The 57,671-nt window shown below is 40.1% G+C and carries 53 protein-coding genes and 1 pseudogene (1 of these 54 cut by a window edge); 33 read left to right on the top strand and 21 right to left on the bottom strand.

Annotated elements, in window-relative coordinates:
- Nucleotides 1–234: 234 nt before the first annotated feature.
- From H3299_RS15250 to H3299_RS15220, 7 genes are all read left to right on the top strand, one after another.
- Nucleotides 235–1,836: an ABC transporter substrate-binding protein gene (locus H3299_RS15250; RefSeq protein ID WP_182419847.1), complete on the top strand. Its 1,602-nt coding sequence runs from the start codon at nt 235–237 to the stop codon at nt 1,834–1,836.
- A gap of 100 nt (nt 1,837–1,936) precedes the next feature.
- Nucleotides 1,937–2,914 carry an ABC transporter permease gene (locus H3299_RS15245; protein ID WP_182419846.1) on the top strand — a complete coding sequence of 326 codons (978 nt, stop codon included), beginning with the start codon at nt 1,937–1,939 and terminating at the stop codon, nt 2,912–2,914.
- Nucleotides 2,911–3,786: an ABC transporter permease gene (locus H3299_RS15240; protein ID WP_182419845.1), complete on the top strand. Its 876-nt coding sequence runs from the start codon at nt 2,911–2,913 to the stop codon at nt 3,784–3,786. The genes H3299_RS15245 and H3299_RS15240 overlap by 4 nt, the downstream gene beginning before the upstream one ends.
- Complete coding sequence (locus H3299_RS15235; RefSeq protein ID WP_182419844.1) at nt 3,783–5,411, top strand: ABC transporter ATP-binding protein; 1,629 nt, start codon at nt 3,783–3,785, stop codon at nt 5,409–5,411. The genes H3299_RS15240 and H3299_RS15235 overlap by 4 nt, the downstream gene beginning before the upstream one ends.
- A gap of 95 nt (nt 5,412–5,506) precedes the next feature.
- On the top strand, nt 5,507–6,406 hold the full coding sequence (locus H3299_RS15230) for a LysR family transcriptional regulator (RefSeq protein WP_182419843.1): 900 nt from the start codon (nt 5,507–5,509) through the stop codon (nt 6,404–6,406).
- A 715-nt stretch (nt 6,407–7,121) separates the two neighbouring features.
- Nucleotides 7,122–8,420, top strand: a complete 1,299-nt coding sequence (locus H3299_RS15225) for an MFS transporter (protein ID WP_246708258.1) — start codon at nt 7,122–7,124, stop codon at nt 8,418–8,420.
- A gap of 119 nt (nt 8,421–8,539) precedes the next feature.
- A complete protein-coding gene (locus H3299_RS15220; RefSeq protein ID WP_182419842.1) occupies nt 8,540–9,499 on the top strand; it encodes a succinylglutamate desuccinylase/aspartoacylase family protein in 960 nt (319 codons plus the stop codon).
- Between the two features lie 285 nt (nt 9,500–9,784).
- Here the strand turns inward: H3299_RS15220 and H3299_RS15215 are convergent, their stop codons facing one another.
- The 3 genes from H3299_RS15215 to H3299_RS15205 all read right to left on the bottom strand — a co-directional run bounded on the left by H3299_RS15215 (nt 9,785) and on the right by H3299_RS15205 (nt 13,640).
- Nucleotides 9,785–11,080, bottom strand: a complete 1,296-nt coding sequence (locus tag H3299_RS15215; RefSeq protein WP_182419841.1) for an ArgE/DapE family deacylase — start codon at nt 11,078–11,080, stop codon at nt 9,785–9,787.
- 89 nt (nt 11,081–11,169) lie between these two features.
- Complete coding sequence (speB, locus tag H3299_RS15210) at nt 11,170–12,213, bottom strand: agmatinase (RefSeq protein ID WP_182419840.1); 1,044 nt, start codon at nt 12,211–12,213, stop codon at nt 11,170–11,172.
- A gap of 137 nt (nt 12,214–12,350) precedes the next feature.
- Nucleotides 12,351–13,640 (bottom strand): MFS transporter, encoded by a 1,290-nt coding sequence (locus H3299_RS15205; protein WP_182419839.1) that lies wholly within the window; start codon nt 13,638–13,640, stop codon nt 12,351–12,353.
- 403 nt (nt 13,641–14,043) lie between these two features.
- Here H3299_RS15205 and H3299_RS15200 point away from each other — a divergent pair, with 403 nt between their 5' ends.
- The gene (locus tag H3299_RS15200) at nt 14,044–14,817 is read left to right on the top strand and encodes an IclR family transcriptional regulator (protein ID WP_182419838.1); all 774 of its coding nucleotides are present in this window, start codon (nt 14,044–14,046) and stop codon (nt 14,815–14,817) included.
- 295 nt (nt 14,818–15,112) lie between these two features.
- A complete protein-coding gene (locus H3299_RS15195) occupies nt 15,113–15,589 on the top strand; it encodes a hypothetical protein (RefSeq protein ID WP_182419837.1) in 477 nt (158 codons plus the stop codon).
- A gap of 5 nt (nt 15,590–15,594) precedes the next feature.
- Here the strand turns inward: H3299_RS15195 and H3299_RS15190 are convergent, their stop codons facing one another.
- Nucleotides 15,595–16,002 (bottom strand): hypothetical protein, encoded by a 408-nt coding sequence (locus tag H3299_RS15190; RefSeq protein ID WP_182419836.1) that lies wholly within the window; start codon nt 16,000–16,002, stop codon nt 15,595–15,597.
- A 35-nt stretch (nt 16,003–16,037) separates the two neighbouring features.
- On the bottom strand, nt 16,038–16,484 hold the full coding sequence (locus tag H3299_RS15185) for a hypothetical protein (RefSeq protein WP_182419835.1): 447 nt from the start codon (nt 16,482–16,484) through the stop codon (nt 16,038–16,040).
- 183 nt (nt 16,485–16,667) lie between these two features.
- On the opposite strand from H3299_RS15185, the gene H3299_RS15180 reads away from it, so the two are divergent.
- Nucleotides 16,668–17,738, top strand: coding sequence for a hypothetical protein (locus H3299_RS15180; RefSeq protein ID WP_182419834.1), 1,071 nt, complete (start codon nt 16,668–16,670; stop codon nt 17,736–17,738).
- Between the two features lie 350 nt (nt 17,739–18,088).
- On the top strand, nt 18,089–20,014 hold the full coding sequence (locus tag H3299_RS15175; protein WP_182419833.1) for an AMP-binding protein: 1,926 nt from the start codon (nt 18,089–18,091) through the stop codon (nt 20,012–20,014).
- A gap of 294 nt (nt 20,015–20,308) precedes the next feature.
- On the opposite strand, the gene H3299_RS15170 is transcribed toward H3299_RS15175, so the two are convergent.
- Nucleotides 20,309–20,677, bottom strand: coding sequence for a hypothetical protein (locus H3299_RS15170; RefSeq protein WP_182419832.1), 369 nt, complete (start codon nt 20,675–20,677; stop codon nt 20,309–20,311).
- 471 nt (nt 20,678–21,148) lie between these two features.
- Between H3299_RS15170 and H3299_RS15165 the strand changes: the two genes are divergently transcribed.
- The gene (locus tag H3299_RS15165; RefSeq protein ID WP_182419831.1) at nt 21,149–21,502 is read left to right on the top strand and encodes a hypothetical protein; all 354 of its coding nucleotides are present in this window, start codon (nt 21,149–21,151) and stop codon (nt 21,500–21,502) included.
- A gap of 339 nt (nt 21,503–21,841) precedes the next feature.
- Here the strand turns inward: H3299_RS15165 and mce are convergent, their stop codons facing one another.
- The 4 genes from mce to H3299_RS15145 all read right to left on the bottom strand — a co-directional run bounded on the left by mce (nt 21,842) and on the right by H3299_RS15145 (nt 28,059).
- On the bottom strand, nt 21,842–22,249 hold the full coding sequence (gene mce, locus H3299_RS15160) for a methylmalonyl-CoA epimerase (RefSeq protein ID WP_182419830.1): 408 nt from the start codon (nt 22,247–22,249) through the stop codon (nt 21,842–21,844).
- Between the two features lie 42 nt (nt 22,250–22,291).
- Entirely contained in the window at nt 22,292–24,442 is a 2,151-nt protein-coding gene (gene scpA / locus H3299_RS15155) for a methylmalonyl-CoA mutase (protein ID WP_182419829.1), read from the bottom strand.
- Nucleotides 24,443–26,455, bottom strand: a complete 2,013-nt coding sequence (locus H3299_RS15150) for an acetyl/propionyl/methylcrotonyl-CoA carboxylase subunit alpha (RefSeq protein WP_182419828.1) — start codon at nt 26,453–26,455, stop codon at nt 24,443–24,445.
- 71 nt (nt 26,456–26,526) lie between these two features.
- Nucleotides 26,527–28,059 (bottom strand): acyl-CoA carboxylase subunit beta, encoded by a 1,533-nt coding sequence (locus tag H3299_RS15145; RefSeq protein ID WP_182419827.1) that lies wholly within the window; start codon nt 28,057–28,059, stop codon nt 26,527–26,529.
- Between the two features lie 512 nt (nt 28,060–28,571).
- On the opposite strand from H3299_RS15145, the gene H3299_RS15140 reads away from it, so the two are divergent.
- The 5 genes from H3299_RS15140 to H3299_RS15120 all read left to right on the top strand — a co-directional run bounded on the left by H3299_RS15140 (nt 28,572) and on the right by H3299_RS15120 (nt 33,848).
- On the top strand, nt 28,572–29,990 hold the full coding sequence (locus H3299_RS15140; RefSeq protein ID WP_182419826.1) for a short-chain fatty acyl-CoA regulator family protein: 1,419 nt from the start codon (nt 28,572–28,574) through the stop codon (nt 29,988–29,990).
- Between the two features lie 144 nt (nt 29,991–30,134).
- A complete protein-coding gene (locus H3299_RS15135; protein ID WP_182419825.1) occupies nt 30,135–31,214 on the top strand; it encodes an NAD(P)-dependent alcohol dehydrogenase in 1,080 nt (359 codons plus the stop codon).
- Between the two features lie 169 nt (nt 31,215–31,383).
- The gene (locus tag H3299_RS15130; RefSeq protein WP_182419824.1) at nt 31,384–31,797 is read left to right on the top strand and encodes a tetratricopeptide repeat protein; all 414 of its coding nucleotides are present in this window, start codon (nt 31,384–31,386) and stop codon (nt 31,795–31,797) included.
- Nucleotides 31,740–32,558 (top strand): tetratricopeptide repeat protein, encoded by an 819-nt coding sequence (locus H3299_RS15125; protein WP_182419823.1) that lies wholly within the window; start codon nt 31,740–31,742, stop codon nt 32,556–32,558. Before H3299_RS15130 ends, H3299_RS15125 begins: the two co-directional genes overlap by 58 nt.
- A gap of 114 nt (nt 32,559–32,672) precedes the next feature.
- Nucleotides 32,673–33,848: a tetratricopeptide repeat protein gene (locus tag H3299_RS15120; protein WP_182419822.1), complete on the top strand. Its 1,176-nt coding sequence runs from the start codon at nt 32,673–32,675 to the stop codon at nt 33,846–33,848.
- 116 nt (nt 33,849–33,964) lie between these two features.
- On the opposite strand, the gene H3299_RS15115 is transcribed toward H3299_RS15120, so the two are convergent.
- Entirely contained in the window at nt 33,965–34,282 is a 318-nt protein-coding gene (locus tag H3299_RS15115) for a hypothetical protein (RefSeq protein ID WP_182419821.1), read from the bottom strand.
- A 533-nt stretch (nt 34,283–34,815) separates the two neighbouring features.
- Between H3299_RS15115 and H3299_RS15110 the strand changes: the two genes are divergently transcribed.
- From H3299_RS15110 to H3299_RS15075, 8 genes are all read left to right on the top strand, one after another.
- On the top strand, nt 34,816–35,625 hold the full coding sequence (locus tag H3299_RS15110; protein WP_182419820.1) for a DUF3100 domain-containing protein: 810 nt from the start codon (nt 34,816–34,818) through the stop codon (nt 35,623–35,625).
- The gene (locus tag H3299_RS15105) at nt 35,622–36,074 is read left to right on the top strand and encodes a hypothetical protein (RefSeq protein WP_182419819.1); all 453 of its coding nucleotides are present in this window, start codon (nt 35,622–35,624) and stop codon (nt 36,072–36,074) included. Before H3299_RS15110 ends, H3299_RS15105 begins: the two co-directional genes overlap by 4 nt.
- Nucleotides 36,075–36,111: 37 nt before the next feature.
- Nucleotides 36,112–37,425 carry an amidohydrolase gene (locus H3299_RS15100; RefSeq protein ID WP_182419818.1) on the top strand — a complete coding sequence of 438 codons (1,314 nt, stop codon included), beginning with the start codon at nt 36,112–36,114 and terminating at the stop codon, nt 37,423–37,425.
- Nucleotides 37,426–38,014: 589 nt separating this feature from the next.
- On the top strand, nt 38,015–38,758 hold the full coding sequence (locus H3299_RS15095; protein ID WP_182419817.1) for a barstar family protein: 744 nt from the start codon (nt 38,015–38,017) through the stop codon (nt 38,756–38,758).
- Nucleotides 38,759–39,445, top strand: a complete 687-nt coding sequence (locus H3299_RS15090) for a hypothetical protein (RefSeq protein WP_182419816.1) — start codon at nt 38,759–38,761, stop codon at nt 39,443–39,445. It abuts the gene before it with no gap.
- A gap of 407 nt (nt 39,446–39,852) precedes the next feature.
- Nucleotides 39,853–40,824, top strand: a complete 972-nt coding sequence (locus tag H3299_RS15085) for a PfkB family carbohydrate kinase (RefSeq protein WP_182419815.1) — start codon at nt 39,853–39,855, stop codon at nt 40,822–40,824.
- Complete coding sequence (locus H3299_RS15080; protein ID WP_182419972.1) at nt 40,817–41,755, top strand: pseudouridine-5'-phosphate glycosidase; 939 nt, start codon at nt 40,817–40,819, stop codon at nt 41,753–41,755. The genes H3299_RS15085 and H3299_RS15080 overlap by 8 nt, the downstream gene beginning before the upstream one ends.
- 111 nt (nt 41,756–41,866) lie before the next feature.
- On the top strand, nt 41,867–43,129 hold the full coding sequence (locus tag H3299_RS15075; protein WP_182419814.1) for a NupC/NupG family nucleoside CNT transporter: 1,263 nt from the start codon (nt 41,867–41,869) through the stop codon (nt 43,127–43,129).
- Nucleotides 43,130–43,224: 95 nt separating this feature from the next.
- Here H3299_RS15075 and H3299_RS15070 read toward each other — a convergent pair whose 3' ends face one another.
- The 3 genes from H3299_RS15070 to H3299_RS15060 form a co-directional block, all read right to left on the bottom strand.
- Nucleotides 43,225–43,563, bottom strand: coding sequence for a hypothetical protein (locus H3299_RS15070; protein WP_182419813.1), 339 nt, complete (start codon nt 43,561–43,563; stop codon nt 43,225–43,227).
- A 3-nt stretch (nt 43,564–43,566) separates the two neighbouring features.
- On the bottom strand, nt 43,567–43,962 hold the full coding sequence (locus H3299_RS15065) for a hypothetical protein (RefSeq protein ID WP_182419812.1): 396 nt from the start codon (nt 43,960–43,962) through the stop codon (nt 43,567–43,569).
- Nucleotides 43,963–44,065: 103 nt separating this feature from the next.
- On the bottom strand, nt 44,066–44,464 hold the full coding sequence (locus H3299_RS15060) for a hypothetical protein (protein ID WP_182419811.1): 399 nt from the start codon (nt 44,462–44,464) through the stop codon (nt 44,066–44,068).
- A gap of 291 nt (nt 44,465–44,755) precedes the next feature.
- Here H3299_RS15060 and H3299_RS15055 point away from each other — a divergent pair, with 291 nt between their 5' ends.
- A complete protein-coding gene (locus tag H3299_RS15055; RefSeq protein ID WP_182419971.1) occupies nt 44,756–45,637 on the top strand; it encodes an SDR family oxidoreductase in 882 nt (293 codons plus the stop codon).
- A 126-nt stretch (nt 45,638–45,763) separates the two neighbouring features.
- Here the strand turns inward: H3299_RS15055 and H3299_RS15050 are convergent, their stop codons facing one another.
- On the bottom strand, nt 45,764–46,300 hold the full coding sequence (locus H3299_RS15050) for a hypothetical protein (RefSeq protein WP_182419810.1): 537 nt from the start codon (nt 46,298–46,300) through the stop codon (nt 45,764–45,766).
- A gap of 295 nt (nt 46,301–46,595) precedes the next feature.
- Between H3299_RS15050 and H3299_RS15045 the strand changes: the two genes are divergently transcribed.
- Complete coding sequence (locus H3299_RS15045) at nt 46,596–47,681, top strand: glycerol dehydrogenase (protein WP_182419809.1); 1,086 nt, start codon at nt 46,596–46,598, stop codon at nt 47,679–47,681.
- 203 nt (nt 47,682–47,884) lie between these two features.
- Here the strand turns inward: H3299_RS15045 and H3299_RS15040 are convergent, their stop codons facing one another.
- The gene (locus H3299_RS15040) at nt 47,885–48,253 is read right to left on the bottom strand and encodes an Lrp/AsnC family transcriptional regulator (protein WP_371739857.1); all 369 of its coding nucleotides are present in this window, start codon (nt 48,251–48,253) and stop codon (nt 47,885–47,887) included.
- A gap of 269 nt (nt 48,254–48,522) precedes the next feature.
- On the opposite strand from H3299_RS15040, the gene H3299_RS15035 reads away from it, so the two are divergent.
- Nucleotides 48,523–48,969 carry a hypothetical protein gene (locus H3299_RS15035; RefSeq protein ID WP_182419808.1) on the top strand — a complete coding sequence of 149 codons (447 nt, stop codon included), beginning with the start codon at nt 48,523–48,525 and terminating at the stop codon, nt 48,967–48,969.
- 149 nt (nt 48,970–49,118) lie between these two features.
- Here H3299_RS15035 and H3299_RS15030 read toward each other — a convergent pair whose 3' ends face one another.
- Nucleotides 49,119–50,330, bottom strand: a complete 1,212-nt coding sequence (locus tag H3299_RS15030; RefSeq protein WP_182419807.1) for an MFS transporter — start codon at nt 50,328–50,330, stop codon at nt 49,119–49,121.
- A gap of 215 nt (nt 50,331–50,545) precedes the next feature.
- Nucleotides 50,546–51,757 (bottom strand): hypothetical protein, encoded by a 1,212-nt coding sequence (locus tag H3299_RS15025; protein WP_182419806.1) that lies wholly within the window; start codon nt 51,755–51,757, stop codon nt 50,546–50,548.
- A gap of 468 nt (nt 51,758–52,225) precedes the next feature.
- Here H3299_RS15025 and H3299_RS15855 point away from each other — a divergent pair.
- The 3 genes and pseudogenes from H3299_RS15855 to H3299_RS15015 all read left to right on the top strand — a co-directional run.
- Nucleotides 52,226–52,279, top strand: a pseudogene (locus tag H3299_RS15855) (hypothetical protein); the annotation flags it as partial.
- The gene (locus tag H3299_RS15850; RefSeq protein WP_371739861.1) at nt 52,259–52,465 is read left to right on the top strand and encodes a hypothetical protein; all 207 of its coding nucleotides are present in this window, start codon (nt 52,259–52,261) and stop codon (nt 52,463–52,465) included. The pseudogene H3299_RS15855 and the gene H3299_RS15850, both read left to right, overlap by 21 nt.
- Nucleotides 52,466–52,480: 15 nt before the next feature.
- Nucleotides 52,481–52,876 carry a tetratricopeptide repeat protein gene (locus H3299_RS15015; RefSeq protein WP_182419804.1) on the top strand — a complete coding sequence of 132 codons (396 nt, stop codon included), beginning with the start codon at nt 52,481–52,483 and terminating at the stop codon, nt 52,874–52,876.
- Nucleotides 52,877–53,024: 148 nt separating this feature from the next.
- On the opposite strand, the gene H3299_RS15010 is transcribed toward H3299_RS15015, so the two are convergent.
- A complete protein-coding gene (locus H3299_RS15010) occupies nt 53,025–53,378 on the bottom strand; it encodes an MmcQ/YjbR family DNA-binding protein (RefSeq protein ID WP_182419803.1) in 354 nt (117 codons plus the stop codon).
- A gap of 331 nt (nt 53,379–53,709) precedes the next feature.
- On the opposite strand from H3299_RS15010, the gene H3299_RS15005 reads away from it, so the two are divergent.
- Nucleotides 53,710–54,621 carry an MBL fold metallo-hydrolase gene (locus H3299_RS15005; RefSeq protein ID WP_371739856.1) on the top strand — a complete coding sequence of 304 codons (912 nt, stop codon included), beginning with the start codon at nt 53,710–53,712 and terminating at the stop codon, nt 54,619–54,621.
- A gap of 484 nt (nt 54,622–55,105) precedes the next feature.
- Here H3299_RS15005 and H3299_RS15000 read toward each other — a convergent pair whose 3' ends face one another.
- Together H3299_RS15000 and H3299_RS14995 are read right to left on the bottom strand one after the other, a co-directional pair.
- Nucleotides 55,106–55,720, bottom strand: coding sequence for an isoprenylcysteine carboxylmethyltransferase family protein (locus tag H3299_RS15000; RefSeq protein WP_182419802.1), 615 nt, complete (start codon nt 55,718–55,720; stop codon nt 55,106–55,108).
- 162 nt (nt 55,721–55,882) lie between these two features.
- Nucleotides 55,883–56,542 (bottom strand): tetratricopeptide repeat protein, encoded by a 660-nt coding sequence (locus H3299_RS14995; protein ID WP_182419801.1) that lies wholly within the window; start codon nt 56,540–56,542, stop codon nt 55,883–55,885.
- A gap of 450 nt (nt 56,543–56,992) precedes the next feature.
- On the opposite strand from H3299_RS14995, the gene H3299_RS14990 reads away from it, so the two are divergent.
- Nucleotides 56,993–57,671 carry the 5' portion of a tetratricopeptide repeat protein gene (locus tag H3299_RS14990; protein WP_246708274.1) on the top strand. 224 nt of this gene lie beyond the right edge of the window, so 679 of the gene's 903 nt are visible here — the first part of the coding sequence; the start codon lies at nt 56,993–56,995; the stop codon falls past the right edge of the window.

The following is a 57,671-nucleotide window of genomic DNA, read 5'->3' as shown; positions in this document are numbered from 1 at the left end:
TGCCTTTGGCTTTATCATCACATTCTTAATTGTAAGAATTTTGTACTGAAAAATATGGTTAATTTAGCATAATTTTTCTAATTTTTAACTGTTTTTGAAAATTTTAACGCTTCATAGTTTTAGAAAAAAATTCTATTTTATAGCCAATTTAGATGATGCAATTGCTTTTGGTTGCAATAGACACTCAATATATCAACCAATATATCAATTGTCGCATGAAACGGGAAAATTTTTATGAATTTATTCAAAGTGGGACTTGGTGTTGTGTTGGCCTTGGGTAGCGGTAGCTTTGCTACAGCCGCCGAATATGTGAAACCCGAAAATATTATTACAACAGGCGGCACTGCTATTTTCCACCTTAACCAAGAGCAAGGGGTTTTAAATCCAGCCTTGCGGGCGTCTACCGGTGTTTATATGATTTCTGGCAAGATCATGGAACCATTGATTGATCGTTCTTATGAAGGTTATGTGCCCGTTTTAGCCACCAAATGGTCTTCATCAGAAGATGGTAAAACCATTACCTTTGATTTGCGCGAAAATGTTCGCTGGCATGATGGGGTTGATTTTACCTGTGATGATGTTGCCTATAGTGCCATAAATCTTTGGAAGCCTTTGCTCAATTATTCTTCAACCTTACAAGAAAATTTGGTGTCGGTTGATTGCCCAACTCCGCATAAAGCAGTTTTCAATTATGCAAAGCCAATGCCGATGGAACTTTTGGTTGCTGCTATGCCTGATCTTGGTCACCCAGTGCCCAAGCATCTTTATGAAGGCACTGATATTTTAAGAAATAAATATAATGCCGCGCCAATTGGTACCGGTCCATTTAAATTTTCTAAATATGAGCGTGGTCAATACATTATAGCTGAACGCAATGATGATTATTGGCGCGGCAAAAATTATCCCTATCTTGACCGCGTGGTTTGGCGTTTTATCACCGATAAGGCTGCGGCTGCTGCCGCACTTCAATCAGGTGAGTTGATGGAAAGCGGCTTTAACAGCATTTCTATGTCGGATATGGAACGCCTTGGCGCGAGCGGCAAATTTGACATTGGTCCCAAAGGTTTTGAAAATAACATCGCCCATACCACGGTTGAGTTTAATTTGCGCAATCCTATCCTTGCCAATTTAAAAGTGCGCCAAGCAATTTATCACGCTTTAGATATTGATTTTGCTATTAAAAATATCATGCGTGGCTATGGTAAGCCCGGGCATGGGCCAATTCCAAGCACGGGCGGCGCAAATTATACCGATGATGTGCCAAGCTATGCCTATGATGTTGAAAAAGCCAAGCAATTGCTTGACGAGGCTGGCTACAAAGCCGATGCCAATGGCATTCGCTTTAAATTGCGCCACCGCCCAGCACCTTGGGGCGAATATACACAGCTTTGGGCAGAATATTATGCACAAGCGTTAAAAGAGGTGGGCATTGAGGTGGAACTTGTTGCCAATGATGCACCCGGCTTTTTAAATGGCGTTTATCGTGACCATGATTTTGACACGGCGAGCGGCTGGCATTTATTCCGCAATGATCCAGCAGTTTCCACCACTGTTTGGCTGCAATCAGGTATTCCAGCTGGCACGCCTTGGAGCAATCAATATGGCTATAAATCGGAAAAAATGGACAGTCTTATTGAACAAGCGGCAATTGAGATAGACCCCAAAAAACGCGCTGATCTTTATCATCAAATGCAAAAATTAGAGATGGAAGATTTACCGGTGATTTTCGCGATTGAGCATCCATTTGTGGCAACCACCAGCAAGGTAATGAAAAACCACCATAATACACCGCGTTGGGATTCATCAAGCAATTATGATTTATGGTTAGGTCAATAGATCAGTTTTCTACGCTTTTTAAACGACTATTCTTATTAGCATAAAAGGCAGTGGCTTTTGCCCTGCCTTTTCGTTCAATGTACAATATTTTGGTGTTTTCATGCCTGCCATTTTAACCTTTGCGCTGCGCCGTCTTGTGCAAGCGGTTCCCGTTATACTTCTCATCATGGTGGGTAGTTTCCTGCTTATCCATCTTGCCCCCGGTGATATAGTTGATGCGCTCGTCGGCGATATGGGCGGTGCAGATCCAAAATTTGTTGAAAAATTGCGCATTGAATATGGGTTAGATCAGCCCGTTTATGTGCAGCTTTGGCTTTATTTAGTTAAATTGGCGCAATTTGATTTTGGCTGGTCTTATGTTTATGAGCAGCCCGTTTTGCAAGTATTGCTCGATCGCTTGGTGCCGACCTTATTATTAATGGGATCATCGCTTTTTGCCGCTTTTATTTTTGGCATTGCCCTTGGTGCTTTAGCCGCGCGTAAAGCTTATTCGGCAACCGATACGGTTATTTCAACGCTTGGATTGGTTTTTTACGCATTGCCAAGCTTTTTCCTTGCCATTTTGATGATTATCGTCTTTTCGTTAAAACTTGGCTGGCTACCATCAGGCGGCTATAAGGATATTATTGCTTTTCATACGGGTTGGCGCAATGCGCTTGATATTGCTATTCATCTCATCTTGCCGGCAACATCGCTTGCCTTAATTTACCTTGCTTTTTATATGCGCTTAATGCGCACCTCAATGCTAGAAGTTATGGATCTTGATTATATCCGCACGGCAAAAGCTAAGGGCGCAAGCGGCGCAAGATTAATGTTTCACCACATTATGCGCAATGCTTTATTACCGGTTATCACTTTGCTCGGCCTACAATTTTCCACTATTTTGGGTGGCTCGGTGGTGATTGAGCAAATGTTTTCCATTCCAGGGCTTGGGCAGCTTGCTTATACATCGGTTATCAAACGCGATATGAATTCTTTGATGGGCATTATATTGCTATGCTCGATTTTGGTGGTGATTGTTAATTTTATAACCGATCTTATTTATGCCCGCCTTGACGCAAGGATTGAACTATCATGAGTGCTGAAACCATTTTGCCGCACATCAAACAACCATCACGCCTTAGCGCTTTTTGGCGCCGCTTTGCCCGCAACCGTGCGGCAGTGCTTGGGCTTATTTTGTTTATTATTCTTGTTGGCATGGCGCTATTTGCTGGTTTTATTGCGCCCGGTGATCCGCTGCGCCGTGCTGGTGACGCACTTGTTTTTCCATTTATGAATAGTGCAAACCCGCTTGGTACCGATCAGCTTGGCCGCGATATTTTAGCCGGCATTGTTCATGGCGCACGTATATCGCTGTTAATTGGTGTGGTTGCCACTTTAATTTCAATTATTATTGGTGTTATTATTGGTGCCATCGCTGGCTATTTTGGCGGCCTAATTGATGATGTTTTAATGCGCATTACCGAAGCCTTCCAAACCATTCCAAGCTTTATTTTGCTGTTGGCTTTGGTGGCCATTTTTGGCTCGACAATTGAAAATATTATTTTTTGCATTGGCATTGTTTCTTGGACAGCCCCTGCACGCATGGTTCGGGCTGAATATATGTCGCTAAGGCAGCGCGAATTTGTTGAAGCCGCGCGTAATCTTGGTTGCAGCAATTTATCCATTATTTTTAAAGAAATCCTACCAAGTGCTTTGCCACCCGTTATCGTCTTTGCGTCGGTTATCATGGCAAGTTCGGTCTTGATGGAAGCGGCGCTTGCTTTTCTTGGTTTAAGTGACGCAAATTATGCGAGCTGGGGCAATATGATCGGGCAGGGCAGGGCGGTGCTGCAAAGCCAATGGTATTGCGCGGTAATTCCCGGCATTGCAATTTTTTTGACGGTTCTTTCATTTTCCCTTTTGGGTGAAGGCCTTAATGACGCTCTAAATCCTAGGCAGAAAAAATGACCAAGCAACCGATTATTGAAATTAAACATTTGCAAATTACCCTGCCAAAGGGGCAGGAGCGGATTTTTGCTTTGGCGGATTTATCGCTTAAAATCCATGCCGGTGAAATCACTTGCCTTGTTGGTGAAAGCGGCTCAGGCAAATCCTTGACTGCAAGCGCTATTATGGGGCTGCTACCTTCACGCACGGTAAAAGTAAGCAATGGCGAAATCCTTTATCACGGTGAAGATTTATTAAAAATGCCAGAAAAATCGCTGCAAGCCTTGCGCGGTAATAAAATGGCGATGATTTTTCAAGAACCGATGACGGCGCTTAATCCGCAAAAAAGCGTTGGCTGGCAAATTGATGAAGTGTTGCGTTTACACACAAAATTAAACAAAAAAGACCGCTTTCAAAAGGTCATAGATATTTTGACCGAGGTGCATATCCCCGATCCAAAATCGGTTTATCATGCCTATCCCCATCAAATTTCAGGTGGGCAAAGGCAAAGAGTGATGATTGCCATGGCGCTGATTTTAGAGCCAGAATTTATCATTGCCGATGAACCGACAACCGCCCTCGATGTCACGACACAAGCGCAAATTTTGCATCTTATCAAGGAATTGCAAACCAAGCATAAAACCGGCATTTTGTTCATTACCCATGATTTTGGTGTGGTGGCGGAAATTGCCGACAATGTTGCGGTTTTAAAACTGGGTGAATTGGTTGAGCATGGCAGCGCTGACGAGGTGCTAAACCGCCCCCAACATCCTTATGTTAAACAGCTTATCAATGCCGTGCCATCGCTTGTGCCACCCGTTGAGCGGCAAAACCCAATGGATAGGCCAGTTTTGTTAAATGCCATAGGCCTTAATAAAATCTATAAGGCAAAAGCGGGCTTTTTTTCAAAGGGGCGCAAAGCAGTCCATGCGGTAAAGGACCTATCATTTCAATTGCATCATGGTGAAACCCTCGGCATTGTGGGCGAAAGTGGTTCAGGTAAATCCACCGTATCGCGCTTGATAACGCGGCTATTAGCAAGCGATAGCGGCGAAGTGCATTTTGATGGTGAAGATATTTTAACCGCCAGTGCCAGCCAATTACAGCGCTTGCGCAAAGATATCCAAATGGTTTTTCAAGACCCAATGGCATCGCTTAATCCGCGCAAAAGGGTGATTGACCTTATTGCCCAAGGGCCAATTATTCATGGTGTAGCAAAGCAAAAAGCCCATGAGGAAGCACGCCGCCTTGTTGAATTGGTAGAACTGCCGCAAAGCAGCCTTGAGCGTTTCCCGCACGAATTTTCAGGCGGCCAACGCCAACGCATTGGCATTGCGCGCGCTTTAGCATTAAAGCCAAAAATCATTGTAGCTGATGAGCCAGTTTCTGCCCTTGATGTGTCGGTGCAAGAACAGGTTTTAAAGTTGTTAATCCATTTGCGTCAAGAATTGTCGCTATCAATTGTGTTTGTTACCCATGATTTGCGGGTTGCTGCACAATTATGCGACCGGGTTATTGTTATGCAAAAGGGGCAAATTACCGAGCAAGGTGAAACAGCCACTCTTTATAGCAATCCAAAATCTGATTATACCAAACAATTATTGGCTTCAATTCCAGGTAAAAATTGGCATCCACCGCGCTTTTAAAATGTCAATTATGATAAGATCTGGTCATTGCTAAGAAAATATCCTATTTATAATGAATAGGATTTTAAATATTAACGTCGATAAAGTGCCTCTCAATGCTTGCAACTTGGCTTGCCGATTTCATGGAACTTGCGCGCACCCGTAGTTTTACTCGGGCAGCAGAAAATAGAAATGTCACCCACCCAGCTTTTGGGAGGCGCATAAAAGCATTGGAAGAATGGGCGGGCGTACCGCTTATTCACCGCACTGTGCCGATTGATTTTACCGCTGAAGGCATTATTGTTCTTGAAACAGCAACTGAAATTATTGAAACCTTGCGGCTTTTGCGCGAGCGCTTAGATAGCAGTGATAAGACCGGTGAACCAGATTTAAAAATTGCTACAGGTGTGACGATTTCGTCAACCTTTTTTCCCCAATGGTTAAAAGAAGTGAGCGCAATTATTGGCAATTTTAGCACTCGTATCATTGCAGGCAATCACGAAAAAGCCATTGGCGCTTTGGCAAATCTTGATGCAGATATTTTAATTGCCTATTCAAGCTATCATACAAGGTTGAAATTAAACCCTGCCCAATATGATTGGATCATTATTGCGACGGAAGAATTAGTGCCAATAAGTGCGATTGGTGAAAACGGCAAGCCACTTTTTACCGGCAGTGAGTCAAGTTCTACCCCTTATATTGGTTTTACCACTACAACCGCTCTTCACCCGATTATTACCCGCCATTTATCAAGCCTTAAAAACAAACCTAATGTTAAAATGGTGCATGAGACGGATTCTTATTCATCGGTATTGGAACTTGTCGCGGCAGGTATAGGCATGGCATGGCTGCCTTTGCGTTTGGTGCGTCCAAGCCTTGATGCAAAGCGCATCATGCTGATTGATCAACCATCATGGCAGGCAAAACTGGATATTGCTCTTTATCGGCGTAAATTGTTTTCTCATAAAATAGTCAATCAGCTTTGGGAAAATTATTCTCTTCATAAAATTGATTAATTGATATTTAAAACTGCAGGTATCGGTTAGAGGCCGGCTCTAATCATCACTCATTACCCATAACTAACAGCGTTTTTTGCTCGCTCTTAGTGATTTAAAAAAAACTGATTATTATAAAAAACTATTATACATCGCGATTAAAAAATGTTATATAAACAAAATAAATTTAATTCTGTAAAGAAAGCTCCATATTTTTTATAGAAATATGGTTGGATTATCTTTTGGTTTTTATTTATTATGTTCTATGTATATAGCTTATTATAAGTATTTGTTTATATTATAATATTGCAGATATATGCATTGTAGCACTGATCATATCAGTTCTGTCTTTTTTCGCTTTTGTGCCATTATTGCACATAGATGTGCCAAAAAAGCACGAGATTTTCCAATAATATTTGCTAGTTTTTAAATCGATTTTAAAAACGTCATCAATTGTGTGATTCCAGACATAGCAATCCATTATGCTATTAAGTGGAATAATTTGCCAATATTGTGACCAAAATCATAAAATGTAACGCATCTTGAAAATTTGGAGATTTTTTAGATGCCGTTGTAAGTCCGTCATTCAAGGCGCAAAGATTGATGTCTTGGATGAATTGCAAAGATAGTTGGGCAAATTATTGACTAAGGCTTAAAGCCCCATTCAAGTTTAAATCTTTCGCTCGATTTTGTTTGCATCCTGCACATGCAACTGCAATTTAAATAGGGAGGCCATATGTCTAATCCACAGGGCACAATGACAGTGGGGCAAATTATGCGCAAAAATTGGCGCGAATTTGTTGCAGCGAGCGCCGGTAACGCGCTCGAATTTTATGATATTTTGATTTATGGATATTTTTCCATAACCATTGGTAAGCTATTTTTTCCAAATTCTGACGAAACAGTATCACTGCTTATTGCGGTTGGTACTTTTGGTATTTCGTTTGTTACCCGTCCGCTTGGTTCGATCATTTTAGGTAGCTATGCTGATAAGGCTGGCCGAAAAGCCTCAATGTCCTTGTCTATCGGGCTTATGGTGCTTGGCACTGCAATGATTACCTTTGTACCAAGTTATGAGACGATTGGTTTCATTGCTCCTTTCGTCATTATCATTGCGCGTATGATCCAAGGCTTTTCAACCGGCGGCGAATTTGGCGCGTCTGTTGCTTTCCTTGTTGAACATGCAGGAACCAAACGCCGTGGCTTTTTTGCCAGTTGGCAAATGGCAACCCAAGGCCTAGCAACGGTCATGGCGGCAGGTATGGCAGCATTGATTTTTTGGTTTTTCGATGCAACCCAAATTGAAAATGGTGCATGGCGCATTGCCTTTGCCTTTGGTTTGCTTATCGGCCCTGTTGGTTGGTATATTCGCCGCAATGTGGCTGAAACCGAAGAATTTGAACAAGTTAAGCATGAAAAGGTTGATCATAAGCCATTTAAGGAACTTTTGACCAATAATCTAAATAGCATGTTGCTTTGCATTGGCATTGTTGCTGCGGCAACCGCTTATAATTATGTTCATAAAATCTATATGCCAACCTATTCCATCAAGCAATTGCATTTGCCTGCAACCGTTTCTTATATTGGTGCATTAATCACCGGTTTGATGTTGTTGTTTGTGTCTCCCATGGTTGGTGCATTATCAGATCGCTTTAACCGCATTAAGCTTGTTGGCTTTTCGTTGCTATTGCTTGGCTTAACCTCGTTTCCGTTGATCTATATTTTGAACAAATGGCCAAGTGCAACCACGTTATTCTCTGTGCAAGCTTTTGTTGGTTTCCTTCTTGCTTTAAGTTTGGCAGCTATGCCAGCACTTATTGCTGATATTTTCCCAACCAATGTGCGCAGTACCGGGCTTGCAGTTAGTTACAATATTTCTGTAACTATTTTTGGTGGTTTCGCGCCGCTTATCGCAACATGGTTGATTGATAAGACACACAATAATCTTGCTCCGAGCTTTTACGTTATAGCAACCGTTGTGCTAAGCTTAATTGCCATTACTGCGCTTTATCAACGCACACCAAAACGCCGCTAATATAAGGCTAGAGCAGCTTTGACTAAATTAAACTAAGCTGCTCTTTATTTTTGATTTGACGCATTTTTGACTGAAAGTCCGTTTTACTATTTTGCTAAAATGGAGGGAGAAAATAAATTATGACTTCAAAATTCAAACATTATCCAATTGAATTGCCTTTTCCAGATATTTCCGTTTGGAAAGAAGGCAATTGCGGCGTTCAATATATTCACCATTTTGATTCAGGTAAGCCAGGTAAGCATGCAATGATTATGTCATTGGTGCATGGCAATGAAGTCAGCGGTGCGTTGACTGTTGACCGCCTATTACGTGATGGTTTCAAACCAAAACAAGGCAAGCTTACCCTTGGCTTTGCAAATATTGCTGCTTATGAAGCTTTTTCAGCTGAAAACCCAGATGCAACACGGTTTATCGAAGAAGATATGAACCGCGCATGGGATAATGAATCGCTTTACGGCACGCGTGATACCATCGAAATTCGTCGCGCCCGTGAAATTGAACCAGTGCTTGCTGATGTAGATCTACTGCTTGATCTTCATTCTATGCATGAAGCTGATCCGCCAATTATGATGGGCGGCGTATTACCAAAAGGTGAAGCGCTTGCACGAGCCATTGGCGTGCCAGAATTTATTATTATGGACCAAGGGCATAAGGCTGGCAAACGCTTGCGTGATTATGGTCAGTTTGGTAATCCAAATAATGATAAGGCAGCGGTTTTATATGAATCAGGGCATCATTTTGAAAAGCAAGCCTATCCGCTAGCTCTAGATGTTGCTGCGCGTTTCTTAATCGTTGCTGGTGTTGCTGATGCAAGTGACGTTTCAGATTATTTGCTTAATCAAGCACCAGTTACACAAAAAGTCATTGATATCACCGAAGCTGTGACGATTAAAACTGACAATTTCCGCTTTGCTGAAGATTATGTTGGTATGCAAGTTATTGCTAAAAAAGGCACAGTCATTGGTTATGATGGCGATGAGGAAATTGTCACGCCATATGATAATTGCTATTTGTTGCAGCCCACTTTGCGTCATGCACGCATTGGCACCACTGCGGTGCGCTTGGGTCGTGAAAAATAGATTTAACTTAGATTTGCAGTTTTTTCTATTCCTCCCGTCATGTAAAAAACTGCAATATGACGAGCATTTTTTGTAAGTTATGGATCATCACTTGCAAAAAAATTGCTCAAGGGTTCTTATCCATCCTCCCCCTTTCACGGATAAGAACCCTCCATTTCTTGACCCGTTGGGTATTTTTCAAAAAATAAAAATATTGCATAGAGCACTTTTTTCGATCGTAAAAAGTGTTCTTGGGCTCCTATTCTATTCCTCCCCCCGCTTTTAAGGAATAGGGGCCCACCTTTTTTAATCTATCATTTTTTCTAATTTGCACCAATCAGCAATAAATAATGCCATGGTTTGCGTTACTTTGCGCAAGGATTGTAAATCCACACATTCATCAAAACCATGCGGATTTTTACAATATGGCCCATAGACGAGAGTTGGGCAATCGCCATAAAGTCCAGTAAAGCGCGCATCCGTGGTGGCAGCAAACACATGCTCGCCAAGTTCTTCATTCCATACTTGCCTATGCGATCGTTGTAAGGCAGCTTCTTGCGCTTCAGCATTTTCAAGCACATAGCCTTCTGCCAAAAAGCCCGTATAGCGAATTTTCGGCATATTTTGGCAGCCCTTAATTTGAGCTGCTTTATCCATAATAAAGGCTTCAAATTCTTTGCAGATTTCGTTTATTGATTGTTTAGGATAAACGGCAATGCGCACTTCAAACGTGCAAGAGGCCGGCATGCTTGACGGCCATTCGCCGCCATTTATTTTACCAATATTAAAATTAATTGGGTGGGGGTGCTTATCAAAAGGCGGATGGTTGGACTTTTGCGCGTTCCATTTGCTTTCTAATTCGTCCAAAGCTTGCATTAATTGCATTGCAATATGGATAGCGCTTGCGCCTTTGCCAAAATCCCCAGATGCGTGACCGGGAGCGCCTGATACTTCGACCTCTATCCAGATAGGGCCAGTTTGCGCCCGCATTAATTTGGGTTCCAATGGCTCAGGAATGAAAGCTGCATCGGCACTATATCCACGCACAAGGCAGGATAAAGCACCATTACCCGTACATTCCTCTTCAATGACTGATTCAACATAACAAGGTGAAGCTGGCATAAAGCCTAGAGATTGCAAGGCTTTCAATGCAAAAATATTGGCTGATACGCCTGCCTTCATGTCGCCTGCGCCGCGCCCATACATCCAGCCATTTTCAATGCGTGGTTCAAAAGGCGGCGATGACCAAGCTTCCAATGGGCCGGTTGGTACCACATCAACATGGCCATTTAAGATAAGCGATTGGCCAAGAGTTTTGCCCTTGGGCAGATATTGGCCGACCACTGACCATGCATCATCATAAGATACGCTAACGGGAGAAAAGCCACGATGGGATTTAATCGCTTCAATATCAATCAACCATTTATCAACATTTAGACCAAGATCAATCATTGCCTCAGCCATAAAATCTTGAATAGCTGCTTCTTGTCCTCTTAGTGAGGGAAACTTAACCAGTTTTTCAAGAAATTCCACCTGTTGATCAAAAAGGCGATCGACAGCCAATTTGATATCTTCGTTGCTGGGGTAGGGGACTGATGACATGAGGGCTAACCTTTATGCTGTGATATGATTGATTGATATTTTATTAATAGCTAACTTGGTGCATCAAGAACTTTTTGCTTTTCGCAAACCTACCCCTTTGCCTTTCGCAGGGCCATCAGGCTTAAAATTTCAAATAATATTTGTGCACCCGCATGAGCAGTATTTGTGGTTGCATCATAAGCAGGGGATACTTCCACCACATCGCCGCCAATAATGTTAATACCAGCAAGCCCCCGCAATAATTCTTGTGCTTCACGGGTTGTCAATCCACCAATTTCTGGCGTTCCAGTGCCCGGAGCAAAGGCTGGATCAAGACTATCAATATCAAAGGATAAATAAACTGGATGATCGCCAATTAATTTGCGGGTTGTTTCGATAATTGCGGCAATGCCGCGTTTTTGGATTTCTTCGGCATGGATAACGCTCATGCCTGATGCATAAGAAAATTCCCATAAATATTCAGATGAGCCGCGAATGCCAATCTGGATTGTCAATGTTGGATCCAGCACGCCTTCCAATACCGCGTGACGAAAAGGGCCACCATGATGGAAGCGGCAATTGTCAAAAGGGCCACCTGTATCGCAATGGGCGTCAATATGGATCATCGCAACAGGACGGCTTTTGCCAATTGCCCGCAAGATTGGCAAGGATATTGAATGGTCGCCGCCAACCGATAGTGGCTTAACCCCAGCATCAATAATTTGGGTTATAGTCTCTTCAATATCTTGGTGGCAACCAGTCAGATCATAGCGGCTACGAAATGGTACATCGCCAATATCAGCAAAATTCATCGCCATTTTGGGGGCGATTTTTAAAGCATGATTATAAGGTCCAACGCGTTCAATCGTTCTTAAAGCGCGTGGACCAAAACGGCACCCATTGCGGTTGCTAATCGCCAAATCCATCGGCACCCCAAGCAAGGCAACATCAAGATTAGTTAAATCTGGGGCGCTCCAATCGATTTGTCGATACGGCGCGTCTAGCAATGTGGGAACGCCAGCAAAAGGTGCTGCACGCGTGCCGCTTTTATTGATAACTCCCGCTGCAACTGCATTGAAATGCTCGTCATAGATCTTATTTTCGTTTTCGCCTCCAAAGCGAGCCCTTAAGGCTTCTAAAGCGTTTTTGTCCATTTCAAGGTTTTCCTGTTCTTCAAAATTAGATTTAATTTATAACAGCTTAGGTCAAATCTATAAGTTAAGTTTTGCCGGCCAATTTTAAATCGCTATCGATTGGGCATTGCTGCCCAAAATTAACATGGCTTGTTGAATTAATTTTTATATGTGTGCAGCACGGATTTTTCATTTTCAATCGGCAATGCCCAAACACATAGAAAAGTTATCAATGTAAGACCGCCGAAAAGCCCGGCAAATGGAACCCAATTGGTACCAAAATAATGAGCAAGCCAAACACCAATCATTGGGGTTGCGCCACCAAAAATTGCCCCGCAAAGCTGATAGCTCAGCGAAATACCGCTATAGCGCATTCTGACTGGAAAGGCGCGCGGTAAGAAAGGCGCGATCACCGCGTAATAGGCGCCAACAAGGAAGGTTGCCACCAAAATAGCAATGGCAATATTTATAGTGCTGCCTGAAACAACTAACAGCATCATTGGTACTGCCCAGATAACACCAAGCCCAGTCATGGTCATTAATAAACTACGCTCACTATAACGGGTTGCCAAAAATGAGCCAATAGGAAATGAAATAATTTCAACCACACCAACCCATGAAATAATATTGAGAATAGTGGATTTTTCTATTTTGAGATAGGTGGTGGTATAGTTAATCATAAAGGTAGTAATGAAATAAAAACCAGCAACGCCAAGGATACACGCACCAATGCCAAGAATTAAAGCTGTTGATTTTTTAGCTAATAATTCTTTAATAGGGATAATTTCATGGCTGGATTTGCTGTCAAGTTGCGCCTGCATTTCAGGGCTTTCATTAATGCCAAGGCGAATAATAAAAGCCAAAAGAACAAGCACACCACTTGCAAGAAATGGAATGCGCCAGCCCCATGACATTAAATCTTCAGTTGGCAAGTCAGAGACATAGCGAAAAGCAAGGGTTGCCAGTATAAGACCAACGGGACTACCATATTGCGGAGCGGATGCTAAAAATGTTCGCCATTTTTCGGGCGCATGCTCGGCGGCAATTAAAACAGCGCCGCCCCATTCACCGCCAACCGCAATACCTTGGATAAGTCGCAAAAATACCAGCAAAATAGCGGCATACATGCCAATAGATTCATAAGTTGGTAAAGCACCGATAAGGGTGGTAACGCCGCCCATAATGAGCAAAGTTATTACAAGGCTAAGTCGGCGGCCAAGCTTATCGCCAAAATGACCAAAGATCGCCGCGCCAAAGGGGCGTGCAATAAAGCCAACCGCAAAAGTACCAAGGGCCGCAAGATTGCCAAGATAAGAGCTTTCACTTGGAAAGAATAATTGCCCAAAAACAAGGGCTGCGGCAGTACCATAAATATAAAAATCATACCATTCAATGGCAGTACCTAAAAATGCAGCCAGTGCTGCGCGTATCGGTTGCGGTTTTCCCATAGGTTGTTCCTGTTGTTATTTTTATTAGAAAAATTTTTTACGGCAAAGAGGCAGGTCTATTGTTTAATGGGGTATCTGGGTGATTTCATTATGAAGCGTAAATAAAGGCATCATGCCATGGCAAAGCCTAAGCAATTCATGCAGTTTGTGATTTAAGGGTGAAATCAATAAGCGGTTTTAAGTGCCAATGGCAATAATATTTCTAAACCATTGGCGGCGGCCTAATGATTAAAAAACCTTAAAGCATTTGGTTGTTACAAATTTTATGTGATGTCTAAACATTTAAGTTGCCTCCCAACTTATCCGTAAATTTCCCAAATTACGAGTTCATCATATTGAACTTCATTCAGTATAGTGTATATTTATTTAAAATGAATAAATTGTCAATTGAGAATTTGAGCCAATGGAAAAAGAAACTGCCCATAATATTCCAGCCTTGCGCCGTGCCGCGGCAATCCTTGATCTTTTGGTTGATAGTGATGAATTGCTAAATGCCGCCGATATTGTAAAAAGGTTGAAAATCCCCAAAAGCACCGGTCATGGTTTGCTGCATGTAATGTGTGAATTGGAATTAATACAACGCAATATTGATGGTACATTTAAACTTGGTACAAAATTATCAAAATGGGGAAGCAGGTTTTTATCTAATGTTGATTTGGTTGATGCTTTTCATCAAATTGCCAGTGAACATTGCGACTTAGCACCGTATACACTGACATTATCAGTTCCTGAAGGGAGTGAGGTTGTTTATATTGCTTGCCGTAATAGCAATGCGCCCTTGGGATTTACTTTTAAAATTGGTATGCGTTTGCCAATTTATTTTACCGCAACCGGTAAAGCAATGATGGCAAGCTGGAGTGACGCCAAAATTAACACATTGGTTAAAACTCATGATTGGCCGCAACCGCTTACCCCATCAAGTACCCGGGATTTCCAAATATTCAAGACGGACATGCAAAATATTCGCAATAACGGTTATTCGATTGATAATGGTGAGATACGCGATGGCATGATTTGCCTCGGTGCAGCAATTAAAAACCATGCAAAGCAAGCAATAGCCGGTATTGCAGTAAGCTTAACTGAGCAAGAAGCAACAGCAACAACAATTGAACTTATTGGCAGTAAAATTAGCACAACGGCATTAAAAATATCAAAATTATTGGGCTATTATGCGTGATGTTTAAGTTCAATTCTTGAACTATTATCTGTGATAAAAGATAAAAACAATGTAAAATATATTGTTGTATTAAATTAATATTAACGCGAGAAAATACTTTGTTGAAATTACAAAATCACTAGAAAAATTTAATTTATATAATATAATAAAGGGGCAATATGTATTGAGCTCTCTTTTTTTATTTTATTATTAAGGTCTTTTTATATAAATATTAAATCTTGATAATAGCCACTAACATATAGTTTTATTAACAAAAATAATGATTGAATATATAGAGTGCAGTGAAAGGTGTTTTATGATTAATCGGCATTTCACCCAAAAAGATTTTGAAGAAAGAATATCCGCTGATTATGTTTTTTACTATTATAATCAAAATAAAGAATTGGATCATGATGATGTAAATAAGGTATTTTTAATATATTTAGAAAAGATCAAGGATAAAATAAACCCAGAATTTCATCCCTTTATCGAATATTCAAAGGAATTTTACTTTGGTAGCCATGTCGGTGATGAAAAATTTCTTGAGGAAAAAAGGATTGAACTTTGGAAAAAGATAGGGAATTATTCACAAAGTCGGTTTTATAATGAGGGAAGACTTGTTCTACATGTTTTATATAGTTTAAAAGCTTGTATTGCTTTGAACACCGATGAGCCAGAATATATGATTAGCCTTTTCTTTGCCGAAGCTTTGGATTTAGATGGAGATAATTGGCAACATATTGAACCATCTATTGCTCAATATTATGCACCAACTTTTATAGTTGAGGATTAATGCGGCTATGGGGTGAGCTTTTGTCTTTTTTGAAAATATTTATATAAAAAATTGAAAAATAACCCGGTAATTAGCCCCATCAAGCAAAAGATCAAATGTAATTCTAATAAAGAAATTAAATCTTTCAAAACGAAAATATCAAGACCCAAAAAGCTCAATTCGCATATAAATATACTATAAATAATTGCTACTATAAGGTTAATATGAGGTTTGAAAAACCAATAAAGCGGCAATGTAAGCAGGCAAAAAATAGCTGCATGTATGGCAAGCAGGCATATTTCAAAAAAAATTATAAATCCAAATACAATTGTATAGGAACCAAAATAACTTTTAATACCACCGGCACTACAGCCGAAAAACGCACAAAGAATAATCAGCGTTGCAATGATAATACACAGCCAATAGGCTTTCAAAAAATTACGCATTTTTCTTCCTATAGCTTAAAATTCTATCGAATAAAGATAGCATTATCTATTCTTGGTTTGGTAAGCCATTTATAAATAGCCCAAAAAATTAGCCCCGTTATAGCGCCAATCACCGTAAAAAAAATGGATATGATGTAAAATGGCACAAAACTCTTTACCACGTAAAAATATAAGAGGGTTGCATTGGCTAAGCCAATTGCTGTACTCCAGCTAAGGATATATAAAAATTTTAATTTAAAGTATTTTTGTAATATTAAAAAGAGCGGTATGCTTATTGCGACAAATAGACCTATATTAATAATAAATATTGCCAGAAATAAACCAAGAACTATCTTTATAACTAGCATCGTCATGCCATCATTAAGATCAATTCCTATTTCCTGGTTAAATGTAATACTAATTATAAAAGCTATAATAAGTAGGTTGGTTGCAAGGTAACTTAGCCAATAGGCAGAAATAAAACGCCACATAAATCCCCCTTAATAAATATGAACTTTGTTCAAAGTTTTATCCTTTTGCTTCATAAAGTCAATCTATTATTTTGATAAATTGGAAGAAGTAGGTTCAATGCGGAACGCACCTATTGGTTTTTGTTTTAAAATAGGCAATATTGCCTGAATATTTGGGTTTATTCAGCGCATGTGGGGAAAAAGATGTTGCAAAGGTTTTTACAAGGCTTTTGGGAGGTTCTATACAATCTATTTTGTAAAAGATCTGATCAACGCTATTTAAATAGTAAAAATTTCGCTGTGCATCATAGCCTTGCTGATGAATATGGCTCTCATTATCAAGATGTAAAAAAGCTGTTTGATTGTATTTTTGAAAATAGGCTCGATGATTTTGAGCAAGGCTATACAATTTTACGTAAAAATGACCAATTATTACAAGGCGGTGTTTTAAAAAGCGGTTTGGTTTGGCAAAGATTAGGTATTGAATTTGGGCGCTATCCGCTTGAGCAGTTGCAACAGGGACTTGCAGCAATTGGAAAATGGGCTGAAGAAAAGCAAAGTGCTTTTGGCTTTGGTCTTTATGCTTATTGTCTTCATCATGCTGCATGGACTGAAGGCGGCGATCATTATGCCGATGAAGCAAGCGAAGAAGAGATAGATGGCTATTTCCGCAATATTGTTCAGATGGAAGCGGCTCTAACCCGAGATGTTGAAGGCAAAGATGATTGTTTAATTTGGAATTTGGCCAATTATAATTATCATTCTGATGGCATTTGTGGTGTTAAGACATTAAATAAATTATTCAAAAAATTAATTGCCTTGGATCCTGATAATCTTAATCACTATTGCCTGCATGCTTTTAAATTATTGCCCCGCTGGCATGGCAATTCTATGCGTGACATGGATAATTTTGCCCGACAAGCAATTGAAAAAACCAAGGATAGATTTGGCAATGGCGTTTATAGCTTGATTTATCATTATCAATTTCGCCTAGCCGACCACGAGGTTGAGGATAGTTTTTGCGATTTAGAATTGTTAAATCAAGGCTTTGATGATTTATATAACCGTTTTGGCGGACAAATGATTGTAAACCGCCAAATAGCAACATTAGATTGGGCGCAGGATTATCGTCGGGCAAAAGAAATTATTGATACAAGATTAACCGCCATGACACCATTGGCATGGATGTCAGAGGATAGCGACGAAGGGCTTGAATTTGCCCGCGATACAATTTCTTTTATTGGTCTTTTAGAAGATGATGAAGAAGATGATTAAAAAACGCTGTTTTTAGTCCGTCATTTATCGTTTTGTTAAATTTAAAAAACGAACATATTGCAAAACTTTGATGGTCTATTCGATTTAAAGCATAAAAAGTGATGATAGAAGATAGGCAAGTATTTATTGTACTATCGTTTTAGCCCAAAATGCTGTTGCTTTATGCATTTAAAATTCAAAACAATTTAAAACGATTTAAAAAAAATACCTTTTTTGTCACCAAATCTTAATTGCCTAATATTTGATTTTATTAGCATAATTGCGTTTAATCTGGGACAATATGTCGCTTGACAGGTGCTGCAGATTCATCAACACTCTTATTTGGAGTGAGTGTAATCTGGGAGGATTCCATGACGTCAGCATTTGACAAAATTTATAATGAGTGGCAGCAACAGCCTGAACAATTTTGGGGAGAGGTTTCCAAACTTATTGATTGGTCGAGGCCATTTGACAAAGTTTTTGACAAGGATCAAGGCGTTTATGGCCGTTGGTTTACGGGTGGTAAAACCAATGCTTGCTATAATGCGGTTGATCGCCATGTTGAAAATGGCCGCGGTGAACAAGTCGCTGTTTATTATGATAGTCCGGTGAGCCATGGCAAGCGCGCCATTACCTATCGCGAATTGTTGGACGAAGTGCAGGCATTAGCTGCTTTCATGCAAGATCTTGGCATTAAAAAGGGCGATCGCGTTCTGATTTATATGCCGATGATACCACAAGTTTTCAACTCCGTTATGGCATGTACGCGTATTGGCGCTATCCATTCAATTGTTTTTGGTGGTTTTGCTGCCAAGGAACTTGCTATCCGTATTGATGATTGCAAGCCAAAACTTATTCTTGCCGCATCTTGTGGGATTGAACCTAATCGCATTGTGCCTTATCAATCCATGGTTAATCAAGCAATCAGCATGGCCGAGCATCAGGTAGAGCATTGTATTGTTCACGAACGCCCGATCATTCAAGAAAAGCCTGAAGGCTTATTTGAATTAAAAGAAGGTCGCGATTTTGATTTTGCCGTGGTGCTTAAAGAAAATATGGGGCGCAAAGTCCCTTGTGTTGAGGTGGACGCGACTGATCCACTTTATATTCTTTACACATCTGGCACTACCGGCAAGCCCAAAGGGGTAATGCGCGATGTTGGCGGCTATCTCGTGGCGCTTGCTTGGTCTATGGAAGCGATTTTTAACGTTAAACCGCAAGAGGTGATGTTTACCGCGTCTGATGTTGGTTGGGTGGTTGGCCATTCCTATATTATTTATGCACCACTATTAATTGGCGCAACTACGGTGCTTTATGAAGGTAAACCCGTTGGTACACCAGACCCCGGTTCATTTTGGCGTATTTGCGCTGAATATAATGTGCGCTCGTTCTTTTCTTCGCCAACCGCCCTTCGCTCGATTAAGCGTGAAGATCCCCATGGTGATTTTACCAAAAACTACCAATTACCCAATTTGCAAGCGATGTTTTTAGCCGGTGAGCGCGCCGATCCAGATACATTAAATTGGGCGCATGAGCTTTTTGACATTCCCATCATTGATAATTGGTGGCAGACCGAGACAGGCTGGCCAATTGCTGCAAATCCTATTGGCATTGAATTAATGCCGATTAAACTTGGTTCACCAACCCGGCCCATGCCCGGTTATGCCATTGATGTGCTTGATGATGATGGTCAAAAGCTGCCGCCCGATAGTTTTGGCAATCTTGCCTTCCGTCTGCCATTGCCTCCTGGCTGTTTGCCAACCCTTTGGCAAGCCGATGAGCAGTTTAAAAAAAGTTACCTTGAGCGTTTCCCCGGCTATTATAACTCGGCAGATGCTGGTTATATTGATAAGCATGGCTATGTCTTTGTTATGAGCCGCACCGATGATATTATCAATGTTGCGGGTCACCGTTTATCCACCGGCGGTATGGAAGAGGCTATTTCAGGTCATCAAGATGTTGCTGAATGTGCAGTTATCGGCATTAGCGACAAGTTAAAAGGACAAGTCCCATGCGGCTTTATTGTGCTAAAACATGATGTTAGCCGCGCCAATGATGTTATAGAAAAAGAATGTGTTGACCGTATCCGCGACATTATTGGCCCCGTTGCAGCTTTCAAGCTTGTGGTAACTGTGCATAAATTACCCAAAACACGCTCGGGTAAAATTTTGCGTGGCATGATGCGCAAAATTGCCGATGGCGAGGAATGGACAGTGCCAAGCACAATTGAAGACCCATCAACTTTGCAAGAAGTGCAGCAATTACTGATTGAACGCAATATTCGCCAAGTTGCTTGAAGCATAAAACACTTTTGACAACTCCCCTTTAGCGGCTATTCACCCCGATAGCCGCTAATGCTCTTTAAGACAATCTTATGCTCAGTACCTAGCACTATTTAATCGATTATGGTTAAAGTAATTTTGGCATACCCATCATATAATTTTGGATAATTGTTACACCATTATCACACAGGTTTTTTTAAAAAAATCCAAGAAAAGCATAGTTCCGACGGTCAGCCCGTCGCGATGCAGTGCGACCATGTTTAATTATATGCTTATTGTCTGGTAGGTATTTAATATCTCTTAAATATATTAAAAAACATAATCCATTAAGGTTACATTTTTCTCTTTAATCTTTTTGATGTTTTTATAAGGATATAAAAACTTTTCATAAACGGTTTCGATATTATCACCAATTTCTGGAAATTCTATGATATAGGCATTAAGTTTATTAATGAGATTCAACTCGGTTGCTTCATCTAAGGTTTCATACATTTTCGTCAACTGATCTGACGCATGATGATTTTCAAGCAATTTTGTCAATATGCTATTGATGATATCACTACTACAAAATGGAATGGACCCATCAGATTTATCCAAAAATTTTACGTGCTTAATTAACATAATCAGGGCATAAATCTCAGTTTGATCTAAAGTAACAGATTTGTCCAATTTTTGCATGCGGCATGGCCTTTTGTAATTCAATTTACAAAACAATCTTAGTAAATGATTTTGGCTGAAAAACGCAACAATGCCAATAGGCAAAAAAGTTGAGGCTTAACTATCTGGGCGTTAGCTATTGGCTGACGTATTTATATTTTCATTTCTTTTGTTATGAAAATATTACTCAAATCAACGGAATTATTACGATTGTCGCTATACACTTCTTTATATGTGTAACATTTTTCGCACTTTTAATTGTATGATATGGACCATTTGATCATTATAAACATAAGTTTCTTTTATTTGTATCATGGGCTATAAATATGCTTATGTGATTGCGTTAACCTTCTTTATTTATTTAAGGTCTATGGCCAAAACTTCCAACAGGTGATTAAAAGCTGTATTTAAGGTGAATTAGGTTCAACTACAGCATGTAATTTTTTCGTTTCAGATGCCCCCACGCTTAAAAGGCATAAGTGAGGAACTAAAATGTTTATTATAGATTTTGTTGAAGTGCAGTATAGCGATAATATAATCTTTATACCTTCCTATATTGTTGAGCCAATAAAACAATATGGTAGTATATCATTCATAAATCAGCTAGAGGCAGAAAATGCGGAAGGCATTGATAACCCTAAAGGATTTATCCAGTTTCAATGGGGAATAATAAAAGGAACCTCCGATTTTTATAATTTTGAATGTATTGCCTATGTTGGCGGCGCTCTGATGCTCAAACTTAAAGATGGTAAAGAGAATTATCTTTTAATTAAAAACTTTCCTTATGAAGAATATGAAAAATCGCGCAATTTATTTCGATCATGGGGGTTAGAAGTGCGAAATTAAATAACTGTAAATTTCAAGTCAGATTGTTTTTTATTTAATTGAAAATTTTTAATAATATAGCCTTATCATTAAGGCGAAATTAGGCCTATTTTGGGTTACATGCTAGTGTTTTGGGATGATAACTCATCAATTGAGATTGACTGATGGAAAGCGCCGCTTATCAACACAGCTTTACACTGCCTAACAGTGGAAAATAAGGTGATTTACTGCTTTATCACCAATAGTTTTATAATCTGATTAATAAAGTCACAATTTTAAGCAATTATTTTTTATCTTGGGCCGGCGCGAAAATCAAAAATAGAGCACGCTTATAAACAATGAAATGCCCCCCATCACTCGCTAAGCTTGTTCAATTTCAATTAAACTGCCGTCAAAGTCCTTGGGGTGGATAAAAAGCACCGGCTTACCATGGGCGCCGATTTTTGGTGTTCCATCGCCCAAAATACGAAAATTATTTGCTTTTAACTTATCGCGCATTGCCACTATATCATCAACTTCAAAACAAATATGATGCACGCCGCCATTGGGATTTTTGGCTAAAAAACCAGCAATGGGAGAATGTTCACCAAGCGGATATAATAGTTCAATCTTACTATTTTCAAAGGTGATGAAAACAACGCTTACGCCATGCTCCGGCAAATCTTCTATGCTTGATACTTCTGCGCCAAGCATTTGATAGCGTTTTGCCGCTTGCTCGAGGTTTGGAACGGCAATTGCCACATGATTAAGGCGGCCAAATTGGCTCATACTAAACTCCCCTTATGCTTTGTGGCAAATTGCGTTTTTATTCTAATCATTGCGCAATTTACCTTCCAAAAGATCAAGAATTTTTGCCGCTGCCTCTACCACATTGGTGCCTGGGCCGAACACTGCGGCAACACCATGGGCTTGTAAAAATTCATAATCTTGGCGCGGTACGACACCGCCGCATACCACAATAATATCACTACTGCCGCGTTTTTTGAGTTCTTCCACCAGTTGCGGCAACAAGGTTTTATGACCAGCAGCAAGGGAAGATACACCAATAAGCTGCACTTTTTTGGCAATTGCCATATCGGCGGCTTCATCAGGTGTTTGGAAAAGTGGGCCAGCAATAACTTCAAAACCAATGTCACCAAAGGCGGAGGCAATGATTTTTGCACCGCGATCATGGCCGTCTTGCCCCAGCTTTGCCACCATAATACGCGGTTTTTGGCCAATTTTACTGGCTATTTCGCCCATGCGCCTTTGTAAATGCTGATATTCTGGCTCATTTTTATAGGCTTTACCATAAATATTTTTCACAACTTTTGGCGTTGCAACATGATCGCCAAAAACTTTGCGCATGGCATCCGATATTTCGCCAACACTTGCCCGCGCCCGCGCCGCTTCAACTGCTGCTGCCAATAAATTGCCTTTGCCGCTTTTAGCAATATTTTCCAAGTCACTAAGGGTTTTTGCAACTTTGGCAGGGTCGCGGCTTTCGCGCATTTTGGTAAGGCGGGCAATTTGCGATAAGCGCACTTTGCTGTTGTCAATTTCCAAAATGTCGAGCGTGTCTTCATTTTCAAGGCGATATTTATTAACGCCAACAATTACCTCATCACCTTTATCAATCGCTGCTTGCCGCGCGGTTGCCGCTTCCTCAATCAAGCGTTTGGGCAAACCGTCTTTTACCGCCTTGGTCATGCCGCCAAGCGCTTCTACTTCTTCAATCAATGCCCATGCTTTTTGCGCTAATTCATGGGTAAGGCTTTCAACATAATAAGAGCCAGCCAAAGGATCAACCACTTTGGTGACACCGGTTTCATGGTTTAAAATAAGCTGCGTGTTACGGGCAATACGGGCGGAAAACTCGGTTGGCAGCGCAATTGCCTCATCAAAAGAATTCGTATGCAAGGATTGCGTGCCACCAAGCACTGCCGCTAATGCCTCATAAGCGGTACGCACAATATTATTATAAGGATCTTGTTCTTGCAGCGACACGCCTGAGGTTTGACAATGAGTGCGCAGCATTAAAGATGATGGTTTTTTAGGCGCAAATTCATGCATAATTCGCGACCATAAAAGCCTTGCTGCCCGCAATTTTGCCGCTTCCATAAAGAAATTCATGCCAATGGCAAAGAAAAACGATAGTCGCCCTGCAAATTGGTCAATATCAAGCCCTTTGGCAAGGGCAGCGCGTACATATTCGCGGCCATCTGCCAAGGTGAAGGCTAGTTCTTGCACTAACGTTGCACCAGCTTCTTGCATGTGATAGCCAGAAATTGAAATGGAATTGAATTTTGGCATTTCCTGTGCGGTATATTCAATAATATCGGCAATAATCCGCATCGAGGCTTCTGGCGGATAAATATAAGTATTGCGGACCATAAATTCTTTTAAAATGTCATTTTGAATAGTGCCAGAAAGCTGCGATCTTGGCACGCCTTGTTCTTCACCTGCCACAATAAAACTTGCCAAAATGGGGATTACCGCGCCATTCATGGTCATAGATACCGACATTTCATGAAGCGGTATACCATCAAAAAGGATTTTCATATCCTCGACACTATCAATGGCAACGCCAGCCTTGCCAACATCGCCAACGACGCGTGGGTGGTCAGAGTCATAGCCGCGATGGGTTGCAAGATCAAAAGCAACAGACAGGCCTTTTTGCCCTGCATTTAATGCTTTTTTATAAAAAGCATTGGATTCCTCGGCAGTGGAAAACCCTGCATATTGGCGAATAGTCCATGGCCGCCCCGTATACATGGTTGCCCTTGGGCCGCGCAAAAACGGATCAAGCCCCGGCAAACTATCCAATTCGGTAATATCGGCAATATCATCGGCGGTATAAACTGGCTTAATGTCAATGCCTTCTGCTGTGTGCCAGATAAGTTGGTCGGGTGAGCCTTTTAGTTCTTTTTCGGCAAGTTTTGCCCATTCATCGATCTTTAGGTTATTTGGCTTATGGGGCATTTAATTAAACTCCATAATAATTTGATCAACGGCTAGGCTTTGGCCAATAGTGGCGGCAATTTTTGTAACTTGACTTTTCTTTTCTGCCCGCAACATATTTTCCATTTTCATTGCTTCAACAATTGCTAGTGGCTGGCCTGCTTCAACCTCATCGCCTTCATTGACCAAAATTGCGGTAATCACCCCCGGCATCGGGCATAGCAACATTTTTGAGGTATCAGGTGGTAATTTCACGGGCATTATGCTGGCAAGTGCCGCCACATGAGGCTCGCGTATTCTTGCTAAAACATCAATACCAGCATAGCGCAGCCTTATTGCTGTGCCTTTAATTTCGGTTTTAACTGCGAGGATTAGCCCATCAAGGTTGAAAATACCAAGGCTCATGCCCGGTTGCCAGTCACTTTCAACGCTCATGGTTTCACCATCGTCAAAGTGCATCAATATGGTTTTATCGTCTTCTGTTATTTTGAGGTTAAACGAGTTTTCATCAAGACCATTAAGAGTAACCACCCAATCCTTGCCAATAATGCGGCGGTGATTATCTAAAGTTCCAGAAATCATGGTGGCGCGTTTTTGTAAAATGAGATTGATAAAACCTGCAATTGCAGCAAGGGCGCGTGCCTGCCCAGCATTTGGGGCAACACCATGAAAACCGTCAGCAAATTCTTCAGCAATATAGGCGGTGGTTAAGCGCCCTTCTTGAAAACGCTGCTGCCCCATAACGGCTGACAAAAATGGAATATTATGGCCAATGCCTTCGACCTCAAAACGGTCAAGCGCTTCACTCATCGCTAAAATGGCGCTTTGTCGATCTTTACCCCATGTCACTAATTTTGAAATCATTGGGTCATAATAGATGGATATTTCACCACCTTCATAAACGCCGGTATCATTGCGCAATTTTATATCATCCAAACCATCAATATGGGTTGGGGATTGGTAGCGGCTTAAACGTCCAGTTGAGGGTAAAAAATTGCGAAATGGGTCTTCCGCATATAGTCGACATTCCATAGCCCAACCATGCAATTTTACGTCGTCTTGAGTAAGCGGCAAGGGTTGACCATCAGCAATTTTGATCATTAGTTCGACAAGATCAAGTCCAGTGATAAATTCAGTGACCGGATGCTCGACTTGCAAGCGCGTATTCATTTCAAGGAAATAAAAATTGCGATTGCCATCAACAATAAATTCCACCGTACCGGCTGAATAATAGCCAACGGCGCGGGCAAGTGCTACGGCTTCTTCGCCCATGGCTTTACGGGTGGCACTATCTAAAAACGGCGATGGCGCTTCCTCGATAACCTTTTGATTGCGCCGTTGAATGGAACATTCGCGCTCACCAAGGGCAATAATATTGCCATGCTTATCACCAATAATTTGAATTTCAATATGGCGCGGTTCGGTGACAAATTTCTCGATAAAAATGCGGTCATCGCCAAAAGATGCTTTTGCTTCGTTTTTAGAGGCTTGAAAGCCTTCTCGGGCTTCTTCATCATTCCATGCAATACGCATGCCTTTGCCGCCGCCACCAGCTGACGCCTTAATCATCACCGGATAGCCAATTTGACTGGCAATTTTTACCGCTTCATCACTGTTTTCAATTAAACCCATGTGACCTGGTACAGTGGAAACACCAGCCTCATTTGCAAGTTTTTTACTGGTGATTTTATCGCCCATGGCACGCATGGCATTGGCGGGTGGGCCAATTAAAGTAATGCCGTTTTCTTGTAAACGCTCGGCAAAAATTGGGTTTTCCGACAAGAAACCATAGCCGGGGTGCACAGCATCGGCGCCGCTAATCTTAGCGGCTTCAATGATTTTATCGATGACCAAATAGGATTGCGCTGACGGTGAGGGGCCAATATGAATAGCTTCATCCGCTTCGCGCACATGTAAGGCGTTAGCATCCGCATCAGAATAAACGGCAACAGTGGCAATACCCATTTTTCGTGCGGTGCGAATAACGCGGCAAGCAATTTCACCACGATTGGCGATTAGAATTTTTTGTATCATTTTTGCCTCGGACAATGCGACAAAGTAAAAAATAAAAACACGATATTATCTCAACAATGAAGTGACGTGCTCTAAAGCGGAATGGTGTCATGCTTGCGCTTACGGCTCTCAACCTTTTTATTGCGCAGCGCTGCAAAAGCACGCGCAACGCGCTTGCGGGTTGAATGGGGCATAATCACTTCATCAATAAAGCCGCGTTCCGCCGCTACAAAGGGGTTGGCAAAACGGCTTTCATATTCTGCAGTATGGGCTGCAATTTTTTCCTCATTGCCAAGGTCGGAGCGGTAAAGAATTTCCGTTGCCCCCTTGGCACCCATCACTGCAATTTCTGCCGTTGGCCATGCATAATTAACGTCGGCGCCAATGTGTTTGGATGCCATCACATCATAAGCACCGCCATAGGCTTTACGGGTAATGACTGTCACCATGGGCACACTTGCTTGCGAATAGGCAAAAAGCAATTTTGCACCATGTATAATAACGCCATTATATTCCTGCGCCGTTCCTGGCAAAAAGCCCGGTACATCAACAAGGGTTAAAATAGGAATATTAAAAGCATCGCAAAAGCGCACAAAACGCGCACCCTTTCGCGCCGTATCAATATCAAGACAGCCGGCAAGCACCATGGGTTGATTGGCGACAACGCCAATGCTGCGCCCCTCAATGCGAATAAAGCCCGTGATAAGGTTTTTGGCAAAATCTGCTTTCACTTCAAAAAAACTACCCTCATCAGCAATGGTTTGGATAAGCTCTTTCATATCATATGGCTTGGTCGAAGAATCCGGAATAAGCGTATCAAGCTTCATATCAAGGCGTTGAGGATCATCAAAAAATGGCCGCACAGGTGGCTTTTCTTGGCTGTTTAAAGGCAAATAATCAAAAAGTAGGCGGATATTTTCAAGGGCTTCAATATCATTTTCAAAAGCACCATCGGCAACCGATGATTTTTGCGTATGGGTGGCGGCACCGCCTAGTTCTTCGGCGCTGACAATTTCATTGGTGACGGTTTTAACCACATCAGGGCCGGTCACAAACATATAGGACGAGTCCCGCACCATGAAGATGAAATCAGTCATTGCCGGTGAATAAACCGCGCCGCCGGCACATGGCCCCATAATCACCGAGATTTGCGGCACAACGCCAGAGGCTTCAACATTGCGGCGAAATACTTCCGCATAACCTGCAAGAGATGCGACACCTTCTTGAATACGCGCCCCGCCTGAATCATTAAGACCAATGACAGGTGCACCATTGCGTGCCGCCATATCCATAATTTTGCATATTTTTTGTGCATGGGTTTCAGAAAGTGATCCGCCTAAAACGGTAAAATCCTGCGAAAAAACATAAACTTGCCGACCATTAATGGTGCCCCAACCGGTTACAACGCCGTCACCTGCAAATTTTTGCTGCTCCATACCAAAATCTGTGCAGCGATGGCTAACAAACATGTCATATTCTTCAAAGGAATTGGCATCAAGCAAAACGTCAAGCCGCTCGCGGGCGGTTAATTTACCCTTTTCATGTTGTGACCTTATGCGCCGCTCTCCGCCGCCTTGGCGCGCATTTTCACGCCGCTCTTCCAATTGTTGCAAGATTGCCCGCATTATAACTCCAATCCCGTTAATATTTTTACGTCAAAAATAATTAGTCGGCTAAATAATATAATTGCCTTATACGTTGGCTCTGGTTTCGGCCTAAACGTCTTTAAATATCCCAACTAACAAAGTTAAGTGTGCAATGGCTAAAATTACATTGAGTAATTTAGCTTAATTCAATAATGAATACAGTAGTTTATAGTGTAAAGTTAAAATCAAAAGGGGTGGTATGCCTATCATTAATGACGATGCTTCTTCGTGTAACAATGCGCATTTGGCCTATTCTCCCTAAACCAATAGCACTCGTTAACTCACCATAAGCATACCAACCCTCGTGCCTCCCCGGCCAAACGTAACCTTTTAAAATGGCAAATCTGACAACGACTTTGTTTGCAATCAGACTCTCAGCCATATTCGCTTAAGAATCAAGGTAACAGATTTTTATAAATAATAAAGCTTGATTGTGTGCAAATGCATAAGTTATAAAAATGCAAATTGTAAATTGCAAAATTGTGAAAATCATGGCTATTGGTAAATTATATATTGGGCGCAAAGTGCGCAAATTGCGTGAAGAGCATCAAAATACCCAGATGCAATTTGCTGAGCGCATTGGCATATCAACCTCTTATCTCAACCAGATAGAGAATAATCAAAGACCAGTTTCTGCGGCTGTATTATTATCGCTAGCTGAAAAATTTCACATTGATATAGCAAGCCTTTCCTCTGGTGAAGATGACCGTTTGCTTTCAGCGTTAAGTGACACATTAAGCGATCCACTGTTTGAAAATAACCGTGCGAGCCTCCAGGAATTGCGGCTTATTGCTCAAAATGCCCCCAGTCTTGCCCGTGCGTTGATTTCTTGTCACCAAGCCTATCGGCTAGCATCGGAACAATTGGCAAGCAGTGATGATCGCTTGCAAACTAGCGGGCTTAGCGAAGTTTCGCCTTATGAAGAAGTGCGCGATTTTTTCCATTTTGTCGATAATTATATTGATAGCCTTGATAAGACAGCTGAACATTTGGCTGCTTCTATCGGCATTGGTGAAAATGATAATCACGCTGCTTTAATCCGCATTTTGGAAGAAAAATATCAAATATTGGTTCGTTGGGGTAGCCTTGACGACACTACTGTGCGGCGTTTTGACGCGATGAGCAAAACCCTAACCCTTAACCCTTATGCACCCTTGCAAACCCGTATTTTTCAACTTGCTGTACAATTAGCGCAATTTGAAACCGATGATCTTTGTGAAGAAATTATCAATAAGGCCAATTTTAAATCGCATGAAGCTGAGGAAATTTGCCGCATTGGGCTGCATAATTATTTTGCAGGTGCTTTGGTGTTGCCTTATATGCCATTTTTGCGCACGGCTGAATTATTACGCCATGATATTGAATTATTGGCCGCGCGTTTTGGTGTTTCATTAGAGCAAGTTTGTCACCGCTTATCGACTTTGCAACGCCCTGGCTCAAAAGGTGTACCAATCTTTTTTGCCCGTGTTGACCGTGCCGGCAATATTACCAAACGCCATAGTGCGGCTAAATTGCAATTTGCCCGCTTTGGTTCGGCCTGTCCAGTATGGAATGCCCACCAAGCTTTTGAAACGCCGGGTAGTATTATCCGCCAATTGGCTGAAACGCCAGATGGCGTGCGCTACCTTTGCCTTGCAGTGCAAGTGGTAAAGGGCAATGGTGGCTATCGCAGCACACACCCCCATTATGCTTTGGCTTTTGGTTGCGAAATTTCCAATGCTAAAAGCTTTGTCTATTGCGATGACTTGGATCTTGGCAATGGGGCAGCTTATGAAGCTATCGGTATTTCTTGCCGCATTTGTGCGCGTACAAAATGCGCCAACCGTGCCGTACCACCCTTAAAGCATCGTTTAAACATTAATCATGATTTGCGTGATGTTTTACCCTATACATTGGAGCAGATTGGATAAAATTTTGCCATAAAATCAATCCTGCGGCAATAAAACGCAAGCAATGCCATAATCGAAGAATAGGGATTATGCTATGATTAAGGTGGGTTAAAAGTCCCTAAAATTCGTTGTGGCCGATAAGGCATAATTTTCGAGGCGATAAACATGGCTAAAATGAAAGCAGCAATTTTTGTTGAAAAGAACCGTATTGTTCTTGATGAAAAGCCAATTCCAGATATTGGCCCGCAAGATGCGCTTATTCGCATCACCACAACAACTATTTGCGGAACTGATATTCATATTCTTAAAGGGGAATATCCCGTTGCTAAAGGCCTAACCATTGGCCATGAGCCGGTTGGCATTATTGAAAAACTAGGCAGCGAGGTCAAAGGATTTAAAGAAGGGCAACGGGTTATTGCAGGCGCTATTACGCCAAGTGGCATATCCAATGCCTGTATGTGTGGTTGTAGTTCGCAAGATGGCCCGGGCACAAAGCATGGCTTTCAAGCAATGGGTGGCTGGAAATTTGGCAATACGATTGATGGCGCACAAGCTGAATTCTTGCGGGTAAATAATGCAGCCGCTAATTTATGCGCTATTCCCGACAAGCTAAGCGATGAACAAGTGTTGATGTGCCCTGATATTATGTCAACCGGCTTTTCTGGGGCAGAGCGCGGCGGCGTTAAAATTGGCGATATGGTGGTGGTTTGGGCACTTGGCCCAATTGGACTTTGTGCTGTGGCTGGCGCTAAACTTTGCGGTGCAACAACGATTATTGGCGTTGATACAGTACCAACCCGCATGGCAATGGCCAAACAACTAGGTGCAACCCATGTGGTGGATTTTAAAGCTTGTAATGCGGTAGAAGAAATCATGCGCATTACCGATGGGCGCGGCGTTGATGTTTCGATTGAGGCTTTAGGTTTGCAATCAACCTTTGAATCTTGCCTTAATGTTTTGCGCCCTGGTGGTAAATTATCAAGCCTTGGCGTTTACTCGGATGATTTAAAAATTCCGCTTGCCGGCTACCGAGCAGGCTTGGGCGATATTGACATTGTTAGTGGTCTTTGCCCCGGCGGCAAGGAACGGATGCGCCGTTTGATGAGCGTGCTTGAAAATGGCGAAATTGATCTAAAGCCATTGGTAACCCATAGCTATAGCCTTGATGATATTGAAAAAGCCTATGAGCTTTTTGCTCATCAAGCTGATGGCGTGATGAAAATCGCGATTAAAACCGCCGCTTAAGGTCATTAAAAAAGAAAAAAGAGCATTTTCGCTTCATGGCGAAGATGCTCTTTTTGTATGTTTTTAATGCGTATAGCTTCACAGTGTCGCAAAACTACTCTATGGTCAAAACACTTGCGTTTTAAAAATGCCGAGATTTAAACAATTTAAAAATACAAGGATTTATCTGATGGGTTCAGCTTCAAATGACGCAAATATCGCAGCTCTTCGCAGTGAGGCCGAAAATGGCGATGCAAGCGCGCAAAATAATTTGGCGGTCATTTATGACGAAGGCCACGGCGTTGCGCAAGATAAGGTAGAAGCTGCTAAATGGTTTAAACTTGCCGCAGCGGAAGGCGAGATGAATGCACAGTTAAACCTTGCCAAAATGTATTTTGAAGGCGAAGGCGTTGCCTATGATTTGCAGCAATCTGTAAAATGGTTGCAGCTTGCGGCCGAACAAGGTCTAGCCGAAGCGCAATTTATACTTGGTAGTTTTTATGATACCGGTAAAGGGGTTGAGCAAGATAAGCAAGAGGCGGTAAAATGCTTACTCTTGCCGCAGAGCAAGGCTATGCAGAGGCTCAATGCGATTTGGGTGTGATGTATGCTGATGGCGATGGTGTCACCCAAGATAATAATGAAGCTGAAAAATGGTATAGTCTTGCTGCCGAGCAAGGCGATGTTGTTGCGCAATTTAATTTGGCAGCGCTTTATCATAGTGGAGCGTTAGCAACCAAAGACAACCAAGATGCTTTAAGATTATACCAGCTTGCAGCCGAACAAGGTTATGAATTTGCCCAATATAATTTAGCCTATATTTATGAACATGGCTTGGGCATTGACGAGGATATGCAAGAGGCTGAAAAATGGTATCGTTTGGCAGCAGAGACCGGAAATTCAGCTGCTCAATTAGCTATTTCTAAAATGTATCTTGAAGGCGAAAATGTTGAGAAAGATTTGATGGAAGCGGCAAAATGGGCGCGTCTTGCCGCAGAGCAAGGCGATGAAGAAGGGCAATTTGTTCTTGCATCCCTTTATGATAATGGCGATGGCGTTGAAGAAGACAAGGCGCAAGCGGCTAAATGGTATTTATTGGCGGCACAGCAAGGACATCCTGTCGCGCAATTTAATTTAGGCTACATGTATAGTGAGGGCGAAGGTTTGCCTCAAGACAAGGCGCAAGCAGCTAAATGGTATAGCTTAGCGGCGGAGCAAGGTGATGGTGACGCGCAATTTAATTTAGCTGAATTATATCAAAATGGTGATGGCGTAGAGCAAGATAAGGAAAAAGCCGCCCACTGGTACCGCTTAGCGGCAGAGTACGGCGACAGCGAGGCTGAAAAGGCATTAAAAGCCCTTTAACGATCACGCTATGAGCGGGGGTAAGGGTATCTTATTTACAAGGATATGTAACATTAGATTCAGAATAGATGCTGATGTAAAGGTACAAGGTTAAAAAATGCAGGGGATGATTTAATGGGTTCGCTTTCTAATGACGCGAATATAACTGCTTTACGCAACTTAGCGGAAAAGGGCGATGCAGAAGCACAATATCAGCTTGGTTATATTTTCTATAGCGGTGAGGGTGTTGCGGTTAATATTGAAGAGGCAGTCAAGTGGTTGCATCTTGCCGCTGATAATGGCTACGTACTTGCACAATATAATTTGGCCTCATTATACCAATATGGGGATCTTGTGCCGCAAAATTATGTTGAAGCCGCACGCTTATATCAGCTTGCTAGCGATCAAGATTATGCCTATGCCCAATTTGACTTGGCTTTGCTTTATGAAATGGGCTTAGGGGTTGATGAGGATAAGGCAGAAGCGGCTAGGCTTTATAAATTGGTGGCTGCAAAAAATTTTCCCAATGCACAGCTCTATCTTGCGCGTTTATATTTAAAAGGTGAAGGTGTTGCCTATAATGAAAAAGAGGCGGTAAAATTGGTGCGCCTTGCTGCAGAGCAGGGCTTTGCCGAGGCAGAATTTGTGCTTGGTAGCCTTTATGAAGAGGGAATTGGCTTAAAGCAAGACAGTGCGCAAGCAGCATTTTGGTTTTTACGTGCCGCTGAACAAGGGGAAGCTGCTGCCCAGTCTTATTTGGTTAAACTTTATGTTTCAGGCGTTGGTGTTGACTATAATTTACAAGAAGCACTGAAATGGTGTCGCCTTGCCGCAGATCAAGGCGATGTGGAAGCACAATTTAGTCTTGGTTGTTTTTATGATTTAGGCAATGGCGTTGATGAAGATAAATTGGAAGCGATTAAATGGTTTCGATTAGCTGGTGAACAAGGGCATGAAGAAGCCCAACATAATGTTGCTTATATGTATGATTATGCCGAAGGTGTTGCAGAAGATAAAGTGGAAGCTGCCAAATGGTACCGCCTTTCTGCGGAGCAAGGCAATGTTCGAGCTCAGGCAAATCTAGGTTATTTATATGGCGTTGGCGATGGTATTGCTAAAAACATTATTGAAGCAGAAAAATGGTACCGTTTAGCCGCAGAGCAAGGCGAACCCGCATCGCAATATAATCTAGGTGAATTATATCAAATTGGCGAAGCTGTAGGTAAAAATTTGGCGGAAGCTGAAAAATGGTATCGCTTATCGGCAGCACAAGGCTATAAGGACGCTGAAGAGGCGCTAAAAACTCTGTAGCATTATCAGCTATATATGCTTTACGGGTGCGGTATGGATTTAACAACGGCTAAAGCTAATTGAGGCTGAAGTAAAAAAGTCTATTTGCACCCAAATTGATTGTAATTAAAACATGGTTATTGATCGCTGACATGGAAATCTGGCTCTTCTAGCCATTCAAAAAATCCATTATCCCGAAGTTTGGTAAAAGCTTCATGATATTCATCGGTTTGTTGGATTTTTTGCATGTTTTCTTTTGCTAAAAATTTAGGATAATCGCAGTCCACCCGATCTTGTCCTATATTTTTAAAAGATCCAACCGCTTTAATAAGATTTTCATGGCATAACCCCTCAGACATTAAAACTATGACTGCTTCATAATATTTTTCTGGTAGTTCATCGCCAAATGTGTCTTTTAGTAATTTATAAGTACTTAATAATATTAAGTCATTCATTCTAAAACCTATGAATATTATTTTAGCCTCATTGTGCCTTTGCGAGTTCCTATTTTTATAATAGCCTTTTTAGCTCTTATGCGAAAGCCGATTCCCCGGCGTTATCGTTTCAATAATTGATTGGGCTAAAACTCATATTAGATGATTGTGAACTTGTGCCGAAGGACTGGTAAATGACCTTATCATCATTAATCACTTGGTGGCTAATTATATCAATAAGACGTATGAGCTTAAAAATTGCATGCCATTGAAAGACGCAAATCTTGATTAGAGTCTAAACTTTAGAACAATGTTACAGGACCATAAAAATTTGTAATGAAAATCTAAGTGCTAGCGCAACTTTTAGCATTAACTACTAAATTTTAGCTTTAGCTTACCAAAATAACCACTGTTTTAGAGCATGACGAGGCAAAAAAACCACATTGATTGTAGAAATTAACCTTTTAAAAAGAAATATGACATTTTTGTGTTGAATATTGGTCTGCGCTTATTCAAAAGAATGTATTAAGAATCTTTTTAAATAGGGGAAGTCTATGGCTGTCTTGAAAAACGTCAAACTTCATATCATAGCGCTGTTGGTTGTTGTGCTATGTGAAACCATTGGCACCATGAAATTTTCCATTGGCAAATTTGCTATTGTACTTTTTCCAATGCTTTTTGCCATGATCATTTCTGGCTTTATCAGTTTTCCAAAATGGAAAATTATTAGCTTTAAAGAAGGTGACAATGCGGGCAAAATGCTCACCGTGGTACTTATTCCATTAATTACCGCTATTGGTCTTGGTATTGGCCCCAATCTTCCCGAGCTTGCCAATGCAAAATTTGCCTTACTCATTCAAGAATTTGGTCATTTTTTTGGTACCATCATAATCGGTATGCCAATTGCGGTAGCGCTTGGCATGGGCCGTGAAGCCATAGGCGCCACCTATTCGCTTGATCGCGAGGGCAATATTGCTATTATTGCTGAAAAATATGGCCTTAATTCACCTGAAGGGCGCGGCGTTATGGCAATGTATATTTGCGGTACCGTTTTTGGCGCTGTGTGGATTGGCATTTTTGCAAGCGCAATTGCTAGCCTTGATATCTTTCACCCCTATGCTTTGGCAATGGGTGCGGGGGTTGGCTCTGGTAGTATGCTTGCTGCTGCATCAGGTTCAATCATTGAGTTTTATCCAGAAATGAAAGAGCAAATTCTTGCTTATGCAGGAGCTGCCAATTTGATGACCGGTATTTTAGGCATTTATTTTGCACTATTTATTTCACTTCCCCTTGCTGTAAAATTCTATCAACTTTTAAACCGCCTATTTGGTCGCAATAATAACAATGAAGGTGCGGTAAAATGAGTACATTTGAAGTTATTTGCCTTACTATTTTATGCGGGCTATTGATCGTTATTGGCCATTATATTGGCTATAGCGATGTTGATATAGTAGTTTCATTGACCGGTGTTGGAATTATTATTGGCGTTGGCATTTGCGGTTATATCATTGCAAAATTGCCATTGTTTAACATGTTACCGTCCATTTTATGGATCTCTGCGTTTGCTATCCTCGTATCAAGCCCAATTTTCCCTTATCACGAAATTATCACTTCCTATGTAAAACAAGTTCCTTTCTTGGCGATTTGTACGCCAGTGCTTGCTTATGCAGGGCTTTCCATCGGTAAGGATTTAGAAGCGTTCAAAAGAATTTCATGGCGCATTATTCCAGTTGCACTTGCAGTGATTGCAGGTACATTCATTTGTGCGACATTGCTTGCCCAATGGGCATTACATCTTGAAGGCGCAATTTAAACTTTAAAGCCAACAAGATATTTTTGGAGGTGTTATAATGAATAAAGAAGAACTGAAAAAGAAAGTCTGCGCAGCAATTGAAGCGCGCCGCGATGATATTCTTGCCCTTGGCCGCGCCATTTATCATGAGCCGGAGCTTGGCTATAAGGAAGTTAAAACTGCTGCCAAAGTAGAAGAAACCTTTAAGCGCATGCAATTGCCTTATGAAAAAGAATTGGCGCTCACCGGTGTAAAAGCTCGGTTAAAGGGCAAAAATTCTGATCATAGTGTTGCTGTCATTGGCGAATTAGATGCAATTATCTGTCATGAACACCCAAATGCAGATGAACTTACGGGCGCTGCCCATTGCTGCGGGCATAATGTGCAGATTGCTACAATGATTGCGGTTGGCATGGGTTTGCAAGATGCTGATGCCATGGAACATTTAAGTGGCGATGTGGTTTTATTTGCTGTTCCGGCCGAAGAATATGTCGAAATTGCCTATCGCAATAAATTGCGCCAACAAGGCAAGATTAAATATCTTGGTGGTAAGGCTGAGCTTATCCGCCTTGGTGCTTTTGATGATGTTGATATGGCCATTCAAATGCATGTTGTGCCCGATAATAAGCATGAGCGTTATTTACAATTATCAACCACTAGCAATGGCTTTATCGGTAAATTAATCACCTATAAAGGTCAACCTGCCCATGCTGCCGCCGCGCCTTATGAAGGTGTTAATGCTCTTAATGCCGCTATGATGGGCATTATGGGGGTTAATGCTATTCGTGATACATTCAAAGATCAAGACAATGTGCGCTTTCACCCAATTATCACTAAGGGCGGAGATTTGGTTAATGTTGTGCCAAGTGATGTGCGCATGGAAAGCTATGTGCGTGCTGCCAACATTGACGCGATGATTGATGCCAATAAAAAAATTGATCGTGCGTTAAAAGCTGGTGCAATGGCAATTGGTGCGGAAGTAGAAATTGAAGATCTTCCAGGTTATTTACCGCTTAATAATGATGGCAATATTAATGCGTTTTTTGAAAAAAATGCCGAGGAATTGGTAGGTAAAGACCGTGTTCGCCAAGGTAAGCACATGGCAGGCAGTACCGATACGGGTGATTTATCGCAAATTATACCACTTGCCCACCCCCATGCCGGCGGCATTGAAGGCACTTTGCATGGCAAGGATTATAAAATCTTTGATGAAGACACCGCTTATATTCGCTGTGCACAAGCTATGGCGATGACGGTGATTGACTTGCTTTATGGTGATGGCGAAGGCGCACAGAAAGTAAAATCTGATTTTAAACCACAGCTTACCAAAGAAACCTATCTAGAATTGCTCGAATCTTTTTCAAGCAATTAAGATGAATAAGCGGTAAAGGCATGCACCTTTACCGCTTTTTTAATTCAACTTTTTTTACCTTCGAATATTTTATTTTGCCAAAATTTTCATCTGCACTAAACTCGATCAAGTTAAAATCTTTTGTTAGTTTTTCGCGCTTACCCTTTACCAATCTCTTAGCCGTTCACTTAAAGTCATCATCAAGCACCGATGATTATCCGACATCAGCACAAATAAGATGAATTTTATAAACTTAAAGCTAAGTTGATTTGCTATATTTTCAATAAAAAGTGGATATCCTTTAATAATACACCAATTAATTTTCCAAATGGTAATTCTTTATTTTACTAATAATCTAAATTAATGGCATTACGGCCTTGCGTATTATTAACGTCAAATTCAATTAGAGCTGCTTTTTATCTAGCAAAATTAAAATAATATTTACAAAGTAATGGCGCTCTTTAATTTTTATTAATATCATCGCTTTTATCAAAAATTTATAGTCAATGTTAATAAAATCTATTACAGACTAAAACACACCGGTTCATTTTCTAATATTCCGGTGTAAATGCTTTATAAATTTAAGGTTATGCAATTAAGGCGCAATTACATGAACAAACAAGAGTTAAAATTTGAGTATGGGATAAGGTTAATTGCCGATGATACAATCATTAAGGCAGAGTCTATCGATACTATTTATTCGCCCTTTTTTAATGAAAATGTTTTTATTATTTTAAATCCTGAAAGCGACCCTAATCGTTTTTTAAATCAACTGGTTACGGTAACCATTTGGATTAATGGCAGTGAAATCACTGAATATCTTGTCATTAAGGCGATTGAAAAATTCAATAATGGGTGTGTTTTACGCTATACTCGTCATGATTGTGATTATGAAGAAAATCTCTGTTCATTTGCAAAAGATCTATATTTGTATAAGGATCCTAAACAAAAAATATGGAAAGGCTTTAATACGCTACAAAAGATGCAATATCTTGCCACAATGCTTGCGACCGTATCATGGAAACGGCTAATTTATCCTAAAGAAATAATTTTAGATGGTAATGAGATTGATGGACATTATGATTTTTATTGCGAATTAGGATTTTTGTTAAATTTTAATCAATGGGGATATTTTGGATGGAACCTTAATGCCCTTGATGATTGCCTACTAGATTTACCAAAGGATACAACGATAATTTGGAAAAACTATAATCGCTCTCGTATGTTAATTGATACCAATAGCAATTCGGCTACAGGGGCTGAAATATGTGTCTATTCATCAAGTGGAAAAAGTCACGCCGATTATATGTGCGAAATTTTGAGTGAATATATAAATTTTGAAAGAATAGATTAAATGTCAATAAAGCCTTATCATTTTTATACAATTACAGCCGACGCGCCTTTCATGTTGGCCGAAAATATTTTTATTAAAGGCAATATTGATGATGAATTTTGCTTTATATTACTTCATAATTACACAATGGAAGAAGTAATTGATATTAAAAAAGATGGTATTTTTGTTAAAAATATTAGCAAACCTTTTAGTAATAAAGTTTTTTTAAAAATAGTTGATGCCAGATTTGAAGGCAATATTGCATCATTAAAAGTTTCAGCTATTGATCTTGAATATTTATTGATTGATAGTTTCGGCAATGATTTGCTTAAATTATCAAAAAGCAATCCCGTATATCTTACTCAATCGGATAAATGGAAACGCTATTATTTGATGACAATTTACGCAAAATTTGGATTTGTTCAACCTAAAGAGAACGAAATCACCATACATGGTGATCGCATTTTCAGTGAGCTTGATTTTTGCTGCGAGGTGGGCTTCGGCATTTATCATCAATGGGGGTTCATAGGCGATAGTTGTGGGATGTTTAATGGATTTTTAGATGGTCTTGCCGATGAAATAACCTTTGTTTGGCAACATCATGATATTTCCCAAAAGAGGTTATCAACACCAACCAATAACGGTCATACTCTCTTGGAAAATTTGGACATGGCGATATTGGATAAGCACAAAATTATCTATTGTTAAAACTGCAACCAGCTTGAAACGTGCTATAGTTTTTTTGAAAAAAGCATTTTGGACTTTGATTTAGGAGCTGGCAAAGATAGCTAAAAACTATATTGCATAATTCCATCGAAATAAAAATAACTTTAATGCTCAAGGTCAGATCCCTTTATTACAATTGTTAAATAAGTCTGCCTTGTTAAAATAGCTTGTAAATGGCAAAATAATTTGCTCATTTAACAATAATAGGTGGATATCTTATTCTGCTACACCATTTGATTTGCAAAAGTGCTAAAAAGTATTTTAGAAACTTCTGAATTTCATTACACTAAAAATATTTCAATTCACTAAGGCCTTGATATCGCGGTTAGATATAGAGTTACCCATTAAGGTTAAATTGATATTCGCGGCCTGTAGATTAGTTGGTAAATATGAGCATATTGAATAGCCAATGGGATACTCGAAAAATCGGTAATGCCGTTATTATTGGGTCAGTTAATATTGATATTGCTGGTCGCTCTCATCAGCCGCCAAAGCCAAGTGATTCAAATCCGGGTAAAATTAGCTATAGCTCGGGCGGCGTTGGCCGCAATATTGCCCATAATCTCGCGCTTTTAGGTGTTGATATTTCTCTTATCTCGGCAGTTGGCAATGATGTTTATGGCGATAATATTGTAAAAACAACTGCGCAAATTGGCGTTGACATGACGCGCGTCATGCGTTTTGATGGTGAAAACACCTCAACCTATCTCTCAGTGCTTGATGAACACGGCGAAATGGTTATTGCTATTAATGACATGGATATTGTTCGCCGCATTGATGAAACCATGATTGCAAGCCATATGGATGCGATTAAAGCCGCGAATATTGTGGTGGTCGATTGCAATTTGGAACAAACAAGCCTTGATTGGCTGTTAAACCAGAAAGATTTGCCAACTATTTTTGTTGATACGGTCTCAGCGCATAAATGCACTAAAATTCAAAATCTTTTAGCCAATATTAACACGCTAAAACCCAATTTATTAGAAGCACAAACATTGAGCAATATTGCGTTTCATCAACCAGATGACGCATTAAAAATTGCCGATTGGTTTCATGAACAAGGTTTACAAAATCTTGTGCTCAGTGCAGGCCAATTGGGGGTATTTTACAGCGAAAAAAATGGTGCTAATGGCTGGTTGCCAATTATTAAAACGGATATTGTCAATGTTACTGGCGCAGGCGACGCAATGATGGCGGGGCTTGTTGCTTGTAAATTGCAAAACATGCCTTTGCCAAAAGCCGTTCATTTTGCTCAAGGCTGCGCGTCTATGGCATTGATGAGCCCATTTACCAATAATCCAGATCTCTCATTCAAAAATGTTTTAAACCTCTTGGAGTTATCCCATGTCTATGATGCCTAAGGCTGCTATTTCAGACGAATTTCTTGTCATCTCAGACGAAGTAAAGGCAGCGCTTGCTGCCAATGCGCCGATTGTTGCTTTAGAATCAACGATTATTTCTCACGGCATGCCTTTTCCGCAAAATGCGCAAACGGCATTAAAGGTGGAGGAAACCGTGCGTGCCAATGGCGCAGTACCTGCGACCATTGCAATTATTGCCGGCAAAATGAAAGTTGGTCTGTCGCGCGAAGAAATCGAGCTTTTAGGTCGTGAAGGCCATAAGGTTGCTAAAGTCAGCCGCCGTGATTTGCCGTTTATCGTTGCCGGTGGTCTAAATGGTGCAACAACCGTTGCTTCGACCATGATTATTGCGGCTATGGCGGGCATTAAAGTTTTTGCAACCGGCGGCATTGGCGGTGTACATCGCGGTGCAGGACTAAGCTTTGATATTTCAGCCGATTTGCAAGAACTGGCTAAAACCAATGTTGCGGTTATCTGTGCCGGTGCAAAATCCATTCTCGATTTAGGATTAACCACTGAATATCTTGAAACCTTTGGCGTGCCGCTAATTGGTTATAAAACCAAATCCTTGCCTGCATTTTTCACCCGTACGAGCCCCTTTGAAACCAGTGTTCAGTTAGACAGCGCAAAAGACATTGCCAAGGCACTTTTTGTCAAATGGCAAATTGGTCTTGAAGGTGGCGCGGTGATTGCCAATCCAATTCCGCAGCAATTTGCAATGCCAGAAGAACGCATTGCTGCGGCTATTGACCAAGCTGTAAAAGAAGCTGATGAACAAGGCGTGATTGGAAAAGATAGCACGCCATTCTTGCTTGCCCGCGTTAATGAACTAACTGGCGGTGATAGCCTAAAATCCAATATTGAACTGGTTTTCAATAATGCAATTTTAGCTTCTAATATTGCTAAAGAATACCAAATAATCAGCGCTTAGTCATTCATTTTAGTTTTTTTCCCCCCTTTGATGACAAGGTTTTCAAAGGGGGGAATAAAACAGGCTTTGAGCATGGTGGTGCACCCGTGCTAAAGAGAAGAGGGAAATAATATGGACATTATCCGCAGTCTTATCGGTATGTTTTTCTTGCTGTTTATCGGCTTTTTATTTTGTAATAATAAAGCAAAACTTAGCTACCGAACGGTTATTGCTGCATTTCTTCTGCAAGTGATACTTGGCGGCATCATGCTTTATGTACCGGCCGGCCAAAGAGCTGTTGAATTTGCCGCACGTGGCGTCAAAGCGGTCATGGATTATAGCGATGTTGGCGCGGTTTTTATGTTTGGTGGATTAGCTCAAGATGAGCCGATGAAAGCCACTTTTGGCGAATACGGTCATATTTTCGCGTTCCGGGTTTTGCCAGCGGTTATTTTTGTAACATCGTTGATTTCCATCCTGTATTATCTGCGGATTATGGGATTGCTGATCAAAATTTTGGGTGGATTATTCCAGAAAGCCCTTAAAATTTCAAAGATTGAATCTTTTATTGCGGTGACTACCATTTTTCTTGGTCAAAATGAAATTCCTGCCGCAGTTAAGCCTTTTGTTAAGCAATTAAACCGTAATGAATTATTTACCGCTATGGTAAGCGGTATGGCATCGATTGCTGGCGCCATGCTTATTGCATATGCTGGTCTCGATGTACCAATTCATTATTTGCTCGCAGCATCCTTAATGGCTATCCCTGGCGGTATTTTATTTGCACGGCTTTTAAGTCCGGCCACTGAAGAATCTGTTGTCACATTTGATAATCTTGAATTTTCAGATACGCCAGCAAAGACCATTATTGAAGCCTTGGCAAATGGTGCTTTAACTGGTTTAAAAATTGCAGCAGGAGTTGCAACGGTTGTGATGACCTTTGTTGCAATGATTGCCTTATTAAATGGTATAGTTGGCGCGATTGCCAGCCACCCTTGGCTTGGTTATGAAGGGGTAACAATCCAAGGCATGCTGAGCTATGTTTTTGCACCACTTGCCTATATTATGGGGGTTGACTGGGCCGATGCGGGCAATGTTGGCAGTCTAATTGGCCAAAAATTGGTGATTAATGAATTTATTGCCTATAAAGAATTACAAGCCATGCAGGTTTCGGCAGTGTTAACCGATACGCGCTCTATTGCCATAGTAACTTTTGCCCTTTGCGGCTTTGCTAATTTTGGTTCAATTGGTGTTATTATTGGTGCATTTTCTGCCGTTGCACCAGAACGTATCTCGCTCATTGCACAGTTAGGTTTAAGGGCACTTTTTGCGGCAACGCTGTCCAATTTGATGAGCGCAACCATTGCCGGTCTTTTCTTATCTATAACGATGTAAGCAAGTTTAAGCGCATTGATACATTTAAAGGCCAAGTTTCAGCTTGGCCTTTTTGTTTGCTGTATTTTAGCAAATACTAAGTAAAATATTACCAATCAAACAATTACCGTTTCGTCAATCAAGCCTTTTTCGTACAAATATTCTTTAAACACTTTGGGAAATTGTAAAAAAGCTTCTTCTTGGGTGAAATAAATATAATTCATAAGCCCTACCCAATGGTGGCTATTGGATAGGCCATGCTTGGTTGCAAGCCATGTGATAAAATCATAATTATCAAAAAACGACAAATCCTTACCAATGTTATATCCTGTAATAAAGCAACAAAGATGATCTAAAGTGGGGTAGGTGGGTAAATACATACCGGGGCGCTTATAGATATTATCAATAAGTTGCAAAAATTCATTCAAAGCTTGGCTGTTCTGCTTGTCAGTCATAATTTAATTGCTTGTATCTGCCGCTTTTACATTTTGATCATATGGCTGAATAGAAAAATCTATATTGGTACTTATAAAATACAAATCGCTATCTTTAAACTTTTCTATATTTTTAAGCTCTTCTATTGTATTGGGACTGTCCAAATTGATATAATGTAGCCCGTTCATTTTATAATATTTTATACCATCATATATGACATTATAACATATATTTTTAAATATATTAAATCTTCCCTCTTGTATTTTTTTGATGAAAATTTCTAATATAATCCAGTCATTTTTTTCGTTCCGCACCGTTGCGATAATTTTAACATTTTCTAACTTATCGCAAAAATTAATATCCCTAATAATGCCATCATAGCCATAATTTATTTTTTCTAAATAAGTGTCTAATTCCATTTTACCTCCTATTGGGCTAATAATGCGGTCTTGCTAGCTGTTATGCGTCGTTATATTCATTGTGTTTTTACTAAGCTTTTAAAAGCAGTGGCTAACGCTAATATTATTGCATGTAAAATTTTGCAAGTAAGGCGTGTTCTTCGTCACAAAGACCTGGAAATATTTCACTTTCAATTATAACTTTATGCTTTGTTTCAAGTATTTTAATCAGATAATCGCTAATGGCCGATAATTCGGCATCGGTTAATATATGACTTGTCACCACCACAGCTAAATGGATTTTACCATTAATTTCTGGGTTTTCACAATCAAAGCAGCCAGTATAAAATAATTTGACCGACCAAAAACCTTGATCCAAGTTCCAATAAGTGTCGTTTAGATAATAACTGCTATCATGCTCATCAATATTAGCGATATTGAGTTTCTTGGTCAAAAGTTCCAATATAGCCAATGTCTCCGTATGATTTTTAACATTTATAATAAATAGATTGCCGGTTAACATTTGGGTTTTCCATTTTTATGACAGTTGAACAAAACAACGATTTCGAACTTTTTTGACATAGTAAGATAAGTTTTTGAAAATTAAAAGGAACTTTTAAGCGTTTCACGGGTTGGATTAACTTAGGTAAAATTTTTTATAAAGGATCGACCGAATAAGGTTTGATCAAAAATTGAAATTTTTAGCTAAGACAGCAAAATGCTTTTAAAAGGAATTGTTATGACTGAGGAAATTACCAAGACACCATCTAGCGAAAAAAAGGCTAATGGTGAAAATAGCCTAAATGAACAGACAATGCCAAAAAATCCAGTAGATGCCTATCCGCAACCAAGCTATCCTACCGAAAAACAGGATCCGCCGGGATTAGCTTCTAAAATGAACCCGTTACCTGACCACGGTGAAGAATCTTATAAAGGTTCTGAACGTTTATTAGGCCGCAAAGCTTTAATTACCGGTGGTGATAGTGGAATTGGTCGTGCTGCCGCAATAGCATTTGCACGCGAGGGTGCAGATGTTGCAATTAATTACCTTCCTGCAGAAGAAAGCGACGCTAAAGAAGTTGTTGCATTAATTCAAAAAGCTGGACGTAAGGCCGTTGCCATTCCAGGCGATTTAACTGATCTTGCTTTTTGTAACGAGTTAGTTGAACACGCTGCCAAAGAACTCGGTGGTTTAGATATTCTTGTTAACAATGCAGGTCGCCAACAAGCCACTGCCTCTCTTGCTGATTTAACCGATGAAGCATTTGATGCAACTATGAAAACAAATATCTATGCTCCCTATCGTGTTACAAAAGCGGCATTAAAATATATTCCAGCAGGTGGTTCTATTATTATAACTGCATCTGTACAAGCTTTTGATCCATCTGGGAGCTTATTTGATTATGCACAAACTAAAGCTGCTAATGTTGCTTTTGCCAAATCATTGGCCAAACAGCTTGGCCCCAAAGGTATTCGCGTCAATGCTGTGGCACCGGGTCCTTTCTGGACACCGTTACAGCCTTCTGGCGGCACACCTATGGATTCAATCCCGCAATTTGGCGGTCAAACTCCGCTTGGAAGAGCTGGCCAACCAGCTGAAATAGCGCCACTTTATGTTTTACTAGCAAGTGCTGAAGCAAGTTATTGCTCCGGACAAGTGTTTGGTGCAAGTGGCGGAACTGGCATGGATAGTTAAGGCATTTTATTTATTAATCTTACAATGCCGTGCAATTGCGTAAATATGAAGTGATTGCATTAATAAGAGCGATTTGCTAAAAAACGCTCTTATTTTTTTAAATAAATAAAAATCATGCTATAAATTTCATTCCTTAAAAAATCCGCTAATATCATAGGCATCATAAACATCATCGTAATATTCTTCCCAATCGTCAGGTAATTTTACGCAAAATTTGTCATCATTCCAAAACCACTCTAATTGATAATTACTGTCAATAACCTGTTGCTTAATATCATCATATACAATAATGCGCGGTTGATTATCCATTGTATAGACATCATCAAGCTGGCATAAAATTTTATCAACATTGCTTAAATCACTATGAATACGCATAATATAACCAAAGTAATTTTTTATGTTATCTTTTAATATTTTTTTCTTATAAACTTGTTCGGCAAAATAAAATTCACCATGAAGGGTTATATCCAATTGCCCATCATCAAGGTTGGGAAATTTTTCTTCGCTAATAGCAATTGGCCTTAACTCATTTTGTTCATCTAAAAAGTCGAAATAGTCCTCGTCGCTATCCGTCAAAAGACTATATTTATAAGCGATAGGTGTAACCTTTTTTATCAATTCCTCACGAGAATTTTTACATATGAATGCTAAGGTTCTTGACATATTTCCCTCCAAAAATCAGCTTGTTGTGACTTGATTAAATATTAGCGCATTTTCCCCATAATTTATTTCCTATAACCCAATTTAAAGCTATGAATTTTTTAAATTAGGCGTAGAGTTAAGCTACAAGTTACACATCAAGATGACAATTGTAAAACGATGTTCATCACAGTGGTGCAATATTGCTCTGCCAATATGTGATTGAGGGTGCTTTTACCCCATTTCATAAAAGCAAGCCTTTTGTATTGTCGACCAGTTTTAGTCGATAAATTTTATAGTCAAAAAGAAAGGACATAAAATGATCACCACCACAATTTTCCCATCACGCTATATTCAAGGCCCTAATGCTTTATCGCTGCTTGGTGAAGAATTGGCGCGTTTGGGGAAAAAAGTTCTTCTGCTTGAAGACCCTTTTGTTGCTAAAGACTATAATGATGTAATTAATCAAGGACTAGGCGATAAGGTTCAATCGGTGATTGAAGTCTTTACGGGTGAATGTTGTGATGAAGAAATTGACCGTTTGGCAAAGACTGCAGGAATTGATGTGGTTGCAGGTATTGGCGGCGGCAAAACCCTAGACACCGCAAAAGCAGTTGCTCATGCGTTAAAAGTACCTGTCGTTATTGTGCCAACCTTGGCTTCAACCGATGCGCCTTGCAGTGCCTTATCGGTTATTTACACCCCAAAAGGCGAGTTTGCTCGTTATTTGTTTTTGCCAAAAAATCCTGATCTTGTTTTGGTAGATAGTGCCATTATTGCAAAAGCACCAGTACGCTTTTTGGCTGCCGGCATTGGTGACGCGCTTGCCACTTGGTTTGAAGCTGAATCTTGCCGCTTGTCAAAAGCCAATAATATGACTGGCCGCCCAGGCTCAACCACTGCCTATGGTTTAGCACGGCTTTGCTTTGATACTTTGCTTGAATATGGCCCACTTGCCTACCAGTCATGCGAAGCTGGCGTACCAACGCCCGCCCTTGAAAAAATCATTGAAGCCAATACTTTGCTTTCCGGTCTTGGTTTTGAAAGCGGCGGCTTGGCTGCCTGCCATGCGATCCATAATGGCTTGACGGTATTGCCAGAAACCCATCATTATTGGCATGGTGAAAAAGTAACGATTGGTGTGTTAGCATCCCTTATCCTAACTGATAAGGACGCAGAACTGATTGATCATATTTTTGATTTTTGCGAATTGGTCAATTTGCCAACCACCCTTGGCGATATTGGTCTTGGTGATGTTAGCGACGCCGATTTGATGAAAGCAGCCGAAGCTGCAACGGTGGCCGGTGAAACCATCCATAATGAGCTAGGCACAATTACCGCACAAATGGTATTTAATGCGCTTCGTGCAGCTGATGCCATTGGCCGGGAGCGCCGCGGCGAATAGCATATAGTTTTGCACCATTAAATGGTTAAATAAAGATAATAACAGCGCGTTGGTTTTAACATCAATGCGCTTTTATTATTTTATGCTAGTTTGTGGATATTGCTCTTAGCTAGTAGGTATTGCAAGTCCGGTTTTAATCCGCTCCATAGCTACAAAAGTCCGAAAGCTTTTAACATTATTATTTTCAAAAAATAATTCGCGGGTTAATCGCTCATGGTTTTAACCGTAATAATTAAGATAAAATCAGCATCCCCTGTCACATAATAGCATTGTTGCACTTCTGGTGCGGCATGAAACGAAGTCTTTGCACTTTCATAAAGGTCAAGCCTTTCGCTTTCCATAGATACTTGCGTAATGATTGTTATGCATTGATCAAATTTTGTTGGGTCCAATAGAGCAATATTGCATTGGATAATGCCAAAATCCTCAATTTTTTTGATACGTCTTTGTATGGCTGGTGCAGATAAATGTACGGCCTTTGCAATTTCCCATTGTGGCATTTTATTATTGGCTTGCAAAATATCCAATGTTTTACGGTCAAACTCATCTAGCTCGATTAAGGGGCTTTGCATAAATAATTCGCTATTCTAAGGAATGATAAGTAATTCTTGCAAGTAACTTGAATTATTAAAAGAGATTAATCGATATTTTTAATTTGGGTCTTGCTTAGTTAAGGGAGGGTAACCTTAAATATTATCGAAGGATTTTTGCTTTATCGGAAGATCGGTTATTAAATTTCCATTCACATTTTTTAAGATAGAATATGATAAAAGGTCTTTACATTTTTAAATCTTATCAAATACTATACCACATTATTCTTGTGACATTATGTGGGTGGCTTATGATAAATTTTATGAAAATCTATTGTTTAAGCTTTTTTATTAGCATCATGGTTTTGCCGATTGCTAGCTTAATATATTTGATTGACATAAATGATTATTATTCAAAAAACCTATTTATAGAGGCGGTTTATCCGTTTTTTTTAATAGTTGATGTTTACTTGCCAATTATAAATTTAATACTATTAATTTGCGTTGCTTTGCCACTTTATAAATTTTTTAAAAAAGTAAAATACCAACAAACATTGGTTATTTTTATTTATACGCAAGTTATAACTGCACTATCGTTTCTGTTAACTTTTATATGGGGTGATTACTTGCATGATAGCGAGGCTGGACTATTGGGTTTTTCATTTATTACTTCGTCGATTATGCTAGGTTTATTATTTGGAGCGATTTTTAAATGGCTTTATATCGATTTTTATGGCGAAGGACATGCAGCCTATTAGAGCGTTTTTTGAAAAGTGTGATGCGGTTTTCGGACAAAAAACGCGGTGTAAACAACGGATTAGAGCGCTGATCTGATCCAATCAGATCGAAATGCGCTCTAGGTTAGTGTTTTTGCTTTTTATAGCTTGACTATTTACACCCTATTTTATTATTTTCGATCATGTTTTTTTATCGTTTTTTGCCGCCAAAGAAGCGGTATAAGAATAGCAAGTACAATGGGAAAAACCATCAAATTGATGAAAACCCAGCCGGCGCTTTGCAATAATGTACCAGATAAAAACGATGATAGTGCAACGCTGCCAAAAACAATAAAATCATTTATGCCTTGCATTTTTGTCTTGTTTTCCGGCGTTGATAGAGCTGCTATCATTGATGTTGCGCCAATAAAACCAAAGTTCCAGCCAAGGCCAAGTAAAATCAAAGCACTTAAAAAACTTAGTAAGCTATAGCCAGTTAACGCCGCCAAAGCTGATAGCATGATAAGGCTAAGACCAATGGCAGAAATACGCTCCGCACCAAATTTATTAATTAAACGGCCAGTTATAAAACTTGGAAGAAACATGGCTAAAATATGCCATTGAATACCAAGAGCGGCATGGTTAATTGAATGGTTATGGTCATGCATGGCCATGGGGGTAGCCGTCATTAAAAAGCTCATCAAGGCATAAGAAATGGCACCTGCTATGACAGCCAATAAAAAGCCCCGAATGCGCAATATTTCAATAATTTTAGGCGCAGTTTTAGATGAGGTAACCTCGTCGCTGCGAGTGGTGCTTTCGCGTTTAGTTTTTGGGCGGTAAAAGAATAAAACGGGCAAGGCAAGCAAGGCCAGAAAGGTTTGACTAAAGAATGAACCTGCAAACTCAATGCCTTCATAACTATTTCTTGTCCAAATGACTAATTGCGGGCCAATAATTGCGGCAATAAGGCCGCCAACCATAATCCATGAAATGGCGCGGTTACGCATATTAATCGCTACATCATCAGTTGCTGCAAATCGATAGCTTTGCACATGGGCGCCATAAACGCCGGCCAATAAAGTGCCTATGCAAAAAGTAAAAAACGAACCATGAATAATACCAAAAGCAGCAACAACACCTGATAATACACCAAATAAAGCCCCTAAAAAATAGGCATGGCGCCGGCCCAATTGCCGCATAAGCAGTGCTGCCGGTACAACACTTAAAGCAACGCCGGCTTGATAGATGGAAACGGGTAGGGTGGCGATAGCAGGATTTTCGCTTAAATTACGCCCCACCAAACCACCAAGGGAAATGATAATTGGCGGACTTGATGCACCAAGAGCTTGCGCTATGGTGAGCAGCATTAAATTTTTGCGGTTCCGCTTATCTGTTTCCATATGGTCCTCCCAAAACCTCTAGTCGTTATGTAATAATTTAAATTTTCTAAACTTTACCTACTTTTCTTAACCCTAAACGGTAAAACCAATAGTTTGCCATCAACTTTGAACTTACCATTTTTATTTTTGTAAATATTGAAAATATGCTTGCTTTGATTTACCAGCCAGCAAGACTGTTCGATCTAGGGTTAAAACCCAGTTTTTCTTTCACCGGCTTAATTGCCGCACGGCTTCATATTTTGCACATAAATATCTTCAAATCGGGTCGAGGTGAAAGACGAAAGTGCCAAAATATTACCATCGTAATTATAAATATGGTTTTCAAGCCAAGCAGGTTCCCCTTCTCCCATACAAACAGCCTTTGCCATAAGACTATTGCCAATAATGGCACCATTTTCAAAGGCACAACCAGCTTCATAACGCGAAAGCTCATAAACAATATGGCGGTTATTGGTGGTAATTGTTTTAAGTGATGCTGGGCCGTCCATGCAGGCGTCACTATTCTCGCCAAATTGTTTACCCTTTAAGCGCGTGACAAAGGCGGTCAAATCCTTATTTTCGCTATATTGGCTAGGTTGATAGCCCCAAACACTCATAGCATGAATAAAAGCTGATTTTTCATCATTAAATTTCTTTGGTTGTTTGCATTGCGCATCATTGCAAACAGAATAGGGCGCCATCGAATTTGCAGGTTCTTGCGCCGGGCTATCAAAGTTTAACATTTGCAGAGTTGAATCAAAAACACCAAGCAAGGCCGCGGTTCCAAGCAAGCCGGCGCATGCACCGGTATTTTCCTTTACCATGCTGTTGCAAGCAGTAGATTGGATTTTGAAATAATTTTCATGGGCAGGAATAAAACGCTCATCTTTGGTAACATTGCGTACAGCACCATTATCAATGGTTAATATTTGCATTGGTGGCATAGCCCCTGAATAGGCTGAAAACATAAAAAATCTGCTGTCATAGGTGATAAATTCCATTAAACCATCACCATCAATATCTTTTGGCAGCATAATGTCCCCATCAAACGAACCAACACTAATTAGCTTTGCACCATTACTATAATCTACGACATAAACTTCACTGCAACAATGGGCGCCACCACTAAAGATTGATAGAACAATATTATAATCAGCACCTTCGCTAAAGCGCGCTAAACTAATATTGCCGATGCGGCCATAATCCTCAAAGGTAAGGGCTTTTGCATTGGGCTTACTAATATCAAAACGCACTTTAAAATCATCATCACTTGATGAGGGGGTAACTTTAATTGTGATATCATTAAAGCGATAAATTTTTGCTCCATCCTGTGCTTGCCATTTGACACCATCATCCTCAAAGATCAATATACTATCTTGCGCAAAAGCAGTGGACAAATAAAGGCATGCAAGCCAAAAAAGTCCGATAGTAATACAAATTTTTTTCATAAAACCCCTCAAAACATATCACGTCGATTAGAAATATATGCGCTATTTTTAACCATAGGTCGTGCAAAATATTTCATATTTTTCTCACGTACTTTAAATATAGTAATCAAAAAATATAGTAATCAAATTTGCCGTAAAACAATTAATTTGTAAAGATTAGAATGTTAAGCGTGTGGGAAGCCAAAAAGATGAATATGTTTTACATAATTGGATAAAATAGCTCGGCAATCCAGTTGTGAGGGACGATAATTCATAGAATAGTAAAGGCAGTATTTAAGAGTTTGAAATGACATTTTATTATATACCTGCTTTAAAATATTCAATTATAGTATTTATATTGCTTTTTTGTTTCATTCATACCATTAAATATGTTGGAAAATTGCCTTATTATCATTTTTTAAAAGCAAAATTGGGGGATGCTTTTGGTAATATTGCTGCGCAGGTTGAACTTGGTGGGTTTATTATCAAGGTATCGTGGTTAAACAAGATCTTAAAAAGGCGCTGAACCTTTTTCAACGGGGCGCCAACCACCAAAATTTAAAAGCCTATAATTGGCTTAGCCGTGCATATATCGATGGGATTGGTCTAAAGCAAAATAAGAACCTAGCTTTTGCGTGGTTTTTAAAATTGGCCAATCAAGGCCATATTCATCATCAAAATATTATTGGTTGTATTATTTTCATGGCTTTGGCGATTTCAGCGAGATGAAAAAAATGCTGCAAAATGGTTCAAAAAACTGCAAAACAAGATGATCCAATGGGGGAGGCGGTTCTTGGTTGGCTTTATCATACAGGCCAAGGGGTGGAAGCAAACACCGTACTTGCTGCCCGCTATTATCGAAGGGCGTTAAACCAACAATCGACATTGGTAGAATTTAATTTTGGCTTGGTCATTCAATATGGTTTAGCACAGTTAGACGCATCTATTTCTCCTTTTCATCGGGTATCGGCAGGTGATTTACCTTTAGTTGAAGGGGCAGGACTTTATCGCAAAGCGGCGGCAAACGGTCATGCTAAGGCGTTGTATCAATTAGGAATACTTCATGAAAATGGTCCATTCTTTACGCTTAACATGAAAAAAGCGATTAAATATTATAAAAAGCTGCTGCCCAAAATATAATTGAAGCAAAACAACGCCTTCAATTCATACAGGGCAATAACTTAGTCAATCTTCGCTTTTTTAAGCACTATGCACAAACATGGAAGCAAGCCGAACTAGGAGGAACAATGCCCGATGATCAAACAAAATTTATTATATAGTGATCTAACTATTGCGTAAGCTCAAAGCTTTTATCAATATAATTGCTTACATCTTCAGCCGACAAAGTACCATCAAGTAAAATGCCAATCCAATGATCTTTATTCATATGATAAGCTGGGATAAAGCCTGGCGCATGGCTCAAGTGCTCTATCAATGCAGGATCACATTTGACATCGAGAACATCTATATCTCCTGCGCCTTCAAGACCGATTTTTTCGCGCGGTACATTTAATATAATGCCATACCATTTGCTGTTATCCTTATGCCGTAAAACCGCATATTCTGGGTATTTTTGCCAGGGATATTCCTCAATCGTTTGATATTTTTTTTGCACATATGCAAAAACCTGAGCTCTATCCATTTTATTTGCCTTTTCATCAAAGCTTAAGTCAATAATGCGTCATAAAAAAACGCTGATTGACAGTTAATAAAATTAACAATGAAAATACTCTATCATTATAAATGTATTTTGAAAGATAATAAGCTGTTATTTTTTTTGCTTTCTATTCACATTTAAATGACTGATTTTACCCTTAACCATAAATAGAAAAATTAATGTACTTGCGAACTTTCAACTGATTATAAGCTTTGAAATGTGCAAATCTTTGTTTTATGGCTTTTAAAAACGGTAATAGCTTCACAGCTTTTAAAAATCCTTTAAACTGATAGTTATTTTTTTAAAGGAAAACTGCATGAGCATGATCACCCGAATTTTTTGTGGCTTAATTGCCATGTTTTTTACCATTTTTAGCGTTTTTACCGCAAATGCTAGTGATAAGGGCAAACTTGATATTTCCGTTTATAATCCTGGCGATAAAGGTGTTTTTGCCGTATCGTCAGAAATACTTACTGGCCCAAGCGAAGTTATGCTGATTGATGCCCAGTTTTCGACCGCTGATGCAGCAAATCTGGTCGAGCAGATCAAAGCAACCGGCAAGCCATTAAAAACGGTGTTCATTAGCCATAGCGATCCAGATTATTATTTTGGTTTAGAAACCATCAAAGCGGCTTTTCCTGATGTAAAAATCCTTGCAACACCGCAAACTGTTGCATTGATTGAAGCTAGTAAAGATGGAAAATTGGCTTTTTGGAAAGATATTTTAGCGCAAAACGCACCCAAAACGACTATAGTGCCAGAAGCTTTGAACAGCGACACACTTAACTTGGATGGTCATGAGATTAAAGTGATTGGACTTGATGGTCCAGCACCAGAGCGTGCAGCACTGTGGATTGCCGATAATAAGGCGGTTGTTGGCGGTGTCATTGTTATGGCAAATGAGCATGTTTGGATGGCAGATACTCAAAGCCAAGAAGCAAGAGCTAATTGGATTAAAATTCTTGATGAGATTGAAGCATTAAAACCACAAATGGTAGTTCCGGGGCATTTTGTTGACAATAAGGATGGTAGCAAGCCATTTACCATTGCATCTGTACAATTTACCCGTGATTATTTGAAAGCGTTTGATGAGGAGGCGGCAAAAGCCAAAGATAGCAAGGAGCTTATTGCTGCTATGGAAAAGCGCTATCCTAATTTTGAAGGCAAAACATCATTAGAAATGAGTGCTGAGGTCATTAAAGGCGAACGTAAATGGCCGGCTGAATAGCAAATTTGACTATGGTCGGTTATAAACAGTCTAGTCTTGTATAAAAATAGAGCACGTTGCATCGAGCTTGCAAACGTGCTCTTAATTTTTTCTATTATCTGATAACACGGAAAATAGTTAGCCAAACACCGTTCAAATTGCAGGGTATTATGCAAAATAAAACTGAGCAACAGGACGATATTTTTTAAGATTTAGAAACCATTGCGGTTTTTAAAAAGGTGGCATGGCACTTTATAACCTGCTTGATAATTATGACAAAGCATATTGGCTTAATTTTCAAGAAAAAGTATTAATTCGTAAAGCGATGGAAAGGGATTAAACCCAAGAAATTCATGCTAAGCATCCATTATTGTTATGACAAAGAGATTAAGCAAGATAAACAAAAGGCATAAGTAGGGACCGTAGTCCCTACAGTTTTACTTATTTTGCTTAAGTGCCATGTTAGGCAACTTTATAACAAATTTTGCAAATAAGAATTATGTGTTTAGTACATATAGAATAATACTGGTAAAATTTGGCTATCTTGTAAATATTCAATAAATTCAAACACGGGGTAAGCAATGAAGAAAACCAGACCATCACCAAAAGTTCGGTAAAGCCGGTCTGGTTTGACGGTTAATTCCATTGCATCTTGAAAAAGCGAAAACTTAGGAAAAAAACGCGGTACTTTTTGGCAATATTGTTGATAAGGTGCACCAAAATTACCTTGTAAAAATTTTTCTTCTACTAGAATAACCCGTAAAAAAGCCAAATAACATAATAGCCCCATGACCAAAGCTAATATTAAGCTACCGGTTTGCGCGCCAATGCCGATAGCACCAATAGTACTAAAGACATAAAGCGGATTACGGCTCATTGAGTACGGGCCAATGGCAACAATTTCAGCACTTTTGCGACCTCCAATATAAAGTGTGCACCACAAACGACCAATAATTGCAAAAACAATGAAGCTAAGACCAAAAGCTTCAATATATTCATGCATATGGCCGTACCATGAAGAGCGTATAAATAATAAGGCAAAGATTAAAAGCGCAATGATAATGCCAATAACATAGCGGCGCTTTTGTTGATATTTTCCCATTTCATGGATTGTTTTCATGGATTTTCCAATATTTTATAAGGCTAGATGATTTTTGCTTATTGAATAGAATTACGGCTAATTTAACACCAAAAACATTGTCTTTTAAAATAATGATTAAAGGTCACAACTTTTATAATTGGATTGTAAACAACGCTGTATTGCCTTTTCAACTTGTTGCTTTTACAAGTCGTTTAAAGAACTTTCTATTTCCTGCGCGCGCCCAACAAAATTTGGGTCATTTTGGCCAGCAATACGTGCCCACATATAGGCCAATTGTAAATTTTTTTCTACGCCATAACCTTGTTGATACATATAAGCAAGATTAGCTTGTCCGAGCGGCGAACCCGCTTTGGCGGCATCTTCATACCATTTTGCTGCGCGTTTAAAATTTTGTGCAACACCAATTCCTTCTTCATACATGCGGCCAAGATTATTTTTACTCGCGGGAAAACCATTATTGGCCGACGTTAAAAACCAATGCAAAGCCATTTGATTGTCTTGGTTAGTGCCTTGTCCTGTAACATATAATAGCGCCAAACGGTTTTGTGCATAAGCATTGCCTTGCTCGGCAGCCTTTTGAAACCAAAAAAAAGCTTTTACAAAATCTTGCTTAATGACCATGCCATCTGCATAAAAATCGGCAAGGGCAAATTGTGCCACAACATCGCCTTTCTTGGCTTCTTCCTCCAACTCGGCAAGTTTTTGCATAACCGCAGCATCTGGCTCTTCAACATTATCCATTTGTTCAATCTCGTCTTGTTGATTTGCAGGTGCAAAGGAAATCGTCGCCAAATGAACAAAACTAGTTACAAATAAAAGTGCTAAAATTCTAAAGATCAAAATGCCTCCCAATCAATCTTGTTTATTTTTTCTTACCATTCTAAATAACAAAATATTAAATCATTATATAGACAATGTTTAATTCAAACCATGCGCCTATAAAAATATGTTGGATGAGGGACATTATTGGTTTTTTCAATTTATTGCCAAGTATAAATAAAACAGCATCTAGGGTCACGTGCTATATTTACAAGCAGCAATAGCCCCCACCCAAAAGCTGCAATAGTCAATTACCTCCTTATGATTATAATATAGCAAAAAAGCGATATATATTTGCTTTATTCATAGATTTACCACAACTTCATATCAATTTATCAACTTGCCATATGTATATTTTTTAAGGTAATAGTTTAGCGATTAGTTAAACTATTACGATAGTGAAAAATATCACATGCAAATAAGACATACCTATCTCTTAAACATTAAAGCGGGAGCTATCATTTGAAAACGATGATTATTCGATTTATTTTAATTGCAATGACAAGTATTTTTCTTGTTAATTTTGGCTATAGCGGTGACTCAATTACTGATCTTCGTCAAAAAGCTGAGCAAGGCGATGTTAAAGCGCAATTTGATCTAGGCAATGCTTTATATGATGGCGATGGCGTGACAGAAGACAAGGTCGAGGCAGTAAAATGGTTTCGGCTTGCTGCCGATCAAGGTGATGCCGCAGCCCAATATAATTTAGGTATTGCTTATGATAATGGTCAAGGTGTTGAAGAAAATAAGGAAGAAGCGGTAAAATGGTATCGGCTTTCTGCAGAACAAGGCGATATGGACGCTCAATACAACCTTGGCGTTGCATTTTATGAAGGTACGGGTGTTGAAGAGGATAAAGCAGAAGCGGTAAAATGGTTTAAACTTGCAGCTGAGCAAGATTCACCCGAAGCCCAATATAATTTAGGTATTGCCTATTACCAAGGTGAGGGGGTTGAAGAGGATAAAACCGAGGCCGTCAAGTGGTTTAGGCTTTCTGCAGAACAAGGCGATGCCGAAGCACAGTATAATTTGGGTATTGCTTATGACAATGGCGAAGGCGTTGAAAAGAATAAAGTAGAAGCAGCAAAATGGTTTAAGCTTGCTGCAGAGCAGGGCGATTCAGATGGCCAATATAATTATGGTATTTGTC

Origin of the sequence: Bartonella sp. HY038 (assembly GCF_014117425.1) — a bacterium.
Lineage (GTDB): Bacteria > Pseudomonadota > Alphaproteobacteria > Rhizobiales > Rhizobiaceae > HY038.
The sequence above is the reverse complement of the archived record's forward strand: the minus strand, read 5'-3'. Positions and strand labels throughout refer to the sequence as shown.

Coding starts and splice junctions, on each gene's coding strand:
- H3299_RS15090 (WP_182419816.1), top strand. CDS start 38,759: ATGTCAATAAAGCCTTATCATTTTTATACAATTACAGCCGACGCGCCT.
- H3299_RS15195 (WP_182419837.1), top strand. CDS start 15,113: ATGATTAATCGGCATTTCACCCAAAAAGATTTTGAAGAAAGAATATCC.
- H3299_RS15225 (WP_246708258.1), top strand. CDS start 7,122: ATGTCTAATCCACAGGGCACAATGACAGTGGGGCAAATTATGCGCAAA.
- H3299_RS15145 (WP_182419827.1), bottom strand. CDS start 28,059: ATGCGGGCAATCTTGCAACAATTGGAAGAGCGGCGTGAAAATGCGCGC.
- H3299_RS15075 (WP_182419814.1), top strand. CDS start 41,867: ATGGACATTATCCGCAGTCTTATCGGTATGTTTTTCTTGCTGTTTATC.
- H3299_RS15055 (WP_182419971.1), top strand. CDS start 44,756: ATGCCAAAAAATCCAGTAGATGCCTATCCGCAACCAAGCTATCCTACC.
- H3299_RS15250 (WP_182419847.1), top strand. CDS start 235: ATGAATTTATTCAAAGTGGGACTTGGTGTTGTGTTGGCCTTGGGTAGC.
- H3299_RS15065 (WP_182419812.1), bottom strand. CDS start 43,962: ATGGAATTAGACACTTATTTAGAAAAAATAAATTATGGCTATGATGGC.
- H3299_RS15110 (WP_182419820.1), top strand. CDS start 34,816: ATGGCTGTCTTGAAAAACGTCAAACTTCATATCATAGCGCTGTTGGTT.
- H3299_RS15060 (WP_182419811.1), bottom strand. CDS start 44,464: ATGTTAACCGGCAATCTATTTATTATAAATGTTAAAAATCATACGGAG.
- H3299_RS15135 (WP_182419825.1), top strand. CDS start 30,135: ATGGCTAAAATGAAAGCAGCAATTTTTGTTGAAAAGAACCGTATTGTT.
- H3299_RS15025 (WP_182419806.1), bottom strand. CDS start 51,757: ATGAAAAAAATTTGTATTACTATCGGACTTTTTTGGCTTGCATGCCTT.
- H3299_RS15115 (WP_182419821.1), bottom strand. CDS start 34,282: ATGAATGACTTAATATTATTAAGTACTTATAAATTACTAAAAGACACA.
- H3299_RS15120 (WP_182419822.1), top strand. CDS start 32,673: ATGGGTTCGCTTTCTAATGACGCGAATATAACTGCTTTACGCAACTTA.
- H3299_RS15050 (WP_182419810.1), bottom strand. CDS start 46,300: ATGTCAAGAACCTTAGCATTCATATGTAAAAATTCTCGTGAGGAATTG.
- speB (WP_182419840.1), bottom strand. CDS start 12,213: ATGGACAAAAACGCTTTAGAAGCCTTAAGGGCTCGCTTTGGAGGCGAA.
- H3299_RS15140 (WP_182419826.1), top strand. CDS start 28,572: ATGGCTATTGGTAAATTATATATTGGGCGCAAAGTGCGCAAATTGCGT.
- H3299_RS15040 (WP_371739857.1), bottom strand. CDS start 48,253: ATGCAAAGCCCCTTAATCGAGCTAGATGAGTTTGACCGTAAAACATTG.
- H3299_RS15185 (WP_182419835.1), bottom strand. CDS start 16,484: ATGTGGCGTTTTATTTCTGCCTATTGGCTAAGTTACCTTGCAACCAAC.
- mce (WP_182419830.1), bottom strand. CDS start 22,249: ATGAGCCAATTTGGCCGCCTTAATCATGTGGCAATTGCCGTTCCAAAC.
- H3299_RS15030 (WP_182419807.1), bottom strand. CDS start 50,330: ATGGAAACAGATAAGCGGAACCGCAAAAATTTAATGCTGCTCACCATA.
- H3299_RS15165 (WP_182419831.1), top strand. CDS start 21,149: ATGTTTATTATAGATTTTGTTGAAGTGCAGTATAGCGATAATATAATC.
- H3299_RS15085 (WP_182419815.1), top strand. CDS start 39,853: ATGAGCATATTGAATAGCCAATGGGATACTCGAAAAATCGGTAATGCC.
- H3299_RS15220 (WP_182419842.1), top strand. CDS start 8,540: ATGACTTCAAAATTCAAACATTATCCAATTGAATTGCCTTTTCCAGAT.
- H3299_RS15070 (WP_182419813.1), bottom strand. CDS start 43,563: ATGACTGACAAGCAGAACAGCCAAGCTTTGAATGAATTTTTGCAACTT.
- H3299_RS15095 (WP_182419817.1), top strand. CDS start 38,015: ATGAACAAACAAGAGTTAAAATTTGAGTATGGGATAAGGTTAATTGCC.
- H3299_RS15245 (WP_182419846.1), top strand. CDS start 1,937: ATGCCTGCCATTTTAACCTTTGCGCTGCGCCGTCTTGTGCAAGCGGTT.
- H3299_RS15010 (WP_182419803.1), bottom strand. CDS start 53,378: ATGGATAGAGCTCAGGTTTTTGCATATGTGCAAAAAAAATATCAAACG.
- H3299_RS15170 (WP_182419832.1), bottom strand. CDS start 20,677: ATGCAAAAATTGGACAAATCTGTTACTTTAGATCAAACTGAGATTTAT.
- H3299_RS15005 (WP_371739856.1), top strand. CDS start 53,710: ATGAGCATGATCACCCGAATTTTTTGTGGCTTAATTGCCATGTTTTTT.
- H3299_RS15215 (WP_182419841.1), bottom strand. CDS start 11,080: ATGTCATCAGTCCCCTACCCCAGCAACGAAGATATCAAATTGGCTGTC.
- H3299_RS15200 (WP_182419838.1), top strand. CDS start 14,044: ATGGAAAAAGAAACTGCCCATAATATTCCAGCCTTGCGCCGTGCCGCG.
- H3299_RS15130 (WP_182419824.1), top strand. CDS start 31,384: ATGGGTTCAGCTTCAAATGACGCAAATATCGCAGCTCTTCGCAGTGAG.
- H3299_RS15175 (WP_182419833.1), top strand. CDS start 18,089: ATGACGTCAGCATTTGACAAAATTTATAATGAGTGGCAGCAACAGCCT.
- H3299_RS15235 (WP_182419844.1), top strand. CDS start 3,783: ATGACCAAGCAACCGATTATTGAAATTAAACATTTGCAAATTACCCTG.
- H3299_RS15105 (WP_182419819.1), top strand. CDS start 35,622: ATGAGTACATTTGAAGTTATTTGCCTTACTATTTTATGCGGGCTATTG.
- H3299_RS15080 (WP_182419972.1), top strand. CDS start 40,817: ATGCCTAAGGCTGCTATTTCAGACGAATTTCTTGTCATCTCAGACGAA.
- H3299_RS15240 (WP_182419845.1), top strand. CDS start 2,911: ATGAGTGCTGAAACCATTTTGCCGCACATCAAACAACCATCACGCCTT.
- H3299_RS15045 (WP_182419809.1), top strand. CDS start 46,596: ATGATCACCACCACAATTTTCCCATCACGCTATATTCAAGGCCCTAAT.
- H3299_RS15015 (WP_182419804.1), top strand. CDS start 52,481: ATGGTTCAAAAAACTGCAAAACAAGATGATCCAATGGGGGAGGCGGTT.
- H3299_RS15180 (WP_182419834.1), top strand. CDS start 16,668: ATGTTGCAAAGGTTTTTACAAGGCTTTTGGGAGGTTCTATACAATCTA.
- H3299_RS15035 (WP_182419808.1), top strand. CDS start 48,523: ATGATAAATTTTATGAAAATCTATTGTTTAAGCTTTTTTATTAGCATC.
- H3299_RS15125 (WP_182419823.1), top strand. CDS start 31,740: ATGCTTACTCTTGCCGCAGAGCAAGGCTATGCAGAGGCTCAATGCGAT.
- H3299_RS15000 (WP_182419802.1), bottom strand. CDS start 55,720: ATGAAAACAATCCATGAAATGGGAAAATATCAACAAAAGCGCCGCTAT.
- H3299_RS15150 (WP_182419828.1), bottom strand. CDS start 26,455: ATGATACAAAAAATTCTAATCGCCAATCGTGGTGAAATTGCTTGCCGC.
- scpA (WP_182419829.1), bottom strand. CDS start 24,442: ATGCCCCATAAGCCAAATAACCTAAAGATCGATGAATGGGCAAAACTT.
- H3299_RS15100 (WP_182419818.1), top strand. CDS start 36,112: ATGAATAAAGAAGAACTGAAAAAGAAAGTCTGCGCAGCAATTGAAGCG.
- H3299_RS15230 (WP_182419843.1), top strand. CDS start 5,507: ATGCTTGCAACTTGGCTTGCCGATTTCATGGAACTTGCGCGCACCCGT.
- H3299_RS15205 (WP_182419839.1), bottom strand. CDS start 13,640: ATGGGAAAACCGCAACCGATACGCGCAGCACTGGCTGCATTTTTAGGT.